The sequence below is a fragment of the Sporosarcina cascadiensis genome, assembly GCF_009650995.1.
GTDB lineage: Bacteria > Bacillota > Bacilli > Bacillales_A > Planococcaceae > Sporosarcina > Sporosarcina cascadiensis.
This window is the reverse complement of the sequence record NZ_WHVV01000014.1, coordinates 1-57,671: the sequence shown is the minus strand read 5'-3', so window position 1 is coordinate 57,671 and position 57,671 is coordinate 1. Positions and strand designations below refer to the sequence as shown.

General features: G+C 42.5%; 47 protein-coding genes (1 of these 47 running past the window's edge). 34 read left to right on the top strand and 13 right to left on the bottom strand.

Annotated features, from left to right (window positions below):
* A protein-coding gene (locus GDZ68_RS14110) for a YtnP family quorum-quenching lactonase (RefSeq protein WP_153722948.1) crosses the window boundary here: on the top strand, positions 1-368 show its end. Its footprint begins 478 nt before the window's first position; the window shows 368 of its 846 coding nt (coding positions 479-846); its start codon lies off the left edge, out of view; the stop codon is at positions 366-368.
* A 63-nt stretch (positions 369-431) separates the two neighbouring features.
* Here the strand turns inward: GDZ68_RS14110 and GDZ68_RS14105 are convergent, their stop codons facing one another.
* Entirely contained in the window at positions 432-746 is a 315-nt protein-coding gene (locus GDZ68_RS14105) for a hypothetical protein (protein WP_153722947.1), read from the bottom strand.
* Between the two features lie 199 nt (positions 747-945).
* On the opposite strand from GDZ68_RS14105, the gene GDZ68_RS14100 reads away from it, so the two are divergent.
* From GDZ68_RS14100 to GDZ68_RS14060, 9 genes are all read left to right on the top strand, one after another.
* On the top strand, positions 946-2,019 hold the full coding sequence (locus GDZ68_RS14100) for a M42 family metallopeptidase (protein WP_153722946.1): 1,074 nt from the start codon (positions 946-948) through the stop codon (positions 2,017-2,019).
* Positions 2,020-2,043: 24 nt separating this feature from the next.
* On the top strand, positions 2,044-2,580 hold the full coding sequence (locus GDZ68_RS14095; RefSeq protein ID WP_153722945.1) for a DUF84 family protein: 537 nt from the start codon (positions 2,044-2,046) through the stop codon (positions 2,578-2,580).
* A 64-nt stretch (positions 2,581-2,644) separates the two neighbouring features.
* Positions 2,645-3,202: a hypothetical protein gene (locus GDZ68_RS14090; RefSeq protein WP_153722944.1), complete on the top strand. Its 558-nt coding sequence runs from the start codon at positions 2,645-2,647 to the stop codon at positions 3,200-3,202.
* Entirely contained in the window at positions 3,202-4,017 is an 816-nt protein-coding gene (locus tag GDZ68_RS14085; RefSeq protein WP_153722943.1) for a DUF1444 domain-containing protein, read from the top strand. The genes GDZ68_RS14090 and GDZ68_RS14085 overlap by 1 nt, the downstream gene beginning before the upstream one ends.
* Positions 4,014-4,619 (top strand): YtpR family tRNA-binding protein, encoded by a 606-nt coding sequence (gene ytpR / locus GDZ68_RS14080; protein WP_153722942.1) that lies wholly within the window; start codon positions 4,014-4,016, stop codon positions 4,617-4,619. The genes GDZ68_RS14085 and ytpR overlap by 4 nt, the downstream gene beginning before the upstream one ends.
* A 219-nt stretch (positions 4,620-4,838) precedes the next feature.
* The gene (locus GDZ68_RS14075) at positions 4,839-7,598 is read left to right on the top strand and encodes a DNA translocase FtsK (RefSeq protein ID WP_228551120.1); all 2,760 of its coding nucleotides are present in this window, start codon (positions 4,839-4,841) and stop codon (positions 7,596-7,598) included.
* Between the two features lie 130 nt (positions 7,599-7,728).
* On the top strand, positions 7,729-9,042 hold the full coding sequence (gene murC / locus GDZ68_RS14070) for a UDP-N-acetylmuramate--L-alanine ligase (protein ID WP_153722941.1): 1,314 nt from the start codon (positions 7,729-7,731) through the stop codon (positions 9,040-9,042).
* An 884-nt stretch (positions 9,043-9,926) separates the two neighbouring features.
* Positions 9,927-10,379: a DUF948 domain-containing protein gene (locus tag GDZ68_RS14065; RefSeq protein ID WP_153722940.1), complete on the top strand. Its 453-nt coding sequence runs from the start codon at positions 9,927-9,929 to the stop codon at positions 10,377-10,379.
* A gap of 55 nt (positions 10,380-10,434) precedes the next feature.
* Positions 10,435-11,094 (top strand): YtxH domain-containing protein, encoded by a 660-nt coding sequence (locus tag GDZ68_RS14060; protein ID WP_153722939.1) that lies wholly within the window; start codon positions 10,435-10,437, stop codon positions 11,092-11,094.
* A 44-nt stretch (positions 11,095-11,138) separates the two neighbouring features.
* Here GDZ68_RS14060 and GDZ68_RS14055 read toward each other — a convergent pair whose 3' ends face one another.
* Entirely contained in the window at positions 11,139-13,286 is a 2,148-nt protein-coding gene (locus GDZ68_RS14055) for a cell division protein FtsA (protein WP_330583164.1), read from the bottom strand.
* Positions 13,287-13,440: 154 nt separating this feature from the next.
* Here GDZ68_RS14055 and GDZ68_RS14050 point away from each other — a divergent pair, with 154 nt between their 5' ends.
* On the top strand, positions 13,441-14,523 hold the full coding sequence (locus GDZ68_RS14050; protein WP_153722969.1) for a bifunctional 3-deoxy-7-phosphoheptulonate synthase/chorismate mutase: 1,083 nt from the start codon (positions 13,441-13,443) through the stop codon (positions 14,521-14,523).
* Between the two features lie 135 nt (positions 14,524-14,658).
* The gene (ccpA, locus tag GDZ68_RS14045; protein ID WP_153722938.1) at positions 14,659-15,657 is read left to right on the top strand and encodes a catabolite control protein A; all 999 of its coding nucleotides are present in this window, start codon (positions 14,659-14,661) and stop codon (positions 15,655-15,657) included.
* A 63-nt stretch (positions 15,658-15,720) separates the two neighbouring features.
* Here the strand turns inward: ccpA and GDZ68_RS14040 are convergent, their stop codons facing one another.
* The 4 genes from GDZ68_RS14040 to GDZ68_RS14025 form a co-directional block, all read right to left on the bottom strand.
* Positions 15,721-16,875 (bottom strand): acetoin utilization protein AcuC, encoded by a 1,155-nt coding sequence (locus GDZ68_RS14040; protein ID WP_153722937.1) that lies wholly within the window; start codon positions 16,873-16,875, stop codon positions 15,721-15,723.
* Entirely contained in the window at positions 16,872-17,516 is a 645-nt protein-coding gene (locus GDZ68_RS14035) for an acetoin utilization AcuB family protein (RefSeq protein ID WP_153722936.1), read from the bottom strand. The genes GDZ68_RS14040 and GDZ68_RS14035 overlap by 4 nt, the downstream gene beginning before the upstream one ends.
* A gap of 15 nt (positions 17,517-17,531) precedes the next feature.
* A complete protein-coding gene (locus GDZ68_RS14030) occupies positions 17,532-18,164 on the bottom strand; it encodes a GNAT family N-acetyltransferase (RefSeq protein ID WP_153722935.1) in 633 nt (210 codons plus the stop codon).
* 196 nt (positions 18,165-18,360) lie between these two features.
* Positions 18,361-21,243: a transglycosylase domain-containing protein gene (locus GDZ68_RS14025; protein WP_153722968.1), complete on the bottom strand. Its 2,883-nt coding sequence runs from the start codon at positions 21,241-21,243 to the stop codon at positions 18,361-18,363.
* Between the two features lie 431 nt (positions 21,244-21,674).
* Here GDZ68_RS14025 and tyrS point away from each other — a divergent pair, with 431 nt between their 5' ends.
* Entirely contained in the window at positions 21,675-22,940 is a 1,266-nt protein-coding gene (tyrS, locus tag GDZ68_RS14020; RefSeq protein WP_153722934.1) for a tyrosine--tRNA ligase, read from the top strand.
* A 65-nt stretch (positions 22,941-23,005) separates the two neighbouring features.
* On the opposite strand, the gene GDZ68_RS14015 is transcribed toward tyrS, so the two are convergent.
* Both GDZ68_RS14015 and rpsD read right to left on the bottom strand, forming a co-directional pair.
* Positions 23,006-23,338 carry a hypothetical protein gene (locus GDZ68_RS14015; protein WP_153722933.1) on the bottom strand — a complete coding sequence of 111 codons (333 nt, stop codon included), beginning with the start codon at positions 23,336-23,338 and terminating at the stop codon, positions 23,006-23,008.
* A 250-nt stretch (positions 23,339-23,588) separates the two neighbouring features.
* Complete coding sequence (rpsD, locus tag GDZ68_RS14010) at positions 23,589-24,191, bottom strand: 30S ribosomal protein S4 (RefSeq protein ID WP_153722932.1); 603 nt, start codon at positions 24,189-24,191, stop codon at positions 23,589-23,591.
* A gap of 345 nt (positions 24,192-24,536) precedes the next feature.
* Between rpsD and megL the strand changes: the two genes are divergently transcribed.
* A complete protein-coding gene (gene megL / locus GDZ68_RS14005; protein ID WP_153722931.1) occupies positions 24,537-25,727 on the top strand; it encodes a methionine gamma-lyase in 1,191 nt (396 codons plus the stop codon).
* Between the two features lie 462 nt (positions 25,728-26,189).
* Positions 26,190-27,338 carry a baeRF3 domain-containing protein gene (locus GDZ68_RS14000; protein ID WP_153722930.1) on the top strand — a complete coding sequence of 383 codons (1,149 nt, stop codon included), beginning with the start codon at positions 26,190-26,192 and terminating at the stop codon, positions 27,336-27,338.
* A gap of 15 nt (positions 27,339-27,353) precedes the next feature.
* Here GDZ68_RS14000 and GDZ68_RS13995 read toward each other — a convergent pair whose 3' ends face one another.
* Positions 27,354-27,746, bottom strand: coding sequence for a carboxymuconolactone decarboxylase family protein (locus tag GDZ68_RS13995; RefSeq protein ID WP_153722929.1), 393 nt, complete (start codon positions 27,744-27,746; stop codon positions 27,354-27,356).
* Between the two features lie 224 nt (positions 27,747-27,970).
* Here GDZ68_RS13995 and GDZ68_RS13990 point away from each other — a divergent pair, with 224 nt between their 5' ends.
* Positions 27,971-28,288 (top strand): general stress protein, encoded by a 318-nt coding sequence (locus tag GDZ68_RS13990; RefSeq protein WP_153722928.1) that lies wholly within the window; start codon positions 27,971-27,973, stop codon positions 28,286-28,288.
* Positions 28,289-28,341: 53 nt separating this feature from the next.
* On the opposite strand, the gene GDZ68_RS13985 is transcribed toward GDZ68_RS13990, so the two are convergent.
* A complete protein-coding gene (locus GDZ68_RS13985; protein WP_153722927.1) occupies positions 28,342-29,139 on the bottom strand; it encodes a S1C family serine protease in 798 nt (265 codons plus the stop codon).
* A 174-nt stretch (positions 29,140-29,313) separates the two neighbouring features.
* Between GDZ68_RS13985 and GDZ68_RS13980 the strand changes: the two genes are divergently transcribed.
* The 5 genes from GDZ68_RS13980 (at position 29,314) to GDZ68_RS13960 (ending at position 35,830) form a co-directional block, all read left to right on the top strand.
* A complete protein-coding gene (locus tag GDZ68_RS13980; protein WP_194841176.1) occupies positions 29,314-31,245 on the top strand; it encodes a flagellar assembly protein A in 1,932 nt (643 codons plus the stop codon).
* Positions 31,246-31,442: 197 nt separating this feature from the next.
* Positions 31,443-33,134, top strand: a complete 1,692-nt coding sequence (gene ezrA / locus GDZ68_RS13975) for a septation ring formation regulator EzrA (RefSeq protein ID WP_153722925.1) — start codon at positions 31,443-31,445, stop codon at positions 33,132-33,134.
* A gap of 76 nt (positions 33,135-33,210) precedes the next feature.
* Positions 33,211-34,344 carry a cysteine desulfurase family protein gene (locus GDZ68_RS13970; protein WP_153722924.1) on the top strand — a complete coding sequence of 378 codons (1,134 nt, stop codon included), beginning with the start codon at positions 33,211-33,213 and terminating at the stop codon, positions 34,342-34,344.
* Positions 34,341-35,543 carry a tRNA uracil 4-sulfurtransferase ThiI gene (thiI, locus tag GDZ68_RS13965; RefSeq protein WP_153722923.1) on the top strand — a complete coding sequence of 401 codons (1,203 nt, stop codon included), beginning with the start codon at positions 34,341-34,343 and terminating at the stop codon, positions 35,541-35,543. The genes GDZ68_RS13970 and thiI overlap by 4 nt, the downstream gene beginning before the upstream one ends.
* Before the next feature lie 77 nt (positions 35,544-35,620).
* Positions 35,621-35,830 carry an alpha/beta-type small acid-soluble spore protein gene (locus GDZ68_RS13960; RefSeq protein WP_153722922.1) on the top strand — a complete coding sequence of 70 codons (210 nt, stop codon included), beginning with the start codon at positions 35,621-35,623 and terminating at the stop codon, positions 35,828-35,830.
* A gap of 194 nt (positions 35,831-36,024) precedes the next feature.
* On the opposite strand, the gene rpoN is transcribed toward GDZ68_RS13960, so the two are convergent.
* Both rpoN and GDZ68_RS13950 read right to left on the bottom strand, forming a co-directional pair.
* The gene (gene rpoN, locus GDZ68_RS13955) at positions 36,025-37,311 is read right to left on the bottom strand and encodes an RNA polymerase factor sigma-54 (protein ID WP_153722921.1); all 1,287 of its coding nucleotides are present in this window, start codon (positions 37,309-37,311) and stop codon (positions 36,025-36,027) included.
* Positions 37,312-37,599: 288 nt separating this feature from the next.
* Entirely contained in the window at positions 37,600-39,303 is a 1,704-nt protein-coding gene (locus GDZ68_RS13950; protein ID WP_153722920.1) for a sigma-54 interaction domain-containing protein, read from the bottom strand.
* A 355-nt stretch (positions 39,304-39,658) separates the two neighbouring features.
* Here GDZ68_RS13950 and hutU point away from each other — a divergent pair, with 355 nt between their 5' ends.
* The 12 genes from hutU to mbcS all read left to right on the top strand — a co-directional run bounded on the left by hutU (position 39,659) and on the right by mbcS (position 56,117).
* Positions 39,659-41,380, top strand: coding sequence for a urocanate hydratase (gene hutU / locus GDZ68_RS13945; RefSeq protein ID WP_153722919.1), 1,722 nt, complete (start codon positions 39,659-39,661; stop codon positions 41,378-41,380).
* Positions 41,381-41,509: 129 nt separating this feature from the next.
* On the top strand, positions 41,510-42,832 hold the full coding sequence (locus GDZ68_RS13940) for a YjiH family protein (RefSeq protein WP_153722967.1): 1,323 nt from the start codon (positions 41,510-41,512) through the stop codon (positions 42,830-42,832).
* 60 nt (positions 42,833-42,892) lie between these two features.
* Positions 42,893-44,146, top strand: coding sequence for an imidazolonepropionase (gene hutI, locus GDZ68_RS13935; protein ID WP_228551121.1), 1,254 nt, complete (start codon positions 42,893-42,895; stop codon positions 44,144-44,146).
* 18 nt (positions 44,147-44,164) lie between these two features.
* Positions 44,165-45,328 carry a M20/M25/M40 family metallo-hydrolase gene (locus tag GDZ68_RS13930; RefSeq protein WP_153722917.1) on the top strand — a complete coding sequence of 388 codons (1,164 nt, stop codon included), beginning with the start codon at positions 44,165-44,167 and terminating at the stop codon, positions 45,326-45,328.
* A gap of 67 nt (positions 45,329-45,395) precedes the next feature.
* Complete coding sequence (locus tag GDZ68_RS13925) at positions 45,396-46,736, top strand: Na+/H+ antiporter family protein (RefSeq protein WP_228551118.1); 1,341 nt, start codon at positions 45,396-45,398, stop codon at positions 46,734-46,736.
* 24 nt (positions 46,737-46,760) lie between these two features.
* Positions 46,761-48,278 (top strand): histidine ammonia-lyase, encoded by a 1,518-nt coding sequence (gene hutH / locus GDZ68_RS13920; RefSeq protein ID WP_153722916.1) that lies wholly within the window; start codon positions 46,761-46,763, stop codon positions 48,276-48,278.
* 1,027 nt (positions 48,279-49,305) lie between these two features.
* A complete protein-coding gene (hisC, locus tag GDZ68_RS13915) occupies positions 49,306-50,397 on the top strand; it encodes a histidinol-phosphate transaminase (RefSeq protein ID WP_153722915.1) in 1,092 nt (363 codons plus the stop codon).
* Between the two features lie 16 nt (positions 50,398-50,413).
* Positions 50,414-51,400 carry a C-terminal binding protein gene (locus GDZ68_RS13910; RefSeq protein WP_153722914.1) on the top strand — a complete coding sequence of 329 codons (987 nt, stop codon included), beginning with the start codon at positions 50,414-50,416 and terminating at the stop codon, positions 51,398-51,400.
* A 23-nt stretch (positions 51,401-51,423) separates the two neighbouring features.
* Positions 51,424-51,948, top strand: coding sequence for a TRAP transporter small permease (locus GDZ68_RS13905; protein ID WP_153722913.1), 525 nt, complete (start codon positions 51,424-51,426; stop codon positions 51,946-51,948).
* A gap of 16 nt (positions 51,949-51,964) precedes the next feature.
* Entirely contained in the window at positions 51,965-53,263 is a 1,299-nt protein-coding gene (locus tag GDZ68_RS13900) for a TRAP transporter large permease (protein ID WP_153722912.1), read from the top strand.
* Between the two features lie 93 nt (positions 53,264-53,356).
* Positions 53,357-54,394 carry a TRAP transporter substrate-binding protein gene (locus GDZ68_RS13895; RefSeq protein ID WP_153722911.1) on the top strand — a complete coding sequence of 346 codons (1,038 nt, stop codon included), beginning with the start codon at positions 53,357-53,359 and terminating at the stop codon, positions 54,392-54,394.
* 145 nt (positions 54,395-54,539) lie between these two features.
* The gene (gene mbcS, locus GDZ68_RS13890; RefSeq protein ID WP_194841175.1) at positions 54,540-56,117 is read left to right on the top strand and encodes an acyl-CoA synthetase MbcS; all 1,578 of its coding nucleotides are present in this window, start codon (positions 54,540-54,542) and stop codon (positions 56,115-56,117) included.
* Positions 56,118-56,180: 63 nt separating this feature from the next.
* Here the strand turns inward: mbcS and GDZ68_RS13885 are convergent, their stop codons facing one another.
* Entirely contained in the window at positions 56,181-56,981 is an 801-nt protein-coding gene (locus GDZ68_RS13885) for an NAD kinase (protein WP_153722909.1), read from the bottom strand.
* A 106-nt stretch (positions 56,982-57,087) separates the two neighbouring features.
* Between GDZ68_RS13885 and GDZ68_RS13880 the strand changes: the two genes are divergently transcribed.
* The coding region (locus GDZ68_RS13880; protein WP_194841174.1) for a S49 family peptidase at positions 57,088-57,671 on the top strand (584 nt) is incomplete at its 3' end.

Genomic DNA, 57,671 nt, shown 5'->3' with positions numbered 1-57,671 from the left:
CGGAAAACTGGGAACCGATTCAAGATCAAGTGTACACATTTGAAGATGAGCTGGATGTTATGCCGGGTATCAAAATGATTCACACGGGCGGGCACAGCGATGGACATAGTGTCATTAAGCTTGAGCAGGCGGGTGAAACATTGATCCATATGGCAGATATTATGCCAACTCACGCACATTCCAATCCACTGTGGGTGCTTGCTTACGATGACTATCCTATGGAATCAATATTTGCTAAAGAGCGCTTGATGAAGGAAGCGCTTCCAAATAATTATGGATTCATTTTCTATCATGATGCGGTCTATCGAATGGTCAGATTCAGTGAAGACGGCAAGAAGATCACAGAAAATGTTCCGCGAACAAGATAAATTAAAAAGACACGTTCCCAATTTAGCGGGACGTGTCTTTTACTAATTTTACATTTAATACAATTATTGACGAACTAATTCAACGACCGTGCCTGTTTTTGCATCTGCTGCAAATTCATATTGCTCAAGCTTGCCGTCTTTCATGCGGGATACGCCTCCGCGGTATACATCCATAGAGATGACGTGGTTCGTGTAAGGTTCTGGTTTCATGACGATCCAGGAACCGTCAATTGGGCCCTCTTCTTTAAAAGCGTCTTTTACTTTTTTAAGTACATTGTCGGCAGGGACCTCTTCGTTTAATTTGTTGAATGCTTCGTTGACTACCACTCCTGCAGCGACCCCTGTTAAAATTCCGGCTAAAAATTCTTTTACTCTCATGGCTAATTGCAGCCTCCTTCGCAAATCATTTCTTATAGTGTACCATAGATTAAAAGAACATTGCGATTTATACGGTCGCCATTTCGGTTCATTTTCCTCAAACTCGTGACAGTAAAAGTTAGAAATGAACCTAAATAGTTTTCATCCGATTACCGTCTCTATATAATGAAAGACGAACATAAAAAAGTGAGGGATCTGTATGAACAAAGATACATTGGAATTATTTCGCACCTTAACGGAACTTCCGGGTGCACCGGGGAACGAGTATCGTGTCCGGGCGTTTATGCGTGAACAGCTTGAAAAAAATGCAGATGAAATGATTCAGGATGGTCTCGGCGGTGTATTCGGAATTCGTCATGGAAAAGAAGGCCAGCCGAGAATCATGGTTGCCGGCCATATGGATGAAGTTGGATTTATGGTAACAGGCATCACAGACAATGGGATGTTGCGTTTTCAGCCGCTGGGTGGCTGGTGGAACCAGGTCCTTCTGGCACAGCGAGTGGAAATCATAACGGAAAGAGATACTGTGCAGGGGGTTATCGGTTCAATCCCTCCACATTTATTAAGTGATGCTGAAAGAAGTAAGCCGATGGATATTAAAAACATGCTGATCGATGTCGGTGCCGATGATAAAGCCGATGCGGAAAGCTTTGGTATTCAACCGGGGCAGCAAATTCTGCCTGTCTGTCCGTTTACACCGATGGCCAATCCTAAAAAAATTATGGCTAAAGCCTGGGATAATCGTTATGGCTGCGGTCTCGCGGTTGAATTATTGCAGGAAGTGAAGAATGAGGAGCTTCCCAACACGCTTTATTCAGGTGCGACTGTAATGGAAGAGGTCGGTCTTCGTGGTGCGCAGACTGCGGCGCGTATGATAGATCCAGATTTATTCTTTGGACTGGATGCGAGTCCTGCAAATGACGCAAGCGGCAATAAGACGGAGTTCGGACAGCTTGGAAAAGGGACTTTATTAAGAATTCTGGACCGCACAATGGTGACACACCGCGGATTGAGAGAATTTATTCTGGATACTGCAGAAACTCATCATATACCATACCAATATTTCGTTTCTCAAGGCGGAACGGATGCAGGTCAGGTTCATATTGCCAATGAAGGTGTTCCTAGTGCAGTCATTGGAATCTGCTCGCGCTATATTCATACAGCTGCCTCAATTATCCATACTGATGACTATGCGGCAGCTAAAGAACTGCTTGTTCATTTAGTGAAAGCGTGTGATAAAACGACTGTGGAAACGATTAAGCAAAACTGCTGATACAGACGGAAGGGAGTTCGCTGCATGAAGTTTATACTCGGTTCAGAAAATCAAGCTAAACTGCGTGCTGTTTCGAATATTGTAGAACAGTATTTGTCGGGCAGTGATATTTCATCTGTTTCCGTGCCGTCGGGAGTGAATGCGCAGCCTATGAGTGATATGGAAACCAGGCAGGGTGCGATTAATCGTGCGGAGGCAGTGTGCAGCTTGCATGAAGATGCTTATGGAATCGGACTGGAAGGTGGAGTTCGGTTGGTCGGAGACAGAATGTATCTGTGCAATTGGGGTGCACTGACCACGCCGGACGGCAAGACGTTTACTGCTGCAGGCGCCCAGATTCCCTTACCGGAAACATTAGCCTCGGAAATTAGAAAAGGCATTGAATTAGGAGATGCCGCCGATCAATATTTTCAAAAGCAGGATATACGGATGTCTGAAGGGGCGATGGGAATGCTGACTGCCCAGACGGTGCCCCGGGATGTATTATTTCAACATATCATGCAGCTGTTGATCGGCCAGTTTCTTTATGATCAGGCTGCCTCCAAACGAAGATTGCATTAATAACGGCATGCGATTAGAATAGGACTGATAGAAATTGCAGGGTGCAGAGAAGGAGGGAAACTGGATGTTACGAAATGGAAAGATGATCTTGCTGCTATTGCTTGCTGTTTTCCTTGCAGGATGTTCTCAGAAAGTAGAAAGCCGCACAGATAATGCATTTATCGCAGCAAAGAACGCCTTTGAAGCGAATGATAAAAGAGCAAATGAGACAATTGGCGACATAAAGTTTCATAAGCCGGCTACGATGAAAGCGGACAAGCAATCCACTTCTCAAACGGTTGTACTAACCAAACGAAATGATTCATTTTATTTGACAGTCAATCCGAATGAAAAGAAAGACAGCCGCGTCTATTATGATTTACTGCTGACAGAGGAACCGGAAAACTTAATCGGAGCGCAGACTTTTGCAAAAGATGAAGCATTCGGGTTCATAGCAGTCATTCAGAAAAGCGAAAACCTGGTTGAATTGATTGCCGGTGTCGGCGGAGCAAGAGTGGAAACTGTGACAAATGAAGAGAATATCAACTCGTATTTGGAAAAAATGATGCAAATTGCCCGTTCAGTTCAGCATGAAGAGCAAGAAGCTGGAAAGATAAAGAGTAAGAAAGGAGAGAATCTGTAATGGAAGCAAAGGACTTAGTGGAAGAACTGAAACGCCGGCTGCCCGCGGAGAAGTTTGAATGGCAATTTGATCGCAAGGCAGACAAGCTGCGAATCGTTCACCACACTCTTCATCACGGGATGGACATTTCATTGCCCGAAATTTTAGCTAAGTATGAAAGCAAAAATGAACGTGCAATAGATGAAGTCGTTTACACCATCCAGGAAACATTTGATGCAATGGAACAAGAGCAGACGAAAGGGTTTTCTGATCAAAAGAATATTTATCCTGTTATCCGCTCCACTTCATTTCCAAAAGAAAGTGCAGCAGGGATACCGTTCCTGACGAAAGATCATACAGCGGAGACACAGATATATTATGCACTTGATTTGGGCACGACTTATCGTCTGATTGATGAAAGTATGTTAAAAGATCTGAACATGACGGAAAAAGAAGTGCAGGAAGTGGCGATGTTTACAGTGAAGACGCTGCCAACAGCATGGAAAACAGATACCGTTTCCGATAATGTATTTTACTTTATCAACAATAATGATGGTTATGATGCCAGCCGTATTCTAAATCAGCCGTTTTTGAAAGAGATGGAACAAAAGATAGAAGGACATATGGTTGTTTCTGTACCGCATCAGGATGTCCTGATTATCGCAGATGTACGTAATGATACTGGCTATGATGTCATCGCACAGATGGCTATGCAGTTTTTCACTACCGGCGCAGTGCCGGTTACATCACTGTCTTTTATTTATGAAGACGGCAAGCTGGAACCCATTTTCATTATGGCAAAAAACAGATTAGCTAGAAGGGAAAAGAAAAAATGAACGTATTTTATAATGCACAAGGAGTGGGCGATGTGTTATTCGTCCAGCTTACGACAGACACACCGGCTCAGGTGGTTTGCGAACGGAAAAATGATATAGCCATATTAAAAAATGAGACAACTGGAAAAGTTATCGGTTTCAATTTATTTGACGTGTCCACGTATTTTGACGTCTCTGCAATTGGACAGGTAGAGTTAACTGAAGAACTGGGAGAGCAGCTGACAGATGCCCTTCAGAAAAATGATGCTGATATTAAGCTGGATTTGGACTTCAGTCCGAAATTCGTCGTAGGATATGTGACTGAGAAAGAAAAACATCCAAACGCTGATAAACTCAATATCTGCCAGGTGAACGTAGGGGACGGGACATTGCAAATCGTTTGCGGTGCACCAAATGTAGAAGCAGGACAGAAAGTGGTTGTTGCTAAAGTGGGGGCTGTCATGCCTTCAGGGATGATCATTAAAGACGCGGAACTCCGCGGTGCAGCCTCTTCAGGCATGATCTGTTCAGCTAAAGAGCTGGGCCTTAAAGATGCCCCGGAAGAAAAAGGGATCCTCGTCCTTGATGAACAAAGAGAAGCAGGGGAAGCTTTCGTAATTTGATCTGATTATTTCATACAAAAAGCTTTTGCCGCATGCTGAATTCAGCATGCAGCAAAAGCTTTTTTTGATTTCCGCGATGCAATTCTACTGCAATAAACTTAACTAAGTATTTTGATAAGTATCTCATCTTCATTTTTATTAATAAGAATATGCATCTGTTTGATTTCCATGCAAGTAACCTGTTAAAATAGATTGATTGACATGAAAAGAGTGATACATTTGAGTTGGTTACGAAACATGAAAAGACGTCTTCAGCAAATGAAAGAAGATGATGGACATACAATCGATCCATATGAAAATGCTTTAACAGGCGATATAGAAAATAATAAAAAAACAAATTTTAGATTTCCCATTGTTTCCGATCATGAAATTTATGGCTGGGAGAAAGAAATCGTTCAAAATGAATATATAAAAGACTATTTGCAGCAAGAATCAGAAGAAGAGTATGAGAGAGTGCCGCTTCATCAAAATGAACGCTGGCCCGGACAGCATGTACAAGAGGGGAAGATCCACAGGGCGGCAGCACGTCCACGTCCTGAATCTATTAAACCGCAATCTTATTCAAGCAGTCAGCCGGCTTCACCGGCAGTTAAAGCAGCACTGGCACCGACGCCTCTGGCAGAACGGCCGAAACCGTCACGCCGCCCGTTTTCTCCGACAGAAGTGCCGTCACCTATTTATGGCTACCATAAAAGTTCACCGATTCTTTCTGCAATGGAAGCAGCAAAAGTAAAGAGGCAGCAGGAAGAAGCAGAACAACTGGAAATAACACAATCTTACGCAGCTGAGATGTTTAAAAAGGATGAAATACTAGAAAAGACTGTTCAGCTGGAAGAGCAGCAGCCGAGCCCAGAGGCCATTCCAGAGGTTTTAGAGATTCCTGAAATCCATAATATTATGGAACATGATCAAGATGTTTTAGATGATAACTCAAAAGAAACAGAAGAACAGGAAACGGAAAATAAAGCAATTTCATCAGATCAGAAATATATCCAGTCTTCATCTCCCACAGCTGAAGAACTTCTTGACAGCCCATCTTCGTATGGCGTCGCTACACTGATCGAAGAAGAACAAGAAGAAATTGCCGAGGAAGAACAACTTGAAGAAACGCTGGCAATAGAAGAATCGGTAGAAGCAAATCAAGAAGAAGACTTATTACAGCCAGAAGAACGAAACACGCTGCAAGCACCGGTAGTATCAGAAAAAATGTTGTCAGAGGAAGAGCAAACAAATGAAATAGAACGATTGCCCTCTCTTTCTACTGAACAAATCGAAGCAGAGGAACAGGAAAGTCTCCATGATGGACAGCTGGATGAGAATGTTCCGGAAAAGAAAGAGAAGATCGTGCCTTTTAATGTATTGATGCTTCAATCTGATAAACAAAAACTGCTTGCGAAGAATGCCAATGCAAAGGCATCATTCACAGAGCAAGCGCCGGTGCAGCCACGGTTTGAAGAAGCTGTACCTGTTCAGCCGGCGGCAATAACTACAGCCCCAATGGTACAGCAAGCGCCTGAAGAAATGGTTGAAACAGAAGAAGTTGAAGAAATTGAAGATACACCGCCACCGTCTTATGCTTTTCCTTCTATGCGCTATCTGGCGCCTCCGGAAGAAGAAATAAAAGATGAAGAGTGGCTGCAACATCAATCCGCTAAATTAGAAGAAGCTCTGTCTTATTTCTCCATCCAGGCTACCGTTATGGCAGCTGTGCAGGGACCTGCTGTCACAATGTTCGAATTGACAGTGGAGCAAGGAGTAAAAGTAAGTAAGATACGAAATCTGACCGATGATCTGAAACTGGCTTTGGCAGCGAGAGATATTCGAATTCAAGCACCGATACCAGGCACGAGCATGATCGGAGTAGAGATACCGAATCGCCAGACGAGAGCGGTCCGTATTTCAGAAGTCATTGAGAGTGCGTCATTTAATTCTTCCGACTCGCCTTTAGAAGCCGTTTTAGGTTTAAGTTTGACGGGAGAGCCGCAAACTTTGGATTTACGTAAAATGCCGCATGGAATGATTGCCGGGGCTACAGGTTCCGGTAAATCTGTATGTATCAATTCCATTCTGATTAGCCTGCTGTATAAGGCGTCTTATCATGATTTGAAGTTACTGCTGATTGATCCGAAGATGGTGGAACTTGCGCCGTATAACGGAATTCCGCATTTACTGAGTCCTGTTATTACGGATGTCAAGGCTGCTACTGCTGCTCTTAAATGGGCGGTGGAAGAAATGGAAAGGCGCTATGAATTATTTGCCCATTCCGGCGTGCGCAATATCGAACGCTATAATGAAATGGTCATGGAGTCACGCCGTTTTTCTTTAAAAATGCCCTATATGCTGATTGTCATCGATGAGTTAGCAGATCTAATGATGATGGCGCCGGCAGATGTAGAAATTTCCATCAGCCGGATTACGCAAAAAGCACGTGCTTGCGGTATTCATTTGATTATCGCTACCCAGCGTCCTTCAGTAGATGTCATTACCGGCACGATAAAAGCAAATATCCCGACACGCATCGCATTTGCTGTTTCTTCACAGGTCGATTCCAGAACAATACTGGATGGTGTAGGCGCAGAAAGATTGCTGGGTAAAGGAGATATGCTTTACTTAGGAAATGGCCAATCCTCACCCGTCCGGCTGCAAGGGACATTTGTCACGGACGATGAAATTGAGCGTATAATAGAACATGTTCGAAATGAAGCGGAACCGGATTATTTATTCGGCCAGGAAGACTTACTGGCGGCGGCTGTTCAAGAAGAGGAAACTGACCCTTTATTCCGGCAGGCCTGTACGTTTGTCATTGAGCAGGGGAGTGCATCCACCTCTTCGCTGCAGCGTCATTTCAGCATCGGATATAATCGTGCTGCAAAATTAATTGACCGGATGGAATCGAACCAATTCATATCGGAACAGCGGGGAAGCAAGCCGCGGGATGTGTTTTTGACTCACCAGGCGCTAGAAAGCTTTCTTAGCTGATGGATTCCATAGTTAGTCACTAATTTTTTGTTCAAACACATGCTATACTATGAAAAGATATATTCTTCAGCCCATTATGTTTGTGCTGAAGATAAAAAGTGGGATGAAAGAATTCCCGGGAGGTTTCAATATGACATTGTTTCATTTTACAGGCATCAAAGGTTCGGGAATGAGTTCACTTGCCCAGCTTCTGCATGATTCTGCCTATACAATCCAAGGTTCAGACGTAGAAAAATACTTTTTTACAGAAGATCCTTTACATGAAAGAAATATAAAAGTACTGCCCTTTGATGAAAATAATATTCAGCCCGGCATGAAAATCATCGCCGGGAATGCCTTTAAAGATGATCATCCAGAATTGATGCGCGCAAAAGAGCTGGGACTTGAAGTAATTCGCTATCATGATTTCCTGGGTACTTATATGGAGCAATTTACGTCAGTCGGGGTTACGGGAACACACGGCAAAACGTCTACTACCGGATTACTGTCACATGTGCTCGGCGGGTATGCGCCGACTTCCTACCTTATAGGAGACGGTACTGGAAAAGGCGTCGAGAATACGGAGTACTTTGTTTTTGAAGCATGCGAATATAAACGTCACTTTTTAGCCTATCATCCGGATTATGCAATCATGACGAATATTGATTTTGATCACCCTGACTACTTCACCAGTTTAGATGATATTCTGGATGCATTCAGTGAGATGGCGGGCCAAGTGAAAAAAGCTCTGATTGCGTGCGGTGATGATGAGAATCTCCAACGTCTGCAAACGCAGGTGCCGATTGTCTATTACGGGCTGGAATCTTCCAATGATTTCTGCGCAGCAAATATTCAGAAAGACCAAATAGGCTGTTCTTTTGATGTCTTTATCCGCAATGAATTCTACTACCGGTTCACGATTCCGCAGACAGGGGATCATGCGATTAAAAATGCACTTGGCGTCATTACTCTGTGTCACTACGAGAATATCCCCGCAGAAGTGATCAATGAACGTTTTGCTTCATTTACCGGAGTGAAAAGAAGATTTTCCGTCATGGAATATGAAGGAAGAATTTTGGTGGATGATTATGCGCACCATCCTACAGAAATACGAGCGACGATGGATTCGGCACGTCAAAAATATCCTAATCGCGAAGTGGTGGCTGTCTTCCAGCCCCATACATTTACGCGTACCGCTGCGCTGATGGATCAATTTGCGGAAAGTCTTTCAGAAGCAGATCAAGTATATCTTTGTGATATTTTTGGTTCGGCAAGAGAACAGGCCGGCAACTTGACGATTGTTGATTTAGTCAATAAAATTCCAAATTCGCAGCATCTGAAACTGGACGACATGTCCGAACTTGCACAGCATCAAAACTCCGTAATTCTATTTATGGGTGCAGGCGACATTCAACAATATCTGCAGCAATTCAAGTCCAGTATTTCAAAAGAAGAAACAGCCTGACCATCGCGTCAGCTGTTTCTTCTTTTTTATTATGAAACAGGGTCTGCACCAAAATCAGTTCTTGATAATTAGTCATGTATGTATTGCGAAAATCATGCTGCAGTTTAAACTTGCTTCGGCGCTGGGGGATTGCCTTACGCGATAAAGCCTACTGGCGAAGGGCATGCCAGCAGTCTCATCGCAACGGCCGACCCCGCAGTTGCGCCTTCGCTGGTATGTAGAAAGTATATCATATTGTTTTTTGCAGAGTACGAATTTAGTTGGTATGGTTTTCGTTTCTCGACTTTGTATACGCATTGATCATAAGAATCTAAGTCTTTGCGGGATATTAAGTATTGCATGAAACACCACACTTATCGTAATAATTTCAAATAGTATGATCATACTGTCACTCAAACAAAAAGTATTAAAACACCAGCCAGTGTACCGGAGTGGAAGGCGGCGACTCTGGGAGGATCAGCCCGACAGGTGAGACGACTTGCGGGAGCGAAAGCCTTTACGAAGAAAGGCTTTTCCGAATAAAAGCGTAGCGTTATGAGCACAGTTTGCCTTAATTTCTGCAAAGAGCGCAGAAATACGGCAAAGCGAACCCTTCGCTGTTCGCTTGGCTCACCGCGGGCCCGCAAGACACGCGTCCGCCTGGAACGCAGGGGAACGGTCTCCTACCTACTTACTATCCTATACTGCGTAATCCCAGCAAATCTTAAACTGCTCATGAAATAGACTGTCAAGCACATGTTTTGGTGAAGAGCCATGAAACAATTGGAATTTATTAAAGGATATCGCCTAGTTATGTCGAAGAGGAGTAATAAGACGAAAAGTTTAAAAGCTCTGTAAGAAGGGTAAAGTTTTCGTATAGAATATGCTGTAGGGGGAAAAGGTCAGTGGTTAATTTACTTTACATTGCAGCAGTTGTGGCTGCAATCGCATTCCTTATTCTATGTGTCAGTCTTGCCATGACGCTCGGGTCTTTAAAGACTACGTTGAGCAGTGTTTCACACACTATGGATGATTTGACAAAACAACTAGAAGGAGTCACAACAGAAAGCACGCAGCTTCTTCATAAAACCAATCAGCTGGCTGAAGATCTGCAAGGAAAAGTGGAAAAGCTGAACACTGTAGTGGATGCTGTAAAAGGGGTAGGAGAATCGGTGACCAACTTAAATCGATCCGTTCATCAAATCTCCAGCTCTGTTACTTCGAAAGCTGAACAAAACAGTGAAAAAATCGCGCAGGTTCTGCAATGGGGAACAGTTGCAGCCGGTCTGTACGATCAGGTGAAAGAGCGACAGCCCGCAAAGTCTTCAGGCTGGACAGTGTATAAAGCCCGTTCCTAGTACAAGCATTTTCCTAAGCAGCATACCAAACACTTAATTCACAGGAGGAAGAAAAATGACAGAAAACAAACCAAATTTCAATGAAAACCAGGGTACTTATACGAATACGTACGGGCAGCCGCAATATCCTGCCAATTACACATACCGTTCTACGAATGATCTGTATGAAGATGACAGCAGCGGCACAGGAAGCTTCCTTGCAGGCGCAATTGTAGGCGGCATCATCGGTGCAGCCACTGCATTGTTTCTTGCGCCTAAAACCGGACGTGAGATGCGTGAGGATTTTACAACACAAGCCTCACAGTTGAAAGATAAAAGTATCGAATTAAGTTCAACTGCAAAAGAAAAAGCGGTCGAGCTATCCAGTGCAGCCAAAGACAAAACAGCCGGCCTGACAGATACGGCAAAAGAAAAAACTGCAGCGTTTACTTCTGCAGCAAAAGATAAAACATCAGAACTTTCTCAGACAATCCAGGAACAGTCCGGTCAATTAGTTGATAAAGTGAAATCAGCTGCTTCAAAAACAAACATCCCAATGGATGATGGCACTGCGTCTTCTGAAGGCGAGGAAGCAACGGACTATAAAAGCATGAACAAAAATAATGAAAAATCCGGAGAGCTTAAGAAAACGGACAAGCCGATGGATGAAAATGAAAAACAGAAACCAAATAAAAACGTGAATCCTAATCAGCCGGTCAGTACAAAAAATAACTGATCGCTAATAAAAAAAGCCGTCATTCGAGGAATGACGGCTTTCTTCTATTCAAAACGGATTTCCAGACGATCTCCTCCGAAAATAGGTTCATTAAATCGAATCGATTCGTCATTTCGCAATAAGCGATAAGCGGAAGCCGAATTGGCTGGAAGTGAAAAGTCGGTAAAAGAGAAAATATCACTAAATATAATAGGTGCATCGGAAATGGTCTTAAATTCCACTTGATCATTTGGATATACTTGGTACATAAGTTCAGCGGGCTGGCCGTTAACATACGCGGCGATTCGCTGTTTTTTTATGGTCACCGGCTGACTATTGAAAGTCACATCAGCACGTGCTTCCAAAATAAGCTCTAATTCATCAGCGATATCTTTAATCTGAAGCAAAGGCGGCTGTTTTGTTTCAATACGATCTCCATCTTGCACAATATGCTGTGGAGAAACTTCTTTTCCGTCTATCAAAAAGCTGTTGGAGCGCGTTTTCAACACATGGTTTACGTCGTTCCACTTCACAGTAATAGGTTCGGAAGCCGATAAATACGCTGCGCCGTGAACTCGTTCAAGAGCGGCAGCCAGTGTATTCGCCAGACGCACTGTCAATTCATCACGGTCAGCAAGCTGTGTGTCTAACGAGGTTACACGACCGTTCAACAGTACTTCGCTTTGGAGAGTTACGGGCAGTCCATCAAGATAGAAGTGTATGGACGCAGGTCCGTCTGCCAGGTCGCTGACAGCAGCTTCTGCATCACTTCCGTCTTTTCCGAAATCCAGCTCAATCACATCTTGATTACGAATCAGGTCTTTTGTGCTCGCTTCGGCTCCATTTAATAAAATCCTTGTGGAAGAGCCATGCTCGCCCGGAATCGTAACCCATTGGCCATTCACCTTAACTGTCAACGCGAGGCCGGGCTTGCCGTATAATTGGCGGGCGGATACATGCGCGGCAAGCAGCGCGTCTCCTACCGTCATTTCTTTCAGTTCAAAGAGCCTGATCGTTTGTTCATTGACTGTGATCGACATATAATGAATCGGCGCTCTTTTGGCTGCAATCGCAATACCTATTGGCGTTACAAGAGCGGGAGAGGCTTCAATTGACTCGGCCAGAGTAATACCCGTTAAAGCGTCCAGACTTCTAATGGCTACACGGTTTTCGGGCAGTTCAAGCTGTACGCTCAATTCCTTTGGCAGAGCAGGCGTTAAACTTCCGCCCCCAACAAGCATGACGGCCTGTGGTGAAGAGTTATTGTTAAGTCTTTTAATTTCGTCTGCAATCGAAACAGCCAGACGTTTTACTGCAGGAGAAATGACATTGACGGCTTCCGCAGAAGAAATCTTCTGTTCGAAGCCTAGTATGTCCTGTACGGTCAGCGGGTCTTCAGAAGAAATCTGGCGCTTCATTTGCTCGGCAGGCGGGAAGTCGAGCAAGTAATGACTGCTTAACGCTTCTGTCACTTCATCGCCTGCCACCGGCACCATGCCGTAAGCTGTTACGGTATTTTCATTGGCAATTGCAATATCGGAAGTACCCGCACCGATATCAACTAGCGCGATGTTCAATCTTCTCATGGATGGCGGAATGAGTACGTTGATGGCAGCGATCGGTTCAAGGGTAAGGGCTTCCATCTCCAGATCAGCACGTTTTAAAGCGGCGAGCAGCGATTCAACTACAACACGAGGCAGGAACGTAGCAATGACTTCGATCGTAGCTTCTGTACCGGTCTGATCGATCAGACTCCCGATGTCTTCGCCGTTCAATTTATAGTGCAAGACAGAATATCCTACACAGTAATAATGATCTTCTTCTTTTGAATGTTGAGAAGAAAGCAGCGTTTGCTGGGCATTTTGCACTGCTGATAATTCCAGTCGGTTAATATCTTCAGTTGAGATCAAGGAGCGCTCCGAGATATCAATGGTTACGGAGCCTTCAGCTGTCTTAAGAGAGCGGCCGGCAGCAGCAACACTGACACGTTCTAACTTGCCATGCTGCTCTTCGAGTTCCATTTTAATTTCTTGAATAATAGAAGCCACGCTTAAAATATTATGTATTTGCCCATCAATCATGGAACGTTCTTTATGTTCTTTTGAGATTAGATCAACAATGTGAAATGAATCTTCCTGTTCTTTTAGCACGATACCGACAACAGAACGTGTTCCGATGTCGAGTGCGAATAAAGTATTAGCCAGGATTTTCAACCCCGTTTCTATGTGAAAATAGTGTAAATGTCTTAATTCAGTGAAATTGCGTGACTTTTCAAAGAGGTTTCTTTATACTTGGTCTATTATATAAAAATGTAACATAGATTCCGCAGTTAGAAAAGGATGATATGTGCGGGGAGGAGACAGAATGATGAGCAAGCAAGATTTAGGTGAGTTGAGAGGTCGTATCGATCAGTTGAACGTAGAGATTTTAGAACTGATCAATAATCGTACTTCTATAGTCCAGGAAATTGGAAAAGTAAAAGAAAAGCAAGGTGTTAATAGATATGATCCGATCCGCGAACGGGAGATGTTGAATGTTCTAAAGAATGCCAATCACGGCCCGCTGCCTGACGGTATTTTGGAACAGGTATTCAAGTCAATATTCATGTCGGCGCTGGAGGTACAGCAGGATGAGCAGAAGAACGCACTGCTTGTGTCGCGTACTAAGAAAGCCGAAGATACAATCGTAGACGTCAACGGACAGAAAATTGGAGGTTCTGAACCTACATTTATTTTCGGACCATGTGCCGTAGAATCATACGAGCAAGTATTGGCAGTTGCAAAATCCATCAAGGCCAAGGGATTAACGATGATTCGCGGAGGAGCTTACAAGCCGCGCACATCTCCATATGATTTCCAAGGATTAGGTCTTGAAGGGTTAAAAATTCTTAAACGAGTTGCAGATGAAACAGGATTGTCGATTGTTACGGAAATCATTACACCGGCACACTTGGAAGAAGCGCTTGAGTATATCGACGTAATCCAAATCGGTGCACGTAACATGCAGAACTTCGAATTGCTGAAAGAAGCAGGAATGGTGGACAAGCCAGTGCTTCTGAAACGCGGAATGTCTGCTACGATTTCCGAATTCGTCAATGCAGCTGAATATATTATCTCTAAAGGAAATACTGATATCATGCTGTGTGAGCGTGGAATTCGAACGTATGAACCGGCAACAAGAAATACATTAGATATTTCAGCTGTTCCGATTCTGAAGCAGGAGACTCATCTGCCTGTATTTGTTGATGTCACGCACTCCACAGGCCGTAAGGATCTATTGCTTCCAACTGCTAAAGCAGCGATCGCAGTAGGCGCAGACGGCGTTATGGCGGAAGTACATCCGGACCCGGCGGTTGCTTTGTCGGATTCAGCCCAGCAAATGAACATCGAGCAGTTCGATGAGTTCTACGAACAGATGCAGCGTTTCATGAACACGCACCAAACGATCTGACAATCGGGCACCGATCCTTACTTACGAGGGTCGGTGCCTTCTACATATTAAAGTTTTTTAAATAAAGAAAATACCCTATAAAACGAGGGAACACTGTATACTAGTATTGAATAAGGATTGTTGGGAGGATCAGAAATGGCCATCACCATTTACGATGTAGCAAGAGAAGCAAACGTATCTATGGCAACGGTTTCACGGGTAGTGAACGGTAATCAGAATGTGAAACCCGCTACACGCAAAAAAGTATTGGATTGTATTGAGAGATTAGGTTACAGACCGAATGCGGTGGCAAGGGGTCTGGCAAGCAAGCGGACAACGACCATTGGTGTTATTGTACCTGATATGTCGAAGAGCTACTACGCGGAACTCTCAAGAGGGATTGCAGACGTAGCCACGATGTATGAATACAATATTATTATCTCCAATTCGGATAAGAGTGCATCTCGTGAAGTGGAGCTGTTTGAAGACCATTTAGGGAAACAAGTAGATGGGCTGATCTTTATGAGTGATTCCATTTCTCCTGAAGTACGGACCGAAATGAAAACAGCGAACGTGCCGATTGTACTAGCCGGTACATTAGATTTCGAAACCAATTTGCCTTCAGTCAATATCGATCATGAGCAGGCTGCTTATGATGTAGTGAAGAAGCTGATTGATAATGGACATAAGCGAATTGCTTTTGTCTCAGGTCCTTTCACGCGTGACATCAACAGAGTATGTAAGCGAGTAGGCTATGTGCGTGCGTTAGAGGAAGCGGGTTTGACAATTGATGAGTCATTAATTGTGGAAACCGACAATACGTACGATGAAGCGTATGAAAGTTGGAATATCCTGAAGAATTTGGACAATCGTCCTACTGCAGTCATGGCCAGCAGCGATGAAGTGGCGGTTGGTATTATGAATGGCGTGCGTGATCAAAATCTTCGCATACCGGAAGATTTGGAGATCATCTGCTTCCAGCATTCCAATCTTGCACGGATTGTCCGTCCTCAGCTGTCGGCGATTGTTGTGCCTTTATATGATTTAGGTGCGGTATCCATGCGTTTGCTGACAAAATTAATCAATGAAGAGGATGTAGAAGAAACAGAAGTTGTTTTGCCTTATCATTTAGAAGAACGTCAGTCTGTTAAATAAAAAAACAAGCAGCTTATCTTGTCATTAAGATAAGCTGCTTGTTTTCGTATATAGCACTCCGCATCAATTTCTGCGTATGATGTGAAGGGCTCTCGTCAGCATTTGTTCATTCTTCTCATTAATATCATTTTTCCTCGGCACAGGCTCGTACAAATCAGAAGGGTCCTCCCATGTATCTATGAGTGTAACCGGTGACTCCGGCTGCCATTTCTCCAGCCAGGCTTGAGGAAGGGAGCCGGCAGGTGTAGGAATTGATTTCATTGTCAGCCATAAATGTGACCATGCGCGAGGTACGACGCGCCATATATCATATCCGCCGCCGCCGATGGCAATCCATCGTCCATCACAATAATCTTCTGCAATTTCCTTCGCAAGTTTCGGTATTTCTTCGTAAATTTTCATTGTGCTGTATAAGTGAGTCAATGGATCAAAGTAATGCGCATCCGCCCCGTTTTGCGTTAAGATCACATCAGGTTTGAAGTGTTCAGCTACTTCACGCAAAGCTGTCCGGTAGATATGAAGGAAAGATTCATCTTCTGTAAACGCGTCAATAGGGAAGTTGAAAGATGTTCCATAACCTTTACCGTTGCCTCGTTCTGTTACATTTCCTGTCCCCGGAAATAAATAGCGCCCCGTTTCATGGATGGAAAATGTGCAGACATCGGGATCATCATAAAACGTCCATTGTACTCCGTCGCCATGATGGGCATCTGTATCCACATACAATACACGTGCCCCATATTTCTTTTGTAAATACTTTATCGCGACAGAGCTGTCATTATAAATACAGAAGCCTGATGCTTTTCCTTGGAATCCATGGTGCAGACCGCCGCCGAGATTCAATGCATATCTTGAACGGCCTTCCATCACTTCTTCGATTGCAGTGAGTGTTCCTCCAACTAATAAAGCGCTTGCATCATGCATGCCCGGAAAAAAAGGAGTATCTTCCGTCCCGATTCCATAAATACTCCCTATATTTTCACTTACTTCGCCTTTGCTTGCCTTTTTCACGATTTCGATATACTTCGCATCATGCGCTAAAAGCAATTCTTCATCTGTCGCTGTACGCGGTGTAACGATATCATCATCGTCAATCGCATGCAGATTTTTCAATAAATCTATCGTTAAAATGATCCTCTTTTGATTAAAAGGATGCGTATCCGAAAATTCATAGTTTAATTGGTCTGGTGAAAATATAAAGCTTGCTTGTTTTTTCATGAGTCCATCTCCGGTTCGCTTGGCCAAAGAACCTGAAACCCTTCGGCTTTTAAATCCTCAATAATCGAGAGGGGATTCATTCGTTTAATTCGGACAGCTAGAATTTTATAATCTTCCCCATCTTGATAGGGATGTACGAGGACACTGAGTACATTGGTATTATGATCATGGAAGACTTTAGATACTTCGTAAAGTATGCCTGGCTTGTTTGGAACACGAATTTGAATATGAGAACTGGGCTGGTTTGCCCCGGTTAATTCAATATAATTATAGAGAAGATCCGTTTTCGTTAAAATACCGACCAGTTCATAATTAGAAACGATCGGCAGACAACCAATTTCATATTCGTAGAAGAGCAAGGCCGCTTCTTCTACAAAATCTCTGGGATGCCCAATTAGTAAATCAGTTTTCATAATCTTAGAAAGAGGAGTTTCATAAAGTGAAAGCTCCAGCCGGTCGGATATGCTCGAAGGAGAAGCTTCTTTGACGTCACGGTCCGTCACCAGACCAATCAAGCGTCCATTATCAATAATCGGTATATGTCTGATCTTTTTCTTTTGCATTAATTGAATGGCATCGTCAATTGTATGTGCCGCGTTCAATGTAATAACATCTGTTTTCATAATATCTTGTACGAGCATCGTCATTCCTCACTTTCAGTGGTTTACGCGATTTTTGAAACGTACGCTGTCAAATTGCTGGATGGAGCTTTGATCTACACGTTTACCGATTCTGGCCATTAGACAGTTTGCAGGATGAGAACAAACTTCGGGGTCATCAGTAGAGAAAAATTCCATGCCGCCTGCACGCATCATTTTTTCCATGACTTTCCGGTAATCCCACACAGTTAAACCTGTCCCCTTTAAATCCCAATGCCAGTAATATTCAGTAGTGATAATAATATAATCTTCCATTGCATTATCAATCATCGACAGTTCTAATAATCTTTTACCTATCCTCGCGCCTCTATATTCATTTGCTACTTCAATTGCGCCGAGTTCGATTAAATTGGGAAGCTTGGCCTCGTACCATCTCTCGAGAGGATCTGGATAAAGAAACGTTACATAACCCACAATGGTTGTGCCGATTCTTGCAATATTAATTCTGCCTTCAGGAAACGCCGAAATTTTCACTAATGCCTCTTGCTGCTGTTTAGGAGGACGGAATGCTTTCAGTCCATCATGGAAATCCAATGCAGCTAATTGCTCGGATGAAACCGGTCCTTCTATAACTAATTCACCTTCATCATGAAGAAATGCCTTTGAAAAATAGGTTTTATGATGTTCCACACAGTTCACTCCTTCCTAATTAATTTACCCTGTCTGTCAGCAAGTAATCGTTGATTATTCTGAATGTTCTTCTCTCTATTAAGTATACAAGTTCTGCAATGAAAATGTGTGCTGTTTCAAGTTTATCATGAAATTGTCGGTATTATATTTCAAAAAACCGAACTACAATCATAAGATTGTAATTCGGTTTAGAAAATTAATCTTTCTTAGGCGGCTCCGGTTTTGCTGGGTCCGGTTTTTTCACTTCATCTTTTTGTTCATCAGTAGTTGTGCCGCCGTTTTCTTTGTCTGGTTTAGTGCCGCCTTCAGTTGCTCCACCATTATCATCTGGAGCAGGTGTATCTGGTTCTGGAGCAGGCGCATCTGGCTCCGGCTGTGGTTCTGGTTCTGGCTCCGCTGCAGTGGTAACTGTATTAGAAGGACCAGATAATAAACCGGTAATATCTACGGCTCGTATATAGTAAGAACCGCCGCCAATTGAATAGGAACGGGATCCAGATCCTACCGCACCAATACGTGCACCGTTTTGATATATATAATATCCAACTACGTCATTGGAAGCAGACCCTGACCAGGTGAGTACAGACCCGTTCTGGCTCGCTGACACAGGAGCAGGAGGAACGTTATCCGCAGGGAATACAGATCCGGACACCACGTTGGCGGAATAGCCGCCTTTTCCTGCAAACAACTTCGAACCGTCTCCGCCAAGCCGTCCAAGCATCCTCTTAATAAATTCTGAATTGACACCGACGCCGCCTGCTGTGACAAATTCACGCGGTGTAGAAGGCGGTGCCTGATACATTTTACCGTTGATCAGTACGCCTGCAGATGAAATGATGCTGTCATCCGGCTTTGAAGGTACCATCACTTTAGAATTAAACAGATCCGATTTCACCAGTCCTGCAGCAGAACACGCGGCTGAGGGAGCCAGCCCTGAAATCGAACAGAACGAACGATACACGACACCTGCCGGCCGTTTGAATGTATCTCCTGCTTTAACTGTTTCCGGTATTATACTGTTTGCAGTATTCATCAGCTGACCGAATAACCGTGCGGTCCGCTCTGAAGGATGCATCTGACTGCTGCTGCCGTTATACAAAGTCTTCGTCTGATCTTTATAACCGAGCCAGACACCAAGTGAAACATTCGGTGTATATCCCATCAGCCAGGCATCTGCATAATGCTGGGATGTACCCGTTTTGGCTGCCAGATCCGGACGGAAGTTCATGAATCCGGGCACTCGTGCACCTGTACCTACAGTTTTCAGCACATCACGCATCATATCCGTAACGATGTACGCAGTTTCCGGGCTGAAGACTTCTACTGGCTCTGCTTTATGTTCATAAACAATATTACCTTTCATATCTTCAATACGGTCAATCATATACGATTCAATAAATTTTCCTTCATTCGCAAATGTCGCGTAAGCATTAGTATTCTCTTCAACAGAAACTCCATATTTTAATCCGCCAAGTGAGGCAGAACGATTATGTCCGTCCTCTTCAATTAGTTTAGAGAAATTCATTTTTTTTAGGAAGTTGATTGGCTGTCTGTCTATAATCTGATCATACAGGCGTGCTGTCGATAAGTTTTGAGAACGAGCCAGTGATTCACGTGCAGAAATAATTCCTAATTCTCTGTCGTAATAGTTGGAAGGTTTCCATCCAGGTAAAACGAACTTCACATCAACAACGGGACTGCCGGCGCCAATAACGCCATATTCAATTGCCGGTGCGTAGACAAGCAGAGGTTTCATTGAGGAACCATTTTGTCTGAAAGCCTGTGTCGAGTGATTTGTCGCTTCTAATTCATGATCTCTTCCGCCGACGAATGAAAGAATCTTTCCGCTGTGGTTTTCAATCATCGTTGCACCGACTTGTACGGGGTTTTCGATAATTGTACTCTTGCCGGATTCTTTATCCGTTGTTTCAGAAGTATAAGTGAATCCGTAGTATTGAAAATTCTTTGCAACTTCATTCATTTTGTCATAAAGTTCTTTATCAATTGTAGAATAAATGCGGTAACCGTCCGTACGCATGGAGCGGTCAGCAATAATAGTATACTTTTCCTGCATGTTCGAATCCTCTTCGAAACGGTCTGCATCAATACCGTCTTTTTCGGCCAGTACTTTTGCCAGGATTTTAATCGTGCGGTTTTGAATCTCCTGGGTAACATATGGATAGCGTTCAGTTGCCCGTTGAGTAGGCTGTCTAAAATCTTTCGTGATATCATACGCAATCGCTTCTTGATATTCCTTAGCTGTAATATAGCCGGTATCTCGCATTCTAAATAATACCGTTTTCATCCTATTAATTCCCGGCTGAAGTTTTTCCGGTTCTTTTAACCCCTGATTTTTACTGTAGAAAGGAGTGTAGGCGAAAGGAGCTTGTGGAATTCCCGCAATATACGCTGCCTGTGCCAAGTTCAGTTCACTCGCTTTAATACCGAAAATGCCTCTTGCCGCAGTCTCGATCCCTGCAATATTCTGGCCGACAACATCACGGCCGTAAGGAATGATATTCAGATACGCTTCCAAAATTTCATCTTTTGTCATGAAGTGCTCCAAACGCATAGCAAGCAGTATTTCTTTCGCTTTTCGTTCGTAGGAAACTTCATTCGTCAAGATTTGGTTTTTCACGAGCTGCTGTGTCAGGGTTGAACCGCCTGTCTGACTGTCAGAGTTCGTGACGTCCTGGAAAACTCCGCGGAAAATTGCTTTTGGCACGATGCCGGTATGTGTGTTGAAATATTCATCTTCTGTAGCGAGCACCGCATCCAGTGCATATTGTGACACTTTGTCCAGTGTGATCTGTCTGCGTTCAATATCTGAGTTGATCTTACCCAGATAGACATCTTTTGCAAAAAACATTTCAGATGTCTCTTCGTATGTAAAGACCGCATTACGCAGTTCTTCTTTCGTCCGAAGGGGTTCTTTCGCAACCAATGATGCAAAGTATCCCGCTCCGACAGAAGTGGCAAAAACGGCACCGATAACACCGAAGATCAAAAGCAGTATAAATAAATTCCAGATCACTCCTGAACCGATTCGAACTTTCTTTGCCCAAGTTTCTTTTTTCATCTGCTCAAACTTATCTTCTAGTTGCTGGATTCGTTGGTTTTTGTCTTTAGTCAAGTCATTCTCCCCCTAAAAATCTTTCTCATTATATCATAGATTGCGGAGTAAATAATCATTTAATGTTGACTTTCATTGGAAGTTGGTTAAAATGAAAGACATACTAAATTACATGTCGAAGAAGCCGAAGTAATGGTAGCGAATGTCCGTCCCAGAGAGACAGCGGTTGGTGAAAGCTGTTCGGTGCGCTATGCATGAATTACAGTTTTGGAGTGTACGCTCTGCACAGCGATATCAGTGCCTTAAAGCCGGAGAGTTAGTTTCTCTCAAGCCGGGTGGTACCGCGTTATGTTTATTACATTCAACTAGCGTCCCTGCATGATCATTTTTTATGATTATGTGGGGACTTTTTGTGTTGAATTAGGAGGAATTGGAAAATGGCGAATGAATTAATGGATGATTTAAGATGGAGAGGCCTGCTGTACCAGCAGACAAATGAAGAAGGTCTGGAGAAACTTCTGGCGGATGAAAAGATCTCTTTGTACTGCGGAGTCGATCCGACAGCGGACAGTATGCATATCGGACATATCGTGCCGCTATTGACACTGCGCCGTTTTCAGCTGCACGGCCATAAGCCGATATTATTAATCGGCGGTGCAACAGGGATGATCGGGGATCCTTCAGGGCGCTCGGAAGAACGACAGCTGCAGACAACTGCACAAGTGGAAGATAATGTGCGCGGCATCAAAAAACAACTGGAAATGATCTTTGATTTCGAAACAGATAATGGAGCGAAGCTGGTCAACAACAATGACTGGATCGGTTCCATGTCATTGATCGAATTTTTACGTGACTATGGTAAATTGCTGAGCGTCAATTACATGCTGGCAAAAGATAATGTCGCATCCCGTTTGGATCAGGGGATTTCTTTCACGGAATTCTCTTACATGCTGATGCAGGGTGCAGATTTCAATCATTTATTTGATCACCATAACTGCCGCGTGCAAATTGGCGGCTCGGATCAGTGGGGGAATATCACAACAGGTCTGGAAGTCATCCGTAAGATGCATGACGAAGAAGTAAAAGCATACGGTTTCACTATTCCTTTAGTGACAAAAGCAGACGGCACCAAATTCGGTAAGTCTGCAGGCGGTGCGGTATGGCTCGATGCAAAGAAAACATCGCCGTATGAGTTTTACCAATTCTGGATCAACGCTGCCGATGCAGATGTTGTCAAATACCTGAAGATCTTCACATTCTTAAGCCGTGAAGAAATTGAAGCACTGGAAACTTCCGTTCAGGAAGAGCCGCATCTGCGCAAAGCACAAAAAACGCTGGCAGAAGAAATGACACGCCTGATTCACGGAGAAGCTTCATTAGAACAGGCGATCCGTATCTCCGCTGCATTATTCAGCGGCGATTTGAAAGCACTGACAGCTTCTGAAATGAAGGATGCGTTTAAAGACGTACCGACTGTAGAGATGACGAAAGAAGACATGAATATCGTCGACTTCATCGTACAGGCGGGTGTGTCACCGTCAAAACGCCAGGCGCGGGAAGATGTCACAAACGGTGCGATTTCATTTAATGGAGAGCGCATTACAGAGACGGATTTCACAGTAGGGGCAGAGCAGCGGTTAGAGGATGCCTTTACGATTGTGAGACGCGGGAAGAAGAAGTATAGTATGGTGAAGTTTGTTTAAAAAGGGAATATAGTACAAAAAGGCCGCTGTCATTGAGTTTGATCAATGACAACGGCTTTTTGAGTTTATTGTATCAACATTTTTTTGACTAAGCGAATATCTGTATCATGATCGTTTACTAAGTGCTGCATTGTAACAATGTTTGATAACTTTTCAGTATTCAGCGAGACATTTTTAGTTAATGCAGCAACATTTTCATCAGTGGAAATCGTACGTGCATCAATTTCGAGTATTGCTTGCTTTATGAAAAGTTGTTCGTTTCTAAGTGAGGATATGTCACTTTTGACTGATGTCATGTCTTTTGTAAGTGAAGATACGTTGCCTTTGAGAGAGGAAACATCTTTCTCTACTGTTGTTAATTTATCTGCAATAAATTGAAGCAATTCACGATCCGTCATAAATTATCTCCTTTCACACATTTTAGTTTTATGGGTGACTTACAATAGGTGATATTACGCAGGTTTATAATTTATCTATTTTCAACATCATATCATCTTTCTACAACATTGTATAGAACGTATTTTCGTATAAGTTGTAATTGTTATTATTTTATAAAATTCATTCGATTAATTTCAAAAACTGTAGGAATAAAAAACCCCTGGATTTGCAATTAAGCAATTCCGGGGGTTTAAAAATTCAACGTACTTATTAACGAGAATAGAATTCAACGATAAGTGCTTCGTTGATTTCAGCAGCCAATTCGCCGCGCTCTGGAAGGCGTACGAATGTACCTTTTTTAGAATCTTTGTCGAAAGTAACGTAGTCAGGAACAAAGCTGTTCACTTCTAGCGCTTCTTCAACAGCAGTTAAGTTTTGAGATTTCTCACGAAGAGAGATTTCAGAACCTGGCTTAACAGCGAAAGATGGGATATCTACGCGCTTGCCGTCTACTAGTACGTGACCGTGGTTTACCAATTGGCGAGCTGCACGACGAGTGCGAGCAAGACCCATACGGTAGACAACATTGTCTAAACGAGCTTCAAGAAGGATCATGAAGTTTTCACCGTGAATTCCCTGCATTTTACCAGCTTTGTTGAAAAGCGTGCGGAATTGACGTTCGTTTACTCCGTACATGAAACGTAGTTTTTGTTTTTCCTGTAACTGCATTCCGTATTCGGAAAGTTTTTTACGTTGGTTAGGACCGTGTTGGCCTGGAGCGTATGGACGCTTTTCAATTTCTTTACCTGTGCCGTTTAGTGAGATACCAAGACGACGTGACAGTTTCCATGATGGACCTGTATATCGAGCCATGAGAGACTCCTCCTCTGTTGGTTTTATTTTGTTGTAAAATAAGACCAGATATGTTCAATCCATCTGCCATTCTATAATCTTGCAACTTCGCCTCCGCAGCCCCGAGGTTACGCGATGCACCTTCGTAAAGGAATAGACTGGACAAAATAGAACACATAACTGCTGCAACTATTTTACACAAAGAATAGCATACCAATTTATTGGTTTCAGGTCAAGCATAATCATCGGGACAAACCGCAGCTTCAAAATTCTTTCGTTTTCCTGAGAATCGATGTAGACTGAAAATAGGCTATATTAAAGCGTTTTCATGGATAGTGGAATAATATATGAAGAGGAGGAAGAGATATGCAGAAAAAACATCATTGGCATAAAGAGACGGCGATGATCCATGAAGGGTACGACAGCAAAGAACATCAGGGAAGTCTCGCGGTTCCTTTATATCAAACTGCAACTTATGTATTTGATTCAGCCGAACAGGGTGAGCGCAGATTTGCGGGGGAAGAATCCGGTAATATTTATTCCCGTTTGGGTAATCCGACAGTCAATGTATTGGAAGCGAGAATAGCCGAAATGGAAGAAGGAGCCGGCGGATTAGCATTTGCTTCTGGGATGGCTGCTGTCAGTGCAGTGCTGGTTCATGTTACGAGAGCAAATGATCATGTAGTTTGTTCCCGCGGAATTTATGGCTGTACATTCGGTTTGCTGAAAATCATGGAAGAAAAATATAATATTACGCATACGCTGACATCCATGCGAACGGAAGAAGAGATTGAAAAAGCGGTAACTGATAAAACGACTTGTATATATGTAGAAACTCCAATCAATCCGACGATGGAGCTGGTCGATTTGCAGGCAGTGTCCAATGTAGCGAAAAGGCATGGGCTGCGTGTCATCGTGGATAACACATTCTGTTCGCCTTATAATCAGACCCCTTTATCATTCGGCGCAGACTTCGTTCTGCACAGCGCAACTAAGTATTTAAATGGACATGGAGATGTCATCGCAGGTTTATTGGCAGGAAAAGATAAAGAGGAGATGGAGAAGATCCGCGGCACCGTACAAAAAGATTTTGGAGGAGTCATTTCCCCGTTTGATGCATGGCTGCTGCTGCGGGGGATTAAAACGCTGCCTGTGCGGATGGATAGACACTCAGCGAACGCAGAAATTCTCTTTGATTATCTAAAAAAACATTCGAAAGTTGACGAAGTGTTCTATCCTTTCGATGAAAAGCATCCACAATATGAAATTGCGAAGAAGCAGATGAAAACAGGTGGCGGCTTGATCTCCTTTACGATTAAAGGAGATAAAGAGCAAGCGCAAACGCTCCTGAATAACCTTTCCCTCGTCAAGCTGGCTGTGAGTCTCGGGGATGCAGAAACACTGATGCAGCATCCGGCGACAATGACGCATTCAGGAGTGCCTAAAGCAGAGCGTGAAAAAATGGGCGTAACTGATTCGCTGCTGCGGCTGTCCGTCGGGTTAGAGCATATGGATGATATCATTGCTGATCTTGAGCAGGCATTTAAAGCAATTTGAAAAAACGGACTGCGATTAGATTCGCAGTCCGTTTTAATGTAAAATCTTTGTGAAATTGTGGAAGGGCTGCCTATGTTGCGGGCAGCCCTTACTTTTGATAACTACTATAGTATATTGGTTAGTATATGTCATGTAGAATCTGAATGAACCGTATTTGCCGCGGTTGTTGTTCTACTGGTTGTTTTACTTAAGCAACGCAAACCCTGCCTACTTTTGCGTCCTTGCGACCCTATAGTCGCGCCAGTGATGAATAAGTGTTCCGAAAAACATCTGCAGAACGCCATGTGTTGTGTCCAGATAAGTTATCAATCTCAATTCCTTAGTATACAGTTGTAAGTATACATTGTCAACAATTTATTTTTCAAATCTTTCTAATGAAAGTTTACAACTGTTTAGAAAGGGAAGCTGTACACTAGAGCCTGCGATTTTACATAGCAGGAAATTTATACTGGAGGGATTAGGATGAACGTAGAAATTGTGAACGAATTTCCACATGAATTTTTAATGGAGCAGGCAGAACCCTGCATCTCCATTTATCAGCCGACCCACCGCTACAGACCTGAAAATCAGCAAGATCCGATACGTTTTAAAAATTTGCTGCAAAAAGTGCAACAGGAATTAACCAAAGAATATCCAGCCAATGAAATAAAAAGCCTGCTGGCACCGCTGGAAAAATTGCAGGGAGAGCGGCCGTTTTGGGCACATGCAGGGGATGGGCTCGCTTTGTTCGCAACCAAAGACCGCTGTATTGCATACAGACTGCAGCGTCCGGTTCCTGAATTGGCGGTGGTATCAAACAGCTTCCATATTAAACCGCTAATTCGAGTATTTCAATCAGCTGACCGTTATCATCTGCTGGGCGTTAACCGGCAAGAGTTCAAACTGTATGAAGGGAACCGTTACGGAATTGAGGAAGTAGAAATTCCCGGGGAGCTGGCAAAAACAAAAGCGGAAGCGATTGGTGATCAAGTCACTGAAGCTTATTTAGGAGCAGGAGACTCGAGCGGAGCAGCAGGGACAGCCATGATGCACGGACACGGCGGAAAAAAAGACGAAATCGATATTGATATCGAGCGTTATTTCCGATATGTAGACCGTACCGTCTCCGAGCACTATTCAAAACCAAGCGGACTGCCGTTGTATTTAGTCACACTCACTGAATATCATACGCTGTTTAAAGAGTTGAGTCATAACCCCCATCTGCAGGATCAAGGAATTAAATCTGATTTTGAGGCACTTACTCTCGAACAATTGAGGGACATGGCATGGCAGATCATCGAACCTTATTATTTGGATAAGACCCAAAAGCTTGTAGAGAGTTTTGAAAACTCAAAAGCCAATGGTCAGGGATCTCAAAAGATAGAGGAAGTTGTTCAGGCGGCGAGTGAAGACCGGATCAGCCGGCTGATGCTCGAAGACGGCCGGCTGTATCCCGGTAAGATTGATTTGGATACAGGAGAAATCGAGACCGAAAATCTGCAGCAGACAACGGTGGATGACGTAATGGACGATCTGGCGGAACTCGTCTTTAAAAGCGGGGGAGAAGTCGTCGTACTCCCGGAGGAACGTATGCCGGTTGATACAGGGGTCGCAGCAATCTATAGATGGTAAAGGAAAAGCCGTTCATTATGAACGGCTTTTTACGTCATCTTCAAATAATTCTTTCACAGTCATCAGCGCATTTTGAACGCGCGGAAAACCGATGTACGGAATTAACTGCATGATTGATTCAATAATCTCTGTCTTGGTTAATCCAACTGTTAAGCCCCTTTGAACATGCGTCTTAATTTGCGGAATCGCCCCTTGGGTAACTAGTGAGGAGATTGTCACTAGCTGCCGCTGCTTGCTGTCAAGGCCCGGTCTCGAATAAATCTCACCATAACCGAATTCGATAATATACTTTCGTAAGTCCGGCGCCAGATCTTTTAACGCGTCTGCGGTCATCATCCGTTCAGCCTCTTCCTCGCTGACGTATTCTTTAATTTTATTCAAACCGGCTTCTAAACGTTCCACTGACATGAAAACTCCCTCCATTTTTAATATATTCTGAAAATAGCATATCACAATAAAGATAGATCTCTACAATGAAAATAAAACTCATACGGCTAAAAATGAATTTATTTCACCAGTTTAGAAACAGACAATAGTCCTTAAGATGCTAATTTTTATGCTTAAGTTTGAAATGTGCTGCGGATAGGTATAGTTGAATAGAGCGGAAAACAACTACTTGGAGGGATTTACAAATGGAAAAGTTTTTCTTAGAAAATGCAGTGCAAGCTAAAAAGAAGATTGAAGAATTGGTAGCGCAAGGCTATACGCATGATCAAATTTATATTTTCGCACATAGTCAGGATCGCGAAGATAAAATTGCGGATGCACTTGACTCAGAACAAGTCGGGATGAGCGAGATGGGCTTCCTCGATAAAATGAAGAATATGTTCACTTCACGCGGAGATACATTGCGCAGTGAAATGCAGTCTGTTGGATTAACAGAGGCAGAAGCTTCAGAAGGCGAAAGCGAATTAGATAAAGGTAAACTATTACTCGTTGCAAAGCGATAAAATAGCGAAAAACCGGTAAGGGATTTGATCCTTAGCCGGTTTTTTTACGTTGTTTACAAATTTTTCAATGCTTTATAATAGGCATCTACAGGAATAAATAAACCTACTTTGCCGTGCTGTTCTTCGTCCAGGGTTGCGAAAATTATGCCGATTACTTCCCCTTTTGTGTTAATTACCGGACTCCCGCTGTTCCCTCTATAGACAGGTGCTTTAATCATAACAACCGGCTGTTCCCAGTCAGGAAGCTGGATATAATCCAATACATGTCCTTTATTTGCAATACCTGAAAAACTAAGCGGATTGCCAATGAACGTAATGGGTTCATTTTTAGTGAAATTCGTGCTCTCAGCAAGCTTCAAATGAGGAAGATTTTCATCTCTCACTTCCAGAACCGCTAAGTCGATATCCGGAAAAGTACGTGTAACAGTTCCTGTATAAATATCGCCTTCCGGAAATGAAATCATCACTGTTTCATTCCCTTCGATCACATGATAGTTGGTCAGAATAGTGCCGTTTTCACTGATTGAAAATCCGGTTCCTTTACTATCGCCTGTCGAAACAACGACTACTGCTTCCTTGTATAGAGCAACTTGAGGGTTTTTGGACAATTCCGAAGACGTTTTTAAAAACTCTATAGCAGGAATCGAAAAGATTTGAAAGATAATAGCGAATGTACTGAGAGCTAATGTGACGGCCATTATCCAAAATGTCCATTTGGGGAAAGGTCGGTAAGTACGCTGCTGATTTTTTTCAGAAGCGGCTTTGGCAAGGGCTTCGCGCTGAGCTTCTAATACTAACTCCTGCAGTTCCTCATCATCGAGGTCTTCTTGAAAAGGATCTTTTGTTTCCACTCAACACACCTCTTTCTATTGAACAGTTTACCAGAAACATCATAAAAGGGTTGAGTAAGATATCATATATAGAAGATGAGTAGACAGAAAACATAGTTTATATAGTATGAAAGGTTCTGATTTATGATATAATTCAGATGAAGATAAAGATCTATTTCATTAGGAGGTGAGATGATGACGAGATCAATCACAATGCAAGCTGAAACAGTAGAGAAAGCCGTGGAACAGGCATTGGCTATGCTAGAGCTGACGTTGGATGATGTGCATATAGAAGTCACTCAGCCAGCCGGCACCTCCTTGTTTGGATTTAAAAAAGTACCGGCAGAAGTCAAAGTGACACAGATTCCAAAAGAGGAAATCGCTAGAGAAGCATCAACCTTACGAATCTATAATGGACAGCTGGAGACTCAATTTAACGAGCAAAGCTATCCAATCGTCATTCCTTCTGCAGGTGTGAATTTAGTAATTAACGATGTAAAAACAGATCATCGCACTATTCTTTTACCCACAGATTTAATTGTATGTCAGGCAGTTACGGAACATTTGGCTGCACAGTTCGTTATAAAGTTGGAAGAAAACGATGTAATTGCCAAAGCCTGCGTAACACCAGGGAAAAAAGTGACACATACATTAGCAGATTCATCGTGGGAAACAGTTCTGAATATCCAAACGACGGAAAAAACACAAGTCATCAATGAATTACAAGCTGAAAACTTTGTGGAAGAACTGAAAGCGCTGGGAATTGAGAACGGTTTATGTATGGACGCGATAGAAAAAGCGGCCGATACATTAGAAGCAAAAGAGTTTGTGGTTGCAAAAGGAATTCCCCCTGTCCACAGCAAAGATGCTTCATTGGAAGAACATCTGAATTTTGACAAAGAGGAAGCGGAAGATCATGAGCGCGTAAATTATCGGGAGCATAATTTAATCCCTACTGTACAGAAGGGCCAATTGATTGCGAAATATATTCGGTCTGTTCCAGGAACCGACGGAAAGAGTCTTCTAGGAGAAGTGCTGAATGTGCGTCCTCCGAAAGAAATTATTATGCGGGCGGGACATCATGTCGAAAACTTTCAGAACAAAATATATGCGAAAATTGATGGCAGACCGGTTATAGAGTGGCGGGGGAATTTGGTTAAAATAGAGGTCAACAGAGAATACCGTCATCCAGATGATGTCAATCTACAAAGCGGTAATATATATTTCGATGGAGATGTATGGATAGGCGGAAGCGTTCATCCCTCCATGTTTGTCGCGGCATCAGGTATAATTCAAATTATGAAAAACAGCACAAAAGCTTCTATAAGGGGTACTAAATCTATATTCATTCAGGGAAGTATTTTCTCTTCTACTGTAACAGTCGGCATACAGGAGAAAATTATTGGGATGCTGGTAAAGGATCTGCAGGAAGTGCTCGATTATCTGAGGAATATTGAATCGGCGCTTAGACAAATCTTCACTTTGAGGGGAGAATTACCTGAAGAAGTCCCGCCATTTACGCTAAAGCAAGCCATACATCTGCTGCTGGAACAGAAATATAGTGATTTTACAGAAGTAAATAAGCAATTTATTCAAGTTGTAAAAAATCATTCGCAAAGATTGGATAAAGAGTGGGTGGCGCTTTCTGAAAGATTATATTTATTATTTGTCGATCCGCTCCGTGAAGAGCAAACAACTATCACTTATCTGCGTCATTTAATAGAAGAGGCTGAAGTGCTTCTGCAAATATACAGTGAAGAAATACGTCCTGAATCAGTGCTTCAGGCTTCATTTGCACTGAACAGTATACTGTACAGCAACGGCAACATTCATATCCTGTCGAAAGGTGTTTATAATTGTTCGATAACTGCGCTGCATGATATTGTCATTAAAGGTGTTTGCCGGGGAGGGGAAGTAATCGGCGGCCGTAATATTACACTTGATGAGACAGGTTCTTCTGCAGGCGTCAAAACAACTATTCAGACAGCTGCAGCAGGGGTCGTTAAGATTGGGACAGCGCATCCCGGCACGGTCCTTCAAATCGGCAATCAAAAATATGAATTTTTTAACTTGCGTAAAGATGTGACAGCAAAGCTAGGTTCAGAAGGAACAATAGTTATCACCTAATTACTCTTTTCCCTGTAATAGAAGTGAGGAAAGTATCTATTTTTCTTCAAAATATGCGCCTAATTGATAAAATATCTGTTATTTCTCAAAAAACATGTGAATTCAAGACGAAAATGCTTTAAACGTGTTACGATATACTATAATATCTAATATAATGACTTAATGTGCGAAGTGTGGGATAGGGGGATCATATTACGATGAAATATTTCATCATTCCATTAATTATTGTCATCGTACTGACAGTAATCGCATTTCTGTTTAGGCGAAAGCATATACAAGAAATAGGGAAACTGGAACAAGAAAAACTGCAAATTCAACATAAACCGATATTTGAAGAAATGACGAAAGTTAAACAATTGAATATGACAGGTCAGACAGAAGAAAAATTTGAGCGCTGGCGCAGCACGTGGACAGAAGTAATTGATGACCGTATTCCGAAAGTTGATTCACTGTTGTTTGATGTGGAAGATCAGGTTGACCGCTTCCATTTTAAAAAAGCGACAGAAACGGAAAAGCATATTCAAGAAATTCTATCCCAATGTGAAAAAGAAATGCACGTTATTCTGGATGAACTGAATGAATTAATCGGCAGTGAAGAGAAAAATCGTATTGAAATGGAAACTATAAAAGAGCAGCACCGTGCCGCACGCAAAGCAATCTTAGCACACCAGCATTCATTCGGACCTGCCGTGAATCCTTTGGAAGAGGAATGGGAATCATTCACTCCGAGGTTTGAAGAATATGATGCACTGATTGAAAACGGGAATTATCTTCAAGCGCGTGAAATTGTGATTTCTCTGGCATCAAAAGGAGACAGGCTTTCACATATCATTCATGAGATTCCTTCTTTGCTAACGGAAATACAATCGAAAATCCCCGCTTCTATACGTGAATTGCGAAATGGAATTGCAGAAATGGAAGAGCAGTCTTACTATTTAGGACATCTTAGGCTCCCTGCCCAATTTGATGAGATGGAAGAGCAGTTACTGGAATTGAAACAGCGGCTTGTACTGCTGGAAGTATCGGAAGTAGGACAGGAAGTGGCGGGACTGCATGATCGCATCGAATCTTTCTATGATCTTCTGGAGGAAGAAGTAAGCTCTCGCCATTATGTAGAAGAACGCTGGGATGATGTGCTCGATCTGTTTGAAGAATTGCAGCAAATCATCAAAGAAACGATACGGGAAGTGGATTTTGTCCAGCAGAGTTATCGTCTGGATGAAAAAGAATCTCAAATTCCTCAAAATGCAATGAAGAAACTGAATGCCATAGCGAAGCGTATAGAGCTGTTCATTGAGCGGCAAAACAAACACGAGTCTGCATATTCCGGGCTCCAGACGGAACTGCAGGAAATTGCGGAAGAATTGGATACATTAGCGGAAGATCAGGAAAGCTTCAGTAACCGAATCAAAAATCTTCGGATTGATGAGAATCAGGTCCGCTCACGTCTTCTTGGACTTTCTCAGCAACTTCAGACAGCGGATAGAAATCTGCATCGCGCGAATATTCCTGGAATCCCTGATGAAATGGAGATTCAGCTGGAAGAAGCGGATGAACAGATCTTCCTCGTGAAACAAAGCTTGGAAGAAGTTCCTTTGAATATGGGATTAGTGGAATCATATGTTCAAAAGGCTACAGCTGTCGTCGATGATGTGTGTGAAAAGACAGAAGACATGATTGAGAATGCAATGCTGGTGGAACGTATTATTCAATATGGCAATCGTTACCGTGCTTCTCATCCGCAAGTGCATCAGAAGTTACTGCAGGCGGAGGATTCTTTCATGCAGTTCCGTTATATGAAGGCATTGGAAGAGGCTGCAACAGCTGTTGAAGATGTTGAACCGGGTGCAATGAAAAAGATCCAAGAAATGCTTCATCATAAAGTGTAACTATATTCCGACAAAGCCACCGGTTTGACCGGTGGCTTTGTTTCGCTCATTCTGAATAAAAAGGCAGGTTGGAAATATGTACTTTGACCACAGTGCAACGACTAAAGCAGATGAAAGAGTACTCCGGACATTCATGGATGTGTCGTCTGCATACTACGCAAATCCCGCTTCTTTGCATGCAGCAGGCAAACAGTCGGAAAAATTATTAGAACGGGCGCGGTTTCAGTTGCTCGAAATTATTGGAATGGGATTAACGGAAGGAGTATTTACTTCTGGAGGCACAGAAGCGAATAATCTCGCCATCATTGGATATGCACTGGCTAATCAGCATAAGGGCCGTCATCTCATCACAACGGAAATAGAACATTCATCTGTTCTAAATACATTTCAATATTTACAATCACAAGGTTTTGATGTCGACTATCTGGCTGTAGACAGCGAAGGACGAATCTCTATCGAAGAGCTCAAGCGCTGCTTACGGCAGGATACCTTATTAGTCAGTATTATTCACGTGAATAATGAAATTGGAACAGTTCAGCCTATAGCTGAATGCGCAAGAGTTATCCACAGCGTATCGCGTGCAGTTTTTCATTCGGATTGTGTTCAGAGCTTTGGAAAATTAATACCCGGAGATTTTCAGGACAGCCCGGATCTGATATCGCTGTCTGGGCATAAAATTTATGGTATCAAAGGATGCGGATTTTTAGCTTATCGAAAAAATCTGCGGATCCAGCCTATTACTTTTGGCGGCGGACAGGAAAGCGGTTTACGAAATGGTACGGTTTCTGTGCCGCACGCTGCCGCTTTGGCAAAGGCGGCACGTTTAATGAAGGAAGAAACTAATCTTGAACAATTTGCCCAGTGGCGAAATGAATTAGTTCAGTTTTTTTCTGAGATAGAAGATTGCAGGGTACTTGCTTCGAATGCGAGCGCGCCTTATATATTAGCCGTGGCATTTAAAAACATTACAGGAGAAGTAGCAGTAAATTTTTTGCAGGAAAAAGGAATTTATGTTTCGACTTCAAGTGCCTGTTCTTCAAAAACAGCGGGCATGAGTCATGTAATAGAAGCAATCGGCCTGCCGAAAGATTTTGAAAAAGGTGTAATCCGCATCAGTCTGGGGAAAGATCAGACAATACAAGAAATTCAGCAGCTGAAGGATGCAGTAAATCAATTGATGCAGCTATTGAAAAGGGGAACTGGAAAATGAACTGGAATACCATCTTAATCAGATATGGCGAAATGTCTCTTAAAGGAAAAAATAAAAGTAAATTTGTGCGTAAGTTAAAAGATAATATTAAAGCGGCGCTGCAGGAACTTTCGGGTATTACGATGCGAGCGGAACGCGACCGCATGTTTTTATATTCAGACCATCCAGAAGAATTGGAAAGAGCGATAGAAATATTACCAAGCGTATTTGGTATTCAATCGTTCAGTCCGATTGCAATTTGCGAACCCACACTTGAAGCGATAAAGTCTACTTCACTAGATGTATTGAGTAAAACTGAAACAGCGGGGAAGACATTTAAAGTGGAAGTGAAACGGACCGATAAAAGATTTCCGCTTGTAACAGGCGAACTGCAGCAAGAGCTTGGCGGACATGTACTCCGTGCATTTCCCGAATTAATTGTACAAATGAAGAAGCCTGAAATTTTATTGTTTATAGAAATTCAGAAACAGGGTGCCTATATTTCATCACATATATACAAAGGTGCCGGGGGAATGCCGGTTGGTTCAAATGGTCATTCACTTCTATTGTTATCAGGAGGAATTGACAGCCCTGTAGCAGGTTATTTAATGATGAAGAGAGGCGTGTCGTTTGATGCGATTCATTTTGCCAGTCCGCCGTTTACGAGTGAGCTCGCAAAACAAAAAGTAGAAGACATCATTAAACAGCTGTCCAAGTTTGGTGCGACAATCCGTCTGCACATTATACCGTTTACGGAATTACAGCAAGCAATCGTCAAACAAGTGCCCAGCAATTTGTCAATGACGACAACAAGACGAATGATGATGCAGATTGCGGATCGTGTACGTGAAGAAACCAACTCGCTGGGTTTGATTACAGGAGAAAGTCTTGGTCAGGTGGCAAGTCAGACGCTGGACAGTCTGACTGCAATCAATGAAGTGACAAATACACCGATTCTGCGACCATTGATCGCGATGGATAAACTAGAGATCATTCAAGTCGCAGAAAAGATCGGAACCTATTCAATCTCAATCCGTCCGTATGAAGATTGCTGTACGGTATTCACGCCATCCAGCTCAAAAACGAAGCCTCAAGTAGAAAAAGTCCGTTATTATGAAAGTTTTCAGGATTTCAATGAGATGATGGAAGATGCGGTAAACGGCCGTGAAACCATCATTCCGAGCAACCAGACGGAAGAAGAATTCGATGATTTTCTCTAAAGGAAATATTTCCAGTTACATCTCCTGCATGATTTTTTCAAAAGTGGCCATTCTATAGTCACAAGGAGGTGAACGACATGCCAAACAGCAACAACAACAACTCAAACCAGCTTTTAGTACCAGGAGTACAACAAGCACTAAACCAGATGAAAGAAGAGATCGCTTCTGAATTCGGTGTACAACTTGGACCAGATGCTTCATCGCGTGCCAACGGTTCCGTCGGCGGAGAAATTACTAAGCGATTAGTGCGTCAGGCTCAATCTCAAATGAACGGTTATTCAAAGTAATCAGTAATCAGTAAGACGGCCGTTCTGCTCACGCAGAACGGTCTTTTTATTTTGCTTTAAAATTTGCAAATAATACATTCCAATTTATTTCATCATGCTGATGGCGGCTTCAAACCGTGCAGTAGCTCATTTTGGTTTCAAGTTCATAAAAAAACCAATCAAAAGTGATTGGTTTTCGGCCTAGCGATCTTTAGTTATAGAACTCTTTTTCGTTTACTGGATGAGGGAATAAGGAGTTCTTCACGATATTTACTAACAGTTCTTCTTGATATCGTAATCCCTTGCTCCTCTAGAAATGAGTCAGCGATCTTTTGATCAGATAAAGGTTTCTTTTTATCTTCTTTTCCAATTAACTTTTGCAATAAAGACTTGACAGCTGATTGAGAAATACTGTTCCCATCTTGTGCAGATAACTTAGAAGTGAATAATGTACGCATTTCAAATGAACCGACTGGTGTTTGCATAATCTTATTAGATACCGCACGACTCACCGTAGATTCGTGCATCCCGATGCTGTCTGCAATATCTTTCAGGGTCATTGGCTGCAGTGATTCGGCACCTTTCCTGAAAAACGCCTCCTGTTTTTCAATCAAATTGGTAACGATTCTGATGATTGTATTTCTGCGCTGTTCAATGCTCGACAGCAGCCATTGAGCTTTCTTATGATAATCCCTCAGGTACGATGACAACTCCGACTTACCCTGCAGATTAGATACATATTCCCTTTGCAGTCCAATCTTCGGTAGTCCTTTATCATTTAAACGGAATGACAACTGACCTTCTTTTTCTTCGACGATGACGTCTGGAATCATGAATTCCGTGTTTGCGATGGTAAGTTCAGGACAGGGTCTGGGGTTTAATGTCAAGACGTACTCATGCAATTCATGTACGCTACGCAATGATATTTCCATACCCTTCGCAATCTCGGGCCATTTATGCTCTGCAACGAGTAAAAGATAATCTCGAATAAAGACTTCAGCTAATTCCGGACAGTTTTCACATTGATTTGCCTGCAGTAAGAGACATTCCTGTAAATTGCGGGCGCCAATGCCGGGAGGTCCAATTTGCTGCAGCAGTTCAATTCCTGACTCTATTTTGGACTCATCTTGAAATAGTATGTCTCCAGATAAGTATCCATTATCGTCCAGGTTATGAATCAAAGCTTTCAACAACTGTTGTGTGTCGCAATCACTGAAAGTTAAATTGACTTGGTTAATCAGCTGGTCACGTTTACTCTCTTCCTGCTGCTTTACCCAATCCAGCTGCTCCATTCCGGAACCAGATGATTTAACTGCTGCTGATTCCTGAAAATTGTCGCTTCCATCTGACTCCTGTAAATCAATCAGTGGATTTTCTAATTCCTGTTCCCTAATATATTGTTCTAAATCATACGTTGATAATTGTAGTAACTCAATGGCCTGACGCAATTCAGGTGTCATCCGCAAACTTAACTCTTGTTTTTGCTGTAGAATCATTTCCATTGGTTTAACCTCCTAAAATAAAACAATCCAATTTTAAAGAAAATGATTGCGCTTACACTTAATTTATTTCATCATACCATAATATTCTGCCATTTCTATAACGAATTTCTATATTCTATTGGGCTTACTGATAGTTACTGAGAGAATGTATGTAATATATGAGTGTGCTTTCTCATGTAATTTATTATTCTGAATCTAATTATGTAATAAAAATTGGTAATATTTTGAAATTTAAAAAGAGCTATATAAAAAGTTAAAACCAACTTTTTAGAATAGCCCGTTGCTTTATCATGGTTTTTCTAAATCATGTTTTTTTATGTGGTACTGCAGACTTTGTCGTGTAATGCCAAGTTTTCGGGCTGCTGCTGATATGTTCCAGTTAGTCTGTTCCAATGCGGATTGTATAAATTGCTTTTTTGAATGGTTTAATACATTTTTGATCGGTCTTCTCGCTTTAACTTCTCCGTTAGTATGAAATTGCTGCTGCACTAAAATTTTCCCCCGAATATAGGATGGTAAATGATCAATTTTAATTTCTTCCGCTTCATCTGATACCCGGATTACAATATTTTGTATTAAATGTTCCAGCTCACGAATATTCCCCGGCCATGGATATCTAAGCAGCGCATCACGCAGCACAGGCGACAGGGGAGGAGCTACGATAGACATTTTTGATTGGAAAGTCTCCAGGAAGTGATTTATGAAAAATAAAATATCTTCCGGCCGGTCGCGTAAAGGAGGGATGTAGAGACTTGTATTGGCAATGCGATAAAACAAGTCAAGACGCATCCGCTCTTCCGCAATCAATTTTTCCGGATCTTCATCTGATGCACTGATAACTGTACATCGAACCGGTGTTACATTATTAGAGCCGACTCTCCGAACTAAACGTTCCTGCAAGACACGCATTAGTTTCGATTGTAATGTCATTGGCATAGAGTTGATCTCATCCATAAATAAAGTACCATCTTCTGCAAATTCAAATAATCCTATTTGATCGGCTGCCCCAGTAAAAGCGCCTTTTACCGTACCAAACAATGTGCTTTCCAACAGATTTTCAGGGATAGCAGCACAGTTAATCGCAACAAATGGTTTATCTCTGCGGGAGCTGTGATTATGCATACTTTGTGCAAACAGCTCTTTGCCGGTACCTGTTTCTCCAACGATTAATGTGTCTGCGTTATGGACGGATACCGCTTGTGCTTCACGTAATAATTCTCTGAGTGATGTACTTTGCCCCTTAATATCTTCAAATGTAAAGACTGTTCCATTTGTGGAAAAGGTTTTCTCATCATCATGCTTATTGTTGCTGCGTTTCATTTCGATTGTTTGATAGAGTTGATCTTTTAATTTTGACTCGTTTGTGCTGATAGAGAAAACTCCGATTGTTTCTCCATCTTTCTGTATTGGATACGTACTGTAATTAACATACTTCGGTATGCCCGCAATCTTTGAATGTGCGCGATAACGGGAAAATATAGGTTTTCCTGTTTTGAATACATGCCGATGCTCGGAGTACTGCGGATTATAATTATAGGCATCCCATAGTGGCTTTCCAATAATCTCTTGTCCGCTTAAGCCTTCCATTTTTTCCTGAGCATCATTATAGACGATGATTTCCCCTTCAGCATTGCTCATCATAATTCCTTCATCAATGGTTTCAATCACTTTCTCCATACAAAAAAGACGCGCTTCGCTATTATCTAGCTGAAAGGCAAATTCCTTTATACACAGCACGATCAATTGTTGTGGTTCTTCGATTAACTTTACGGAAACTTGAAGCTGCTGTCCCTGTAATTCCAAAAAGAATTCTTCGTTATCGATAAATCGCAATTCTCCTCGATTGAATAGCTTTTTTATATTAGTTGTTGAGTCAATTGTAAAGCTTAAATTGTCTTTTAAACTGAACCATAACACTTCGCTTGAGTTATCGAGGACAATGACCCCGTCAACGAAACTTTGCATCAATGAACCTATTGTTTTGGCTAACATCCATCAAAACCTCCTTGTTGTGAAGAGTTTTTATTATAACACGCAACTGTCAGAAAAGTCTGCACTTGCATGCAAAATATATCTGCAACCTCTGAAAGCGCTTACTGCGAGCGGGTTATGATGAAAAAAGCTAAGGGAAGGGCAGGTGCAGATGAGTAATTTGTCTGCACTACAGACCGAATTTGCATAGTATATCTTGTTTTTTCGTTTTCTTATTCTGCTAGTTTAAAACCTTGATACAGCAACCTTTTTATTAATAATCAGAATTTATTTCCCTGAAACTATAAAGTTGGCACGCTATTTGCAATATATAATGGCGAGACACCAAAAAACAAACTTTCAGGAGGAATTCATTATGACAACTAAACCAGAAATTTTATATTCGGTAAAGGCACAAAGAGGACCTGAGTTACGCTGTAAAGGCTGGAGACAAGAAACGATCCTTCGAATGTTAGAAAATAATATGGAAAACGCAGAGAAGCCGGAAGAGCTGGTTATCTACGGCGGTATCGGAAAGGCAGCTCGTAACTGGGAATCTTATCATGCTATCGTAAAAACGTTGAAAGAACTAGAAGACGATGAAACTCTCGTAGTACAATCCGGTATGCCGGTAGCAGTATTTAAGACGCATAAATATGCTCCGACAGTAGTAATGGCAACTACAAACATCATGAAAGCAGATTGGCCGACATTTTATGACTTACAGGATAAGAACTTAACAATCTATGCAAACTATACAGCTGCACCTTGGGAATATATCGGAACACAGGGAGTCATCCAAGGGACGTTCGAAACACTTTCCGCGATTGCAAGACTTCACTATAATGACTCTCTTGTCGGTAAAATCTTGCTGACTGCAGGAGCAGGCGGAATGGGCGGAAACCAAACTCGTGCTATGACAATGCATGGCGGTGTTTGTATCCTGGTTGATTCAAATGTTGATATTATTAACCGCCGTATCGAAAAGGGCTTCATCGATGAATTGGCACCTTCACTTGATGAGGCAATCAAAAAGGCAAAAGAATATGCCGCAGCAGGTAAACCGCTTGGCATCGCTGTAGTAGGTAATGCAGCTGATGTGTTTGAAGAAGTACTGAAGAGTGATTTTCGTCCAGAAATTGCAACATCCATGACTCCGGGACATGACCCGATTTCATATCTGCCATCAGGATATACGGTTGAAGAGGCTGAACAGCTTCGTGACACGGATCGTAATCTGTACCTGGAAAAAGGCCGCGAAACAATGATTCGTGAATTGAAGGCATTGATTCAATTTATGGATGAAGGGGTTCACTCATTCGAATATGGAACGAGTCATCGTAAAGAATGTATTGATGCGGGTATGGATGAAAAAGAAGCAAAACGCTTGCCAGGCTTTGTGGCAGAATACATCCGACCGTTGTTCTGTGAAGGCCGCGGACCATTCCGCTGGGTATGCATGTCAGGTGAAGCGGAAGATCTTCGCAAAATCGATGATATGATTCTTGAGAAGTTTGCGGATGATTTCCTGGTTACTCGTTGGATCAAGCTGGCAAAAGAACATATTCCTATCGAAGCATTGCCTGCACGTATCTGTTATATGGGCTTCGGACAGCGTAAAAAGTTTGCGCTGGAAGTCAATGATATGATTCGCCGCGGTGAACTGGCTGGACCAGTTGCATTCTCACGTGACAACTTGGACTCAGGATCAATCGTTAATCCGACATTTGAATCTGAAAACATGAAAGACGGCAGCGACTTGATCTCTGACTGGCCGATGCTAAATGGACTTTTGAACGCTGTTGGAATGTGTGATTTAATCGCAATCCAAGCGAACTATTCAATGGGTGAAGCAGTTCATACGGGTGTAACAATGGTGGCGGATGGAACAGCTGAATCAGATATGCGCCTGGAAGTTGCTATGACTGTGGATTCTGGAATTGGCGTTGTTCGCCATGCGCAGGCTGGATATGAAATTGCACGCGACGTAGCGAATGGTCAAGGGAACTTAACAGAAGAAAGTATTCAAATTCCACTATGGTGGGAGCGCGAGGCTACATTCGGGCCGAAAGACTTGGAAAAAACAAAAGTTAAATAATAATGCAGCAAATATAATGAGAAGCGGGTGGGGGACGTCAAGTACCTGTTTGACATCCTCCCTTCTTTTTTTCAAAAACTGCTTAGGTGGGTGAAAGCGATGAACCATGTAAAAAATGACGTGGACCAAATGAATAGTACATTACCAGAAAAAGAAGGGAATATTTATTCAGGCCGGAATATCTTCAGCTTTTTCTTCTTTAGTTTAATTGGTGTATTTATGTTTTTTATTCCGATTGAAGTAAACGGGAAGAACTCTATTCCATTGGATCATTTTGTTACGTGGATTCGGAATACAGTGCCGTCCGTTGTCTCGTATTATATACTTTTGATCATGGTGCTCGGTGCAATCTATCCATTCTACGCAGGCAGCTGGAGAAAATCAAAAATCGATATAGCATTATCCGGAATGAAAGTTCTGGGGGCTGTCGCTGCAGCTTTGGTTCTATTCAAAACTGGACCAGACTGGCTGATGGCAGAAGATATGGGTCCGTATTATTTCTCTGTTGTAGTAACTCCTATTGGTGTTTTGGTTCCGATTGGTGCAATTTTTTTAGCTCTGCTTGTAGGGTACGGTCTATTGGAATTCATCGGGATTCTTATGCAGCCTGTCATGAGACCTATTTGGAGGACACCGGGAAGATCAGCCATTGATGCTGTTGCCTCTTTTGTTGGCAGTTACTCCATTGGTCTGTTAATCACTAATCGTATTTACAAAGAAGGAAAATATTCCAGACGTGAAGCAACTATCATCGCAACCGGATTCTCCACTGTTTCTGCTACATTCATGGTGGTTGTAGCGAAGACGTTAGATCTAATGGAAATTTGGAATCTGTATTTTTGGATTACATTCTTCGTTACATTTTTAGTAACAGCAATCACAGTAAGAATGTGGCCAATCAATAAAATCCGGGATGATTATTATACGGGTGAAGGTTTTCCAGAGATAGTCATCAAAGAAAAAAGAATTCAGCAGGCGTGGCATCAGTCTATGATAACCGCTCAAAATGCGCCCAGTCTTCTGAAAAATGTCCTATCTACATTGAAGGACGGCGTTTTAATGGCGATGAGTATCTTGCCGTCTGTCATGGCAATTGGACTGCTGGGGCTGATCCTGGCTAATCATACGCCTATCTTTGATTATTTGGCATACTTATTTCTGCCATTAACCTGGCTGCTGCAAATACCCGAACCATTTCTTGCTGCAAAAGCTGCCATGATCAATTTAGTGGATATGTTTTTGCCGTCGTTAATGGTTGTGGAAGCTAGCTTGCATACAAGATTTATCATAGCTAGTATATCCATCTCTACAATCTTATTTTTCTCAGCACTTATTCCGTGTATCTTATCCACAGATATACCCATAAAGATGCGGGAAATACTGTTCTTATGGTTTATTCGTACGGTATTGTCTTTAATCATAGTGACGCCGTTAGCTTTCCTGTTTTTGTGAAAACGCTTACCTTTTGAAGTGGAAGGCAATGTTTGAATGGAGGTTTTTATTGTGACTCAAATGAATGAAAGAAAACCAGTTGATTTGGTTATTCGTCATGCTGCGGAAGTGTTAACTTGCACTGGTGATAGTATGTCTGAATTAGGTGTCATAAAGGATGCCTGGATTGCAGTGAAAGATGGCCGTATTGCAGGTGTTGGTAAAGAGGAAGAAGGCAGCGGGATATTTGACCTGAATGATGCTGTTCAACTTGATGCAACAGGTAAGGTTATTGCGCCCGGTTTTGTTGATTCCCATACGCATTTGGTTTTCAATGGCACACGAGTAGAAGAGTACGCCGCAAAATTAGCGGGGGATGATCGAAAAAGGTTAGAAGATCTCGGTATTACTACAGGACCAAACCGGACAATTGAATTGACTCGTCATGCATCTGAGGAAGAGCTGTTTCAACAATCAAAAAAGCGGATGATGAACATGCTGCAGTACGGCATGACAACCATCGAAAGCAAAAGCGGCTATGGGCTCACTACGGAAAGTGAAATAAAAATTTTAGAAGTTGGACGGCGCCTTGATAAAGAAACCCCGGTTGATGTCTACAATACCTTTTTAGGCGCACATGGTTTTCCTGAAGGTGTGACGAAGGAAGAGTATCTTCGCATTATTATCGATGAGATGATTCCGAAAGTCGGAGAGCTGAAACTCGCGGAATTCTGTGATGCCTGGTGTGATGACGGATACTTTACAGCTAGAGAGTCCGAAGAAATTTTGGAAGCTGGTTTGAAATATGGCATGAAACCTAAACTGCACGCTGATGCTTACTCCTACATTGGCGGATCTGACCTCGCAGTCAAAATGAATATGGTATCAGTCGATCATTTGAACTACACACCAGTGGAAGTAATGGAAAAGTTAGCTCAATCAAAGGTTACAGGTGTATTGATGCCTGCGTTAGATTTTGCGGTGAATCATAAGAAACCTTTTGAGGCACGAAAGATGCTAGATCTGGGAATGAATATAGCTTTGGCAACGGATCTATGTCCTGCTTGCTACACGGAATCCATGCAGTTTGTAATAAACTTGGCTTGCAGACTCTATAAATTCACTGTGGAAGAAGCAATCAAAGCAGCCACATACGGAGGAGCTTGTGCATTGGACTTAGATGACCGCGGTGTCATTGCAGAAGGGAAAATAGCAGATCTTCAAATTTGGTCAATTCCCTCCTATGTCCATATCGCATACGAACTTGGGACGAATATAGTGGAAACCGTTTTGAAAGACGGAAAAGTTGTTGTGGATCAAGCGAAATTACAGTAAGAAAAGGGGTTTTATTTAATGACAAACAAACAAGTAAAAAAAAATGCGGCAGAATGTGTCAATGAAAAACGATTACTGGATTTGTTCTTGGAAATGGCGAAAATAGATGGCCCAAGCGGAAAAGAACAAAAAGTTGCTGACTATTTGAAAAAGACCCTCCCTGAACTTGGTTTTACACTTCAGTTTGACGAAGCGCATAAAAGCTTTGACGGAGAAGTTGGAAACCTGATTGCCTATAAAGAAGGAACGGACTCATCGGTGCCACCTTTGTTTTTCTCTACTCATATGGATACAGTCCTGTCCACTAAGGATTTGAAACCGGTTATTAAAGACGGAGTGATTTACTCCGACGGAACGACTATTCTTGGAGCAGATGACCGGGCTGCATTAGCTGCATATATTGAAGGAGTACGGGCGGTAATTGAAAGCGGGATTCCTCACGGGCCGATCGAATTGGTTTTAACAGTGAACGAACAACCCGGTTTGGTTGGCGCACGCTATTTAGACTACAGCAGACCCAAAAGTGATTTCGGCTACATATTCGACAGCAGCGGCGACGTAGGGCAGACGATTTTGAAAGGGCCTTACAGCAGCAGAATATGGATGAAAGTAAAAGGGAATGCAGCGCATATTGCATTGAATTCCGAAGAAGGCAATAATGCTTTCATCCTGGCTGCAGCAGGTTTATTGGAAATCCACCTCGGTGAAATTGATAATGAAACGCTGGCGAATATCGGCATAATCGAAGGTGGAGAACTGACATCGATCATACCCGGAGAGGTTACAGTGGCCGGTGAAGTACGCAGCTTTTCTAAAGAAAAACTGGATAAGCAGTTACAGCATATGGAAGATGCGATGACAAAAGCAGTGGAAGCTAGAGGCGGTAAAGTAGAAGTGACAATTGAGAAAAAATACAGCGGTTTCTCGATTCCAGAAGATCATATATTGACGCAAACTGTTTTGAACGCGTCTGAAAATATTGAAATAAAGCCGTATTTAACTGAAACACTCGGCGGCGCCGATACAAATGTGCTGAATGAAAATGGCTTGACATGTCTGACACTTGGAAATGGATTCCAAAACATTCACTCATTCAGAGAGTGTATAAGTGAAGAAAACTTGACGAATACAGGAAGACTGACAGCTGCACTGATTCAGCAATGGTATGACAGCCACAAGTAATACATGATGACAAATTGGAGAGTAAGGTTGATCTCAGATGTGAAAATAGAATTATGGAGGAATCTACTTGATAACAAATCCCGTGTTCATTTCTGTAATAGTTTTAACGGTATTAAGTCTGGCCAGAGTACACGTAATATTTGCAATATTAATGGCAGCAATTACAGCAGGACTTCTCTCCAGTTTGTCATTATCTGAAACACTTTCCACCTTTCTTGGCGGAATGGGCGGTCAGTCGGAAACAGCATTAAGCTATATTCTTTTAGGTATATTCGCCGCAATGATTGCGCATTCGAATATTACAAAAATGCTGATCAATAAATTAATGTCTGTTAAAAAGATGAATAAATATATGTTGTTGCTTATGATTGCGGGTCTAACTTGTTTATCGGGAAACTTAATCCCGGTCCATATCGCGTTTATACCGATACTGATCCCGCCTTTACTAATCTTCTTTAATTATTTACGTTTAGATCGGAGAGCAGTTGCCTGTGCACTGACTTTTGGCTTGAAGATGCCGTATATTCTGATCCCGGCCGGCTATGGCTTAATATTCCATGGCATCATCGTGCAGGAAATCAGCTCGAACGGCATGCCGGTCACTCTTTCACAAGTTCCTCTGGCGATGGCATTGCCTGCAGTGGGCATGTTTGTAGGATTATTCATTGCTGTTTTTATAACGTATCGCAAACCGCGTGACTATGAAACGGAAGAAGAACGCGCTGTCCATGCAGAGATGTTTGCTACAACTTTGCAGCTGGCTGCAGGAACAGAGAATGTTAAACAGAAATTAGAGTTGCGTGACATAATGACTCTCGTTGCCATTGTCGCTGCGCTTGCTGTTCAAATCACAGCGCATTCTTTAGTAATCGGTGCGCTGGTCGGAATTATTGTCATGTTTGCCGCACGCGTTGTTACATTGGGTGAAGGCGAATTAGTGGTCCAAGAAGGTGTGAAACTAATGGGTGCAATCGCGTTTGTCATGCTCCTTGCCTCCGGGTATGCCACCGTTTTAAAAGATACAGGTTCGGTAGACAGTTTAGTAACGGCTGTAGAAAGTTATTTCAGCTATGGAAAAGTTGCGGGTGCTGCATTATTATTATTGATAGGATTGCTGGTCACAATGGGAATCGGTACATCATTCGGGACCATTCCAATTCTGGCCGCTGTATTCGTACCGATATGTATGTTAATGGGTTTCAGCCCGCTAGCGACGATTGCGCTGATCGGTACGGCCGGTGCACTGGGCGACGCTGGTTCACCCGCGTCAGACAGTACACTTGGACCTACATCGGGATTAAATGCGGATGGTAAACATCATCACATATGGGATACATGTGTACCAACATTCCTTCATTATAATATTCCTTTATTCGTATTCGGAATAATAGCTGCTGTTATTTTATAAAATCAGAGAATTAGAGGTGTTTCGATGAGCGAAAAAAAGGTAATTCAACTAGATGGAGAGTCACTTGATAGGCAACAGATTGAGCGCATAGTTTATGAAAATGTACTAGTCGGTATTTCCGAACACGCCGTTAAACGCGTGCTGGAAAGTCGGGAGCGAATTGAAAAACAACTGAGAGACGGCAAAGTTATTTATGGAGTGAACACGGGATTCGGGAAGTTAAGTGATATTCAAATTGAGGAAGAAGATATCGCGAAGTTACAGCTTAATTTGCTCCGTGCAGATGCTGTAGGTGTAGGTGATCCATTACCAAAGCCTGTAGTTCGTGCAATGATGATTTTACGGGCGAACGCTTTAGCAAAAGGTTTTTCAGGGATTAAAGAAGATACGCTCCAGCTATTGGTTCAGATGATAAATAAAGGTGTTCATCCCGTTGTACCTTGTAAAGGATCGGTCGGCGCAAGCGGGGACTTGGCTCCGCTTGCACATGTAGCCATTGTCCTTATTGGAGAAGGCCGTGCTGAATATAAGGGAGAAATCCTTACAGGCGGCGAAGCATTGAAGCGTGCAGGTTTGGAACCGGTTACTCTTCAGGCTAAAGAAGGACTGGCCCTGATAAATGGAACTCAGGCAATGACTGCAGTCGGTGTGATCGGCTTCAATGAAGTGGAGCGTATCGGATACGCGGCGGATATGTCAGCGAGTTTGACAATGGAGGCGTTGCGCGGAATTATTACTGCATTTGACAGTGAGCTGTTGGCAGTTCGACCCCATAGAGAATTTGAAGTAGTTGCATCCCGGATTCGAAATTGGCTGGAAGGCAGTAAACGTGTGACGAGTCAGGGACAGATTCGTATGCAGGATGCCTATTCTATTCGCTGTATTCCACAAGTCCACGGTGCCTCATGGCAATCATTCCAGTATGTGGAAGACCGTTTGAGTGTGGAAATGAATTCTGCGACTGACAATCCGATCATTCTGGAAAATGGGGAAATCATTTCAGGCGGACATTTCCATGGACAGCCAATTGCTCTGGCTATGGACTTCATGAAGGTGGGTGCCGCAGAATTGGCTAATATTTCTGAGCGGAGAATTGAGCGTTTAGTGAATCCGCAGTTAAGCGGATTGTCACCGTTCCTCGCGACAGATCCCGGTCTTGAATGTGGGTTGATGGTTGCACAATATGCCGCAGCTGCGCTGGTTTCAGAGAACAAGGTACTTGCACACCCTGCAAGCGTGGATTCAATTCCGACGTCAGCTAATCAGGAAGACCATGTCAGCATGGGGACGATCGGATCCAGACAAGCGCGTGAAATTATTCATAATAGTGCGCGTGTCATTGCAATCGAACTGATTTGTGCGTCACAGGCGATTCATCTTGATCATGCTGAAAGCGAGCTGGCGCCTGCCACTAAATCCTATTTGGAAAAAGTGCGTGAAATTTGTCCTCCATTACTTGGAGATCGTGATATTTCTGAACAAATTGAACAATTGGCACAGTTCTTATTACGCGATGATACGTTAACGCAGAAAAAACTATAAGCGACATCAATTACTTCAGTCCGATCTTTTGTCTGACGATATGCAGAATCGCCGGCCAAAGGAAAATCTATATTCTCTCCTTTACTCATACATTTGAAGAGGTTGTCCAAAAAGTCCTATAACATGACTTTTTGCGACAGCCTCTTTATTGTTTCGATTTAGTTATGGGTCTTCATCAAAATCGGTTCTTGACATCTTGTCTGGTAGATATTGCGAGGATTATGCTGCGCAATGCTTCTTTACAAAGAGTGGATTTAGTTGGTGCGGTTTCGCTTGCCCGACTTTGCAGGTGGTTTGATTGAGGTGTGGGTTTGCAGTTTGAATCAGCTTCGGCGCTGGGGGATTGCCTTACGCTATGAGCCTACTGGCGAAGAACATGCCAGCAGTCTCACAGCCACGGCCGACCCCGCAGTTGCGCCTGCGCTGGTGTGGAGAAAGTATGTCATGTTGCTCTTTGCAAAGTACCGAGTAGAGTTGGTGTGTTTTCGTTGCTCGACTTTGCAAACACATAACTACATGTTCTGGATAAGAGTACGATTTATTAACCCAGAAAACTCCGCTCCTTATTGCATTCAGATTTTTCCAGACCATGTGTAAAATTATGCAATAAAAAGATATTTGCATGCAAGTAATTTCTGCAGGAGGGAAAAGTAGAGAAATGCTATATAAGACGGACCTATTTTCATTTTCTCATATCGAAATGCAAATAATATCTGCACTAAACAAAGACATTTTCAAATTATATAGCAGCAAGTCTTTTAATTAGTCTGAATATTTTTATTTGAGTAAAAATAAGTGCTTGCAAATAAAGGGTTTCCAATACTTTACCTGTTTTATTTTAATTCTAACCTGCTTCTTGGCACGGAAGTTGCAAAGTATATAGTACATAATGGCTCTGGCTTGCTATTGATCTAACCTGATTAGTTTTTAAAATATTTAAGTTGTAACGAACTATTTATTCCTTATCAAATATCTGGTTTTGCTTCCGTCATTTTATTATTGAAAATGAATGAAAAGGAGAATGATTATGATGAAAAACTTATGGCGTAAGGAAGTACATAATTTAACGCCTTATGTTCCGGGTAAGCCAATTGAAGATGTGAAAAGGGAGCTGGGACTCGATGAGGTGATCCGACTCGCATCGAATGAGAATCCGTATGGACCATCCGTAAAAGCGCTTTCCGCTATGGAGCGTTCGGTGCGTGATAGTTGGCTTTATCCCGAGCCTACGAGCCGTGAGCTTCGCGAAGCGCTCGGGCAGAAATATGGGCTGGATGCTGAGCAATTGATCGTAGCTAATGGTGCAGACCACATTATCTCTCTCCTAGGCCATGCTTATATCAACGAGGGTGATGAAGTGATTTATTGTCAGCCGACCTTTTCCAGCTACGAAGCGGTCACATTGCTGATGGGCGGGGTTCCTGTTGAAGTTACATCCAACGAAGATTTCACAGTCAATTTGAAAGGGATTCTCGAGGCGGTCACTGACAAGACTAAGCTGATCTTCATTTGTAATCCAAATAATCCGACGGGAACTATTGTGGATGATGATGAACTGCTGACATTTCTTGAAAGTTTACCTTCACATGTTATCGCCATTCTCGATGAGGCTTATGTGGAGTATGTAGATTCACCAAAGTATAAAACATGCATCGATTTCATCAAAGCAGGACTTCCCGTAATTGGTGTAAGAACATTTTCTAAGTTTTACGGCTTAGCAGGAGCGAGAGTTGGCTACGCTATGGCAAATTCAAAATATATACAATCTTTACAAGCTGTCAGACAAACATTTGCGGTCAATAGAATTGCGCTCGCAGGAGCTCTGGCTTCTTTGGAGGATGAAGCATTCGGAGCCGTTGTGTTTGAAAAAAACTGCTCTGAGAGACAGCGATTGACTGATGCTTTAATAGACCTCGAGTGTGAAGTAGTAGACTCTCAATCCAATTTCATTTTCGTTAATGTCAAACAAGATATATCAAAGGTGTTTGCAAGACTTATGGAAAGAGGTCTTTTGATCAGACCCTGCACTCCTTGGAAGCTTTCAACGTACGGAAGAATCACTATTGGTACAAATGAAGAAAATAATAAATTAATTCAGGCTTTAAAAGAAGTGCTTTAAAAATGGAGGTGCAGAAATGAAGGATGGCAAGAAACTTGTTTGGATCCTCGATGATGAGTGGACGGAACATCATCTGGAAGAAGAATTGTTTAATCAGAATGGATTCACATTGAAAGTATCCACTTCTGCTACTCTTTCTGATGACTTGGCAGAGTATGGTCCTGCCGCGGATGGCGTCATCGTCCAAGTGGGGTTTAATTGTGAGAAAAGGATCATCGATCAATTAGACAGTTGTAAAGTGATTGCTGTATATGGTGTGGGATTCAATCACGTCGATATCGAGGCAGCAGCGGAAAAAGAAATTCCTGTCTGCAATGTACCTGATTATTGTGTAGAGGAAGTGGCAGATCATACGATTGCTTTGATGCTGGCTGTAAGCCGCCGGATTAAAAGTTACAGTCGGCAAGTAGAAAATGGAAAGTGGGATGCTCTGGAAACACTGCCGTTTAAAAGATTCAAAGACATGACGATAGGGTTATTCGGTTTTGGAAGGATCTCTCAATTAGTCGCTAAGAAACTTCAGACATTTGGATCTCGAATAATAGCTTTTGATAAATATGCTGACCGGCAAGTATTTGATGAATTAGGTGTCACGAGCGTTTCGATGAAAGAATTATTAACTCAATCAGATTTATTGAGCCTGCATATACCAATCACTCCGGAAACGGAAAATATCATGAATTCTGAAACACTTCAACTGATGCCAAAAGGAGCCTTTCTGATCAACACTTGCAGAGGAGGAGTTGTAAATGAGAAGGATTTAGCAGCGGCCATTGCTGCAGGTCAAATAGGCGGTGCAGGATTAGATGTATTGAAAGAGGAGCCTCCGCGTCAGGATAATCCTCTTTTACAACAGAGAGAAGTATTAATCACCCCGCATTGCTCCTACATTTCGGAAAACTCTGTAGCAACGTTAAAACAAAGAACGTGTACGTTAATCTTAGATGGTGTTGACAGGGACCACTTTGAAAATGTAGTAAATCTAAAGACTTTCGCTAATTAATTTCAAGTGGGGAGTGAAATGATATGACTGTAAAAAAACGCTTTTTAGCCGTTGAAGAATATGTAATTATCGTGCTGTTTTCAGCTATGATTATTATTTTGGCCAGCCAGGTATTCACTCGGTATGTATTGTCATTTACTTTGCCGTGGGCAGAGCAATTGACCCGTGTAATGTTTGTTTGGATTACATTTGCAGGAATTAGTCTGGCTGTCTCAAAGAGAATGCACTTACGAGTAACAGCCATCACAATGATCATTCCGGAAAGATGGCATCCGAGAGTATTTTTAGTCGGTGATGTAATTGCAGCGGCATTCGGTTTTTTCATGGCGTACCGCATTTACTTATCGATGATGGATATTATGGCGCGCGGCCAAACCTTTCCTGTCATTTGGGGAATGCCGACTTGGGTCATGTACCTTCCGGGAGCACTCGGTATGCTAGGTTTTGGATTAAGGATGGTATTCATAAACATAGTTCCTGCTCTTCGTAATTGGAGTGGTATGAACCCCGAAAGTGATAAAGAAAATGATACTATTGACCACTTCTAGATTAGGGGGATAAAACATGCTAACAGTATTATTCATCACATTAGCCATTTGCATGCTCCTGACAGTTCCAATTGCGGTAGCCATTGCAATTTCCACCATTGTCGGATTCATGGTATTTCATCCGGGAACCCCGATGTTCAATTTACTGGCACAGGCAATGGTTACTTCTGCAGATTCTTTTCCGCTAATGGCAGTGCCGGCCTTTATGCTGGTAGGAACCTTAATGGGAAAGGGCGGAATTGCAGACAGCTTAGTTGGATTGGCAGAAGGAGTTACTAGAAAAATGCCCGGCGGTCTTGGAATGGCAGGGATTGTAGCCAGTATGTTCTTTGCAGCAATCTCAGGGTCAGGGCCTGCAATTGTAGCAGCCATTGGTTCAATATTGATTCCTCAAATGAGTAAGCGGAATTATCCGCCTGCTTACTCTGCAGCGCTTTTAGCTGCAGCCAGTATTATAGGTGTCGTCATTCCGCCAAGTATCCCCTTAATTATGTTCGGTGTAGTGGCTGGAGCTTCCGTAACAAAATTATTTATAGGCGGTATTATCCCGGGGCTTTTAATGGGTGTTGGCTTAATTATCGTAAATTACCTAGTTTGTAAAAAGAAAGGTTATGGCGTTGTTTCTCTTGAAATGCAAGAGCTGGAACAGCAAGAAAAAGTCTCTGTAGGCAGGCAACTATGGAATGCAAAATGGGCTTTGTTTATGCCAATCCTTATACTTGGCGGTATTTATGCAGGAATTTTCACACCGACCGAGTCGGCAGTAGTCGGATCTGTATATGCTTTGCTGGTCGGTTTGCTTGTATCCAAAAGTTTAAATTGGCAAGGAATTAAAGAAAGTCTCATTGAGGCTTCACTGTTATCTGCAATTATCATGTTCTTAATTGGCGGTTCGTTAACTTTTGGCCGGCTGCTTACAATGGAGCATATTCCGGAAAGGATTGCTAATACTTTATTTGAAATCTCCAGTAATGGAATCGTCATTATGTTGCTGATCATGCTGTTTCTGTTAATAACAGGGATGTTTATCGATACCATTTCAAATATTATTTTATTCACTCCAATATTCTTGCCGGTTATCATCCAGCTTGGTTACGATCCCGTCTACTTTGGAGTATTAATGACAATCAATCTGGCAATAGGGTACTTGACTCCTCCGGTGGGCGTATCACTATTTGTTGCACAAGGGGTGGCGAAAGTGCCGTTTGAAAGTATAGTGCGGCAAGTGATGCCGTTCTTGGTCATCCTGCTCGTGTTACTGCTGCTGTTCCTATTATTTCCTTCCATTATTATGGTGCTTCCGAATATGCTGTAACTCTATTTCAAAAGTTAAAGGAGGTGAGAGGAAACCCTGGATGATTGATGTGATGAGTTTGGTGAAGATAAAATAGAAAGAGGGGGATGTAAAATGAAAAGACTTTTTATGATGCTTGTAATGATTTGCACAGTGGTTCTCATGACGGCCTGCGGAGATGATTCGACTTCTGCCGATGCAACATCGAAGGATAAAGTGAAGGCAAAAACAATCCGCGTTGGTCATGAAGCAACCGAAGAAACTGCGGTTCACTTGGGAATCCAAAAGTTTGCAGATTTAGTCAATGAAAAATCAGACGGTGAACTATTTGTTGAAGTATTTGCAAATAGTACGATGGGAAGTAACCGGGAAATGCTGGAATCTCTTCAAAACGGTACGTTAGAAGCAGCATTGCCGACTACAGCACCTTTAAGTTCATTTACAAATAAATCCTTACTATTCGATTTACCTTACTTATTTAAAAATCGTGAATCGGCTGAGCATGTGTTGGACGGAAAGATTGGCGATCAAGTAATGGAGGACCTGGAAGAGTCGGGATTCATAGGATTAGGCTGGCTGACACAGGGATTCAGACATATTGCCGTCAATACGAGTCAGCCGGTCACCAAACCGGATGATTTGAAAGGTATACGGATCCGGACAATCGATAATCCGATCCACATCGCGCATTTTGAAGAACTTGGCGCAAGTGCTGCACCCATAGCGTTTACAGAAGTGTTTACTGCTATGCAGCAAGGTGTAGTGGATGGTCTGGAAAATCCTTATGCTAATATCGATACGATGGGCTTTAACGAAGTGGCGGATTATTTGGTCGAAACGAGCCACATATATGATGCCATACCAATTTTATTCTCCAAAGTGGTTTGGGACACGCTGACACCGGAACAACAAACTTTATTAAAAGATTCGGCCAAGGAAGCAAGTCAATATCAAAGGGACTTGCAAGAAGAAATGGATGGAGAAATCCGTAAGAAATATGAAGCAGATCCTGACGGGATTAAAGTATCTAAATTATCGGATGAGGAACGTGCTGTGTTTTTAGAGAAGGCACAGCCTGTCTACGATAAATATGAAGATAAAGTAGGTAAAGAGTTAATTGATGATGCATTTGAAGAGCAGAAAGACTTTTAATAATAGATAATTTAGCAACTTGTACTATGAAAATAGTATAAGTTGCTTTTTATATAATGAAGTGAATGTAATCAGGACACAAAAATTTTGAAATGTGCGCATGGTATTTGTATACTGGTACTATTATGTAAAAGGGGGAATGAACATGAACCGAGAAGAATTACTCGCACCAGATCGTTATAATATCGTCTCTGAATTCGAAAAATATGCGACAGGCGACGGAAGGAAAGCGCTAATTTACGTGGACTCTCAAAATCAGCAGCAAGAAGTAACTTACGATGAGCTCATGAAAGCCGCCAATCGCACAGCCAATGTACTGACCACTAACGGCCTGGCTGAAGGTGATGTGGTGTTAGTTATGGTACCGCGTATGATTGAAGCATATGTTACATATATTGGTGCGCTCAAAGCGGGTCTAGTAGTCATCCCCAGTTCAGAAATGCTGCGTTCCTCTGATATTGAATATCGAATCGAACATAGCGGAGCGAAAGCAATCATTGCCTTTGACGCCTTCAATGACCAGCTGGAACATGTCGGCAATATTGATAATGTGAAAGTTTTTATTATCGGCAAAGCAGAAGAAGGAGAAATCCCGCTGACTGAGCAGGAAAAGAATGCCTCTTCAGAATTTACTGCCAGCAATACAAAAAGTACGGATACCGCTTTCCTGTCCTATACATCAGGCACTACAGGTAAACCAAAAGGCGTCGTTCATACGCATGCATGGGGATACGCGCATCTGCGTACAACCGGACCGAACTGGCTTGGCATTGAAGAAGGGGATCGTGTATGGGCAACTGCAGCTCCCGGATGGCAAAAGTGGATCTGGACTCCGTTCTTATCTGTTCTTGGAAGCGGGGCAACAGGATTTGTCTATAATGGCAAATTCAATGTAGATAAGTATTTTAATTTTCTAGATGAATATCAAATTAATGTGCTTTGTTGTACACCGACAGAATATCGTTTCATGGCAAAAGCGGAAAACCTCAGCGACTTTTCATTAGCTTCTATTAAAAGCGCCGTATCAGCGGGTGAGCCGCTGAATCGTGAAATCATTGAAATTTTCGATAAGCAATTTTCATTAGCTGTCCGCGATGGTTATGGTCAGACGGAAAATACGCTGCTGGTCGGCACGATGATCGGCATGGAAGCGAAACCCGGTTCAATGGGGATGCCGACTCCTGGCAACCAGGTGGAGATTATTACGGATGAAGGAACGATTGCGGCTGCGGATGAGGTTGGGGATATCGCCGTCCATCAATCAACCCCCGCCTTGTTCCAAGAATATCTAAATGACCCGGAACGTACGAAAATGCAATTCAGAGGTGAATATTATGTAACGGGCGACCGTGCAAAGAGAGATAAAGACGGTTACTTCTGGTTTGAGGGACGCGGAGATGATATTATTGTCAGCTCCGGTTATACAATTGGGCCATTCGAAGTGGAAGATGCATTAATTAAACACCCTGCTGTCCGTGAGTGCGCGGTAGTCGGCAGTCCGGATCCCGAACGCGGCAATGTTGTGAAAGCATTTGTCGTTCTCAGAGATGCAGCGGCCGGGTCAGAACAGCTGATTAAAGAATTGCAGCAGCATGTGAAGCAAATGACAGCTCCTTATAAGTATCCGCGTAAGATTGAGTTTTTAGATGAACTGCCCAAGACAAGTTCAGGCAAAATTATGCGTGTAGAACTGCGTAAAAAAGAACAGAATCCACAAGATTAAAAATGAAAAGGGCTGTTCAAAAGTCGTCTTAGTCCGACGTTTGAACAGCCCTTTGATTTGGTATCAGAAAAATGTACGCTGGACTTTCTCAAAAAAGGAGTTGTCGGACAACTTAGCTGTCCGAATAACACGGTCACTCAGCACTGCTTCTACTTTTTCTACTTGTTTTACTGCCAGTGCTTCATTATCAGCAGCAGTAGATGGAAACTCGTTGCCTTCCTGTTGAATATCAAGTGTCAATTTTCGGCTGCCGCTTAAAATGAACGAAGTACCGAGTGTGCGGTAGCGGTTATTATTGACCGATGCCAGTTCGGAAACTTGGAAGCAAGGAAGCAGCGGATCAATCACTGCACCGCGGACTGATTTATTGTAAGCGGTACTGCCCGTCGGTGTGGAGATGATCATACCATCTCCCAAAAATGTCTCAAACAGCAGCTCGTCAATTGAAATATCCATCACGAACGTGCGTATAATTGTAGATCGGATGCTAAATTCGTTTAGACAAAAGAAGGGTTTATGCTGATTTATTGTGACTTCAAGCAGCGGGTAATGACGTTCTTCAATATTTGGCTGCTTCAAGGTACGCACTAATGAACTGATGTCATCGTATTTAAAGTCACAGTACACACCGTGTTCTCCTTTTACAGACAGCCCGATATACAGGCAGTCCGGGCGGAAATCTGTCTTTCTGGCGGCTTGGAGAAATGTTCCGTCGCTGCCGATACTGATAATGACAGCAGCTTCCGTATGATGATCAGTAAGGGTAAAACCTTCTTTTTTCAATTGTTTCTCGACATATGCTTTTTTATGAATCATATCTTCGTCAAGCCGGCTGAATAAATAGATTGTCTGTTCAGAAGCCATTGGAAATCGTCCCCTTTGTCAGTTAATAGAGTAAGTGTAGCATGAATGAAACATTTGAACGATCAGAAACGTACAGTAAGTTGTGAACAAAGGAGGAATGTAACGAATGACAGCAAAAAGATGGATTGCAGTGGCAGTAGCCGCGACTTTGATATTTGTATCGATCGGAATCAACACAATGTCTTGGTTTTTTACGAGAGACTGGAATAATCTTCTCAATGAAATTACGGCGGTTGAACAGGATGTGCAGGAAACAGTCGTGGAAGATGGAAGTATGGATGAACGGATTGCGGTACTTTCAGTAGATGGCGTTATCCAAGATACGGGTGCGGCATCTTTATTCAGCGGCACGGAATATAATCACCAGCGCTTTATGGCGCAGTTAGCTCAATTGAATGAAGATCCTACGGTAAAAGGTATTGTACTATCAGTGAACTCGCCGGGTGGCGGGGTATTGGAATCATCCGATATCTATGATGCGTTTACTGAAATGCAAGAAACAAAAGAGATACCAATCTACGTTGCAATGGGAGGAATGGCGGCTTCAGGAGGCTATTATATTTCAGCCCCGGCAGAGAAGATTTTCGTTCATCCGGAAACGTTGACTGGATCAATTGGTGTCATCATGCAGTCAATCAATTACGGTAAACTGGCCGAAAAATATGGTGTCGATTTCCCGACGATTAAATC

Coding starts and splice junctions, on each gene's coding strand:
- GDZ68_RS14105 (WP_153722947.1), bottom strand. CDS start 746: ATGAGAGTAAAAGAATTTTTAGCCGGAATTTTAACAGGGGTCGCTGCA.
- GDZ68_RS14100 (WP_153722946.1), top strand. CDS start 946: ATGAACAAAGATACATTGGAATTATTTCGCACCTTAACGGAACTTCCG.
- GDZ68_RS14095 (WP_153722945.1), top strand. CDS start 2,044: ATGAAGTTTATACTCGGTTCAGAAAATCAAGCTAAACTGCGTGCTGTT.
- GDZ68_RS14090 (WP_153722944.1), top strand. CDS start 2,645: ATGTTACGAAATGGAAAGATGATCTTGCTGCTATTGCTTGCTGTTTTC.
- GDZ68_RS14085 (WP_153722943.1), top strand. CDS start 3,202: ATGGAAGCAAAGGACTTAGTGGAAGAACTGAAACGCCGGCTGCCCGCG.
- ytpR (WP_153722942.1), top strand. CDS start 4,014: ATGAACGTATTTTATAATGCACAAGGAGTGGGCGATGTGTTATTCGTC.
- murC (WP_153722941.1), top strand. CDS start 7,729: ATGACATTGTTTCATTTTACAGGCATCAAAGGTTCGGGAATGAGTTCA.
- GDZ68_RS14060 (WP_153722939.1), top strand. CDS start 10,435: ATGACAGAAAACAAACCAAATTTCAATGAAAACCAGGGTACTTATACG.
- GDZ68_RS14050 (WP_153722969.1), top strand. CDS start 13,441: ATGAGCAAGCAAGATTTAGGTGAGTTGAGAGGTCGTATCGATCAGTTG.
- ccpA (WP_153722938.1), top strand. CDS start 14,659: ATGGCCATCACCATTTACGATGTAGCAAGAGAAGCAAACGTATCTATG.
- GDZ68_RS14040 (WP_153722937.1), bottom strand. CDS start 16,875: ATGAAAAAACAAGCAAGCTTTATATTTTCACCAGACCAATTAAACTAT.
- GDZ68_RS14035 (WP_153722936.1), bottom strand. CDS start 17,516: ATGCTCGTACAAGATATTATGAAAACAGATGTTATTACATTGAACGCG.
- GDZ68_RS14025 (WP_153722968.1), bottom strand. CDS start 21,243: ATGAAAAAAGAAACTTGGGCAAAGAAAGTTCGAATCGGTTCAGGAGTG.
- tyrS (WP_153722934.1), top strand. CDS start 21,675: ATGGCGAATGAATTAATGGATGATTTAAGATGGAGAGGCCTGCTGTAC.
- GDZ68_RS14015 (WP_153722933.1), bottom strand. CDS start 23,338: ATGACGGATCGTGAATTGCTTCAATTTATTGCAGATAAATTAACAACA.
- rpsD (WP_153722932.1), bottom strand. CDS start 24,191: ATGGCTCGATATACAGGTCCATCATGGAAACTGTCACGTCGTCTTGGT.
- megL (WP_153722931.1), top strand. CDS start 24,537: ATGCAGAAAAAACATCATTGGCATAAAGAGACGGCGATGATCCATGAA.
- GDZ68_RS14000 (WP_153722930.1), top strand. CDS start 26,190: ATGAACGTAGAAATTGTGAACGAATTTCCACATGAATTTTTAATGGAG.
- GDZ68_RS13995 (WP_153722929.1), bottom strand. CDS start 27,746: ATGTCAGTGGAACGTTTAGAAGCCGGTTTGAATAAAATTAAAGAATAC.
- GDZ68_RS13990 (WP_153722928.1), top strand. CDS start 27,971: ATGGAAAAGTTTTTCTTAGAAAATGCAGTGCAAGCTAAAAAGAAGATT.
- GDZ68_RS13980 (WP_194841176.1), top strand. CDS start 29,314: ATGACGAGATCAATCACAATGCAAGCTGAAACAGTAGAGAAAGCCGTG.
- ezrA (WP_153722925.1), top strand. CDS start 31,443: ATGAAATATTTCATCATTCCATTAATTATTGTCATCGTACTGACAGTA.
- GDZ68_RS13970 (WP_153722924.1), top strand. CDS start 33,211: ATGTACTTTGACCACAGTGCAACGACTAAAGCAGATGAAAGAGTACTC.
- thiI (WP_153722923.1), top strand. CDS start 34,341: ATGAACTGGAATACCATCTTAATCAGATATGGCGAAATGTCTCTTAAA.
- GDZ68_RS13960 (WP_153722922.1), top strand. CDS start 35,621: ATGCCAAACAGCAACAACAACAACTCAAACCAGCTTTTAGTACCAGGA.
- rpoN (WP_153722921.1), bottom strand. CDS start 37,311: ATGGAAATGATTCTACAGCAAAAACAAGAGTTAAGTTTGCGGATGACA.
- GDZ68_RS13950 (WP_153722920.1), bottom strand. CDS start 39,303: ATGTTAGCCAAAACAATAGGTTCATTGATGCAAAGTTTCGTTGACGGG.
- hutU (WP_153722919.1), top strand. CDS start 39,659: ATGACAACTAAACCAGAAATTTTATATTCGGTAAAGGCACAAAGAGGA.
- GDZ68_RS13940 (WP_153722967.1), top strand. CDS start 41,510: ATGAATAGTACATTACCAGAAAAAGAAGGGAATATTTATTCAGGCCGG.
- hutI (WP_228551121.1), top strand. CDS start 42,893: ATGAATGAAAGAAAACCAGTTGATTTGGTTATTCGTCATGCTGCGGAA.
- GDZ68_RS13930 (WP_153722917.1), top strand. CDS start 44,165: ATGACAAACAAACAAGTAAAAAAAAATGCGGCAGAATGTGTCAATGAA.
- hutH (WP_153722916.1), top strand. CDS start 46,761: ATGAGCGAAAAAAAGGTAATTCAACTAGATGGAGAGTCACTTGATAGG.
- hisC (WP_153722915.1), top strand. CDS start 49,306: ATGATGAAAAACTTATGGCGTAAGGAAGTACATAATTTAACGCCTTAT.
- GDZ68_RS13910 (WP_153722914.1), top strand. CDS start 50,414: ATGAAGGATGGCAAGAAACTTGTTTGGATCCTCGATGATGAGTGGACG.
- GDZ68_RS13905 (WP_153722913.1), top strand. CDS start 51,424: ATGACTGTAAAAAAACGCTTTTTAGCCGTTGAAGAATATGTAATTATC.
- GDZ68_RS13900 (WP_153722912.1), top strand. CDS start 51,965: ATGCTAACAGTATTATTCATCACATTAGCCATTTGCATGCTCCTGACA.
- GDZ68_RS13895 (WP_153722911.1), top strand. CDS start 53,357: ATGAAAAGACTTTTTATGATGCTTGTAATGATTTGCACAGTGGTTCTC.
- mbcS (WP_194841175.1), top strand. CDS start 54,540: ATGAACCGAGAAGAATTACTCGCACCAGATCGTTATAATATCGTCTCT.
- GDZ68_RS13885 (WP_153722909.1), bottom strand. CDS start 56,981: ATGGCTTCTGAACAGACAATCTATTTATTCAGCCGGCTTGACGAAGAT.